Here is a 55,989-nt window from a genome sequence, read left to right on the forward strand (position 1 = left end):
GAACATGTCGAATCCATCCCCCTCGGTGCCCTTGTCATCCTGCGTGGACGGCTGTAAATTTTCGGTGGAGGTGGCATCCATGTCTGAGCCACGCCCCATCCCAGAAGTCTTCCCCGAGGGCACGCGATTCTTCGATTCCGAGGGCGCGCCCATCGTGGCCATCCCCGGCGAAGGGCGGTTTTCCGCGTTCGGCGGCGAGCTGCGTCCGACCGACAGGGTTTCAGGGTCCCTCCCCGATCCGATCGACGAGAGCGACTGGCGCAGCCTGGTCGACGCTTCTGTCAAGTCAATGTCAGAGCGCGCCGCAAGGAACTCCTCGCCGGCCGGAACGTAGATCGACCGCTGTTCAGCGAGCAGCCGATCAGCCTCTTCCATGTCCCCACGGCCTTCGGCCTCCTGCTGCTGGGCATAGAGGCTGTGGGCCTGGTCCTTCGCAGCCTGCATCCTCGGATGATTGACCTGGATCTCCGCGATGATCCTACTCGGCAGGACCACGTTGGTCAGGATGTTCATGTGGCCGGCCGGAGTCGGATTCGTGATGCGGTCTTTGAACCGCTCCTTGTCGCCGGTATTGGCGACTGACAACTCCGCCCGGATCAGTTCTCCTGCCGCGTACGCGGCATCGACAGACTCGACCACGACCGTCGAGTGGAGTACGTCCATCACGTGGACCACGCTCCCAGCGTAGTCGGCGTTCGCCTTGCGAAGCACACGCGAGATTGTCTTGATGCGCGCCATCTTCACCCGGTCGCCGACGGCGGAAGCCAGGCCATCGACAGCCGCGCCGTAAGACTCCTGGTCCGCTAGCGCCTGTGAGTAAACTCCGCAGTTGCAGAAACTAGGCTCTGGATTCTCCGGGAACGACTGTTGATGGGTCGTATCTGGCGAATGACGGCAGGTATCCATCTGGTTCCAGAGTTCACGAGCGGTGAAGTTCCCGGACCAGCGGTGGAGATCCGCTATCTGGGCGAGAACCCACCTCTACGCCAGCTCGAGGCGGGAAAGTGGAAGCGTGGTTTTGCAACGCTGGGGTAAACCTCTACCAGCTCTTGCCTCTGCTGGGGCGTAGCTCCAGACCACGCCTCCAGGGCCTGCCCGTGCGTGGCCCCGATCGCCTCTTGGATCGCCCCGACGGCCTGCTCGTCGCCCATCGCCAGGATCGCGTCCACGTCCAGGAACGGCGCCGGTCGCTGGTCCTGGGCAAGCTCCTTCCTGGCCACCCGCCGTTGAGAGATGTCCCCTTCATACGCAGCTTCCCGCACGGCCTCCCTGTACGAGCGGAAGACCATGTGCCCAGTCGGCCCCGAGTCCGGCGCGATCCATGTCATGCGCCAGGGGCCGCCCTCCGACTCCGGGTCGATCGTGCGATGCACGATGACAGTGCCAGATCCGTCAGACCGGTCCAGCTCGAAACGCACCTCGCCAGCCTCGACCACGGCAGTCAGCCACTCGTTGAGCGGCTTCCCGTACGCGCGCAAGTCCTCCACTGTGCGGCCATCGGCCGGCGGCTTCTGCGGCATCGGCGGGATCGCGGAGTCCTGGAAAAGAGCGCCGGTGGGCTCATCGAGGTCGACGGATGCGGTGGCGCTCTCCCAGATCTGCTCCTTTGTTGGGGGCCCGATCAGCCCGAGGCTCCCCTGCCCTGGGGGCGGCTGCTTGAGAGCCTCGTTGACGTAGGCGTCGAAGGCCTTGCCTATCTGGGAGCCGCGACGGGCATTGGCGTCGATCATCGACAGGAGCTGCTCCTGGAACGGAGACAACTCGCGATCCGTGAGCGATTGCTGGGCCAGGTAGTCGGAGACCAGCGTTCCGTTCCGCCTCAGGCGCTGGTATACGTCGATGGCGGCCGCGATGTCCCAAGTGATGTCGAAGGACGGGTCGAGACCGTTCTGGTCAATGACGCCCCGGAGCTTGGCGAGCCGCGGGAGGGCCGTGAACATGGCCCGTTCAAGGTTCTTCTTGGCCTCTCCTGGGCTCTCGAGCATGGCCCGGAGGACTCGCTCGCCGTAGTCGTCGCCGAAGGTGCGAATGAAGATCGCCAGTCGGATCGCGTTGATCCCGTGCAGTCCGACGTGGCCCTGCTTGTCCATGAACCGGGCCTGCTCCCCGGTCGGGATCGTGGCCAGGGTCTTCCCCACGCCCGTGGGGGTGTTTCCTGCACACCACAGCTCCGCATCGATGAGGGCGAGTCTTCCCCCACCCCCGGTGGGTCAGTGTCCGGTTGCCGGGTGGGTCAGGTTGGGTTTGCCACGCTCAAAAATGATGGTGCGCGCCTGCAAGAGCTTGTCACATGCTGGTCATGCTTTTCGCGCGATGAAGACGATCGATCTCAGGATTCGTCCGATTCACCATCGTCTCGAGGAGCGTGTGCGTGCCCACGTCTTCCTTGGCATGCTGGCCTGCTACGTCGGGTGGCACATGACCCGCGCCCTTGCCCGCCTCCTTTTCGTTGAGGAGGGGCCGGAAGGTGACCAGCGACGTCGCAAGTCGACCGTGACCTTCGAGCAGACGACTTGCCCCGAAACCTTTCAGCGACGGGCGTTCGACTTGCTCGGGGAAAACTGCCGGCCAGAGACTCTTTACCCGGTACCGTGACGGACTGAGGTCGCCAAAACACTTGAATGGGTGGCGCGTTCTGGTCGTTCATCCGTGGAACTTCGGCCTGGCAGTCCGTCGATCCATCGGTTCGGTGTGAGTAGCGCGATTAGTCAAGGTCCGTGCACCCGACGGAACGAAGTCGCACCGGGAAGACGACGAGTCCCGTCGGGTGTGCCGGCTTCCCCGCAAGCGCGGTGCCTCGCGCGAAAGCGGCTGCGGGAGTGGGTGGCTGGCCGGGGCCGAAGGTGGCGCGGTGTGCGGCCGTGCGGGGCCATTCAGCTCGTGGCGATGACTTGCAACAGGGCGGCGAGCCAGCGGCAATGTCCGGCCAGGTACTGCATCGAGGTGAACTCTTTCTCGCTTTCCAGGGCGAAGTAACCGGTGCCCAGGTTGGCGATGGGAATACCCTGGTCGAGGAAGGGATCGACTCCCGTGCCGCCCCGAATCGGTCGCACCCGCACCTCGGCGCCCACCAGCGCCGCCGCGCGGCGGGGCAGGTCGACCAGGTAGGGATGGTCCTTCATGCGCGGGGCCATGTTCACGTACTGCTGTGTGACGGTACAGTCCAGGCTGCGCTCGGCGGCGAGGCGGGAGACATGCTCTTCGCGCCGGCGCAATCCCTCTTCGCTGAAGTCGCGCAGGCGCACGTCGAGACGCAGGCCGCCGGTGTCCAGGGGCAAGGCGCGGTAAGGATTCGAGTACCCCTCGTCGTCGGAAGAGTCTTCGGAAAGCAGCACGAAGCCGGGGTCGGAGGCGATGAAATCGCCCACGAAATGGAGCATCTGCAGGGTGGCGCCATCGACGCTGGCGGGAGCCGGCCGGGCCGGACTCACCGACCAGCTTGCCCCGCGCCGCTGGTGTGGCGTGACAACGGCCTCCAGGGCGGCGGACAGCGCGGCTTCGGCCTCGGCGTCGGCCACGAGGAAGCCGAGTTCAGCGTTGCATTCCCGTTCGTCGCTGGTGACGAAACTCACCGGAGCCACCTTGGCGGGTACCAGGCCGGCGTCTTCGAGGCGGGTGAGCACTTCGGTGCCCAGGCGGGTCGCCGAGCGATAGCCTTCTTCCCGCGCGGTGCAGCCGTGGGTCGTCACGCCGTGGATCGTCACGGGAATCAGCCGGCCTGTGACGGGGGCGCCGGGCAGGGCGGTGGGAGGGAACGTCACGCCGGCCTGGGATGCGTTGAAATTGGCGACGTTGGCCTCGTAGGGCAGGAAGCCGTCGATGGTGAAGCCGAAGGTCACTCCCCGCTCGGCCAGCAGCCTGGAGAGACTCTCCACCGCAGCGTGACGACCGATCTCCTCGTCGGGCCGGCCGATCAGCACCAGGGGCGGATGGGGCAGGTCGGGATGCTCGGCGAGCACCTCCACCAGGCTCATCAGGTGAGCCAGGCCCAGCTTGTCGTCGAGGCCCACCGGAGCCGTGCCGGGTCCGAAGAGGATATCGTGGCCCAGGTACTCCCGGGTCGCGGGATAGGTCTCCACGTCGACCCACAGGCGGTCGTTGGCGGGGAAGGGAATGCGCGAGCCATCCCAGGCCTCGATCATCTCGAGTCGGGGTGGGTTGGCGGTCCCTTTGGATGTGTCGAGGTGGACCATCATCGCCACCGGCGGTTTCGCCGCACCGACTCCCCGACCCTCGATGGTGGCGATCACGTTGGCGTAATCGTCTCGCTCCACCCGGGCCCCCTGGCGCTCGAAGAACTCACCGACGAAGTCCGCCAGCTCCTTCTGGCCGGGAGTACTGGGGATGCTCGCGGAATTCTCGTCGCTCTGGCTGTCGATGGCGACGACGCGCTCGAGGTGGGCACGGGAACGCTCGGCCAGGCGCCGGTCGTCGATGGAAAGGTTGAAGGGGGCGTCGTTCATGGAGGGCTCCTCGTGTGTTCGCGCCAGTCAGCATACCCTGCCGGAGGCTCGGGGAAAAAGGAGGCCCCGCCGGCCGGAGCGCGACGGGGCCTGGAGCCTGAAAGAGGCGGACTACCGGCTTCCCTCATCTCCGCCACCGATTTCGGGGGAGAGCTCGTCCCCTGCGCTCTGATCGAGAGTGCAGGTGCACGAGGCGTGCTCGCCCAGCCATCCGGTGCATTCGCAACAGGCCGAAAAGCCCTTCTTGCACTGAATCGCGCAGTCGTCGCCGATGCTCAGGCCGAGGATGTTCCCCCGGCAGTTGACGCTGCAGCTCGATGCGCCGGAGCCGCAGGATCCCCCGACGGCCTGGGGGGCGCTGCCGGGGAGGCCTCGGGAGGTGACCAGGTGGGCGGTTTCAGCCTCGGCGAAGCCGGGAGGCGGTTCCAGCTCGCCGCCCCGGTCGCGCAACAGGCGGCCGCCGACCTCCAGCAAGGCCACGCCGCCCCGCAGGTCGATGATCTGCTCGTCGATGCGGCGCCGCTCGGTGACCGTTCCGCGTTGCGCGGCCACCTCGAGCCGCAGCCGAACCGGTGGAGCCGTTGCGGAGGCGATCTGCATCGACCGGCCGTGGAGGGTTCGCGTATCTTCGATCGCAACATCCTTCCAGCGGCGAGGCGCCATCGGCGGCAGCGGTTGTTGGGGCTCGTAGACCAGGGCCATGTCGACCTGGCCGGGCTCTCCGCGGTCGACGCGGTCGATCAGCAGGACGACCCGCCCCGCGCGGTCGACACGCAGCTCGGCATCGGCCAGGTAGAGATCGGTGGAGACGGTGGCGGCTCCCGCCAGGGGCGGGATCAGCGCGCCAAGAAGCAGCATCGGGATCAGGGGCCATCGTTTCACAGGGTTTCCTCCAACCGGCTGGACACGTTCTGGTCCGGGTGCCGGTGACCGGACCGGGCCCGCCGCCTTCCCGGGCGGGTGGCTGCGATTGTCGCGCCGGGCAACCTCCGGCGGGAGCCGGGAACAAGCCGGGTCTCCCACTGCCGGGAGAAGCGGAGCCCGGTATGATGGGCGCCCGGACGTGACCGAACCCAAGGAGTGCTTTCGTGCGTCGATACAACGCTGCTTCCTGTCTCGTGCTCGCTGTGGCCCTCGGGCTGGCCGGCATAGCCCTGCCGGCGACGGGTTGCATCTGGATCGCCGTGGGTGCCGGCGGCGGCGCGGTGGCCGGCGCCGCCGCAGCCGACAAGGACCGGGATGCCAGAGATGTGGTCACTGATGCGGCACTGGTGGCCCGGGTGAAGGCCGCCCTCGCGGCCGACCGCGAGGTCTCCGCCCTGCGGGTCAAGGTCCATGCCCACCTGGGCGTCATCACCCTGCGCGGCTACGTCCGCTCGAAGAAGGAGATGCGGCGGGCGGTGAAGGTGGCCCGTCGCGTGCGGGGCGTCGAGAAGGTCAAGGCCGAGATGGTCATCGACCGCCGCCTCGAGGTCGAGGACGGCGGGTAGACCCTGGTGTTCCGCAGGCTGTTCGGAGTCGTGCCGGCCCTGCTCTCGCTCTCCCGCACCCGCAGGGTGCGGGAAAGCGACCTGCTCCTGCCTCCGAGCCCGCCTCTCCCCCCGCTGGCCGAGGCCGTCACGCGGCGCAACGTGGAGTTACCCCTGCCGGGAGGCGCCGCAGGCCGGGCCCTGCGTGGATGGTACCTCGAGCGTCCGGGCAACCTGCGCACGCTGATCTACTTTCCCGGCAACCAGGAGAGTCTTCTGCGCATCGCCTGGCGCCTGCACTGGATGGCCGACAACCTGGACGTCAACGTGCTGGCCTTCGACTACCGGGGGTATGGATTCAGTGACGGCAGGGCCACCCTGGGGACGATCGCCTACGATGGCGCCGTCATCTACGACCACCTGGAAGAAGTCCAGCCGGAAGGCGCCGGGCTTCCGGTGATCTACGGTCGCTCCATTGGGTCGCTGGCAGCTATCGAGACCGCCGTCTCCCGCCCGGTGGCGGGGCTGATTCTCGAAGGAGCGCCCAGCGCCGCCTCCGATGTGATTCCCTCCTGGCGGAAGATGGCGCCCTGGTACTTGCGCTGGCTGCTGCGCGTTCGCCCGGACCCTGCCCTGGCCGCGCGGCGCCCCCAGCCCATCGATCGCATTGGCGATCTTCGCGCCCCGCTGCTGGCCCTGCACGCCGGCGAAGATCGCATCGTGCCTCCGGTGTTCGGCCGTCGTCTCTTCGACGCGGCCGGCTCGAAAGACAAGCGCTGGTGCCCGGTTCCCGGGGCTACCCACAACTCCCTGCGGATCGATCGCGATCCGGCGCTGGGTTGCCTGAGGGAGTTCCTGCAGCGCTGAGGGGGGCGGAACGCAAGGGGGCGCGGTTTCCATCGCGCGCCTTTTCTCTCTCAGAAATGAAGGAAGGAAGAATGGCAATTCGGGACTTCTCGTTCACAGCGTTCTGTGAAAGCATCGGGGGGGGAGGGGGGCCCGTGATGAAGACTCTGCTCTCTGCCTGTTGCGTTCTGGCTTGCCTGGTCTCTTCTGTGGCCCTGTCACCAGCCCCCTACATCGGCATCGACGACGGCGGCCGCCTGTTCACGGCGAGTCCTGCCACGGATTCAGGCGGGGCGATCTATTTGCGGGCGGGTCCGACGGGTGGCCCTCGACCCGGACGAATTGCTGCTCGCACTGACCTTCTACATGGAACGCGAGCAGGGGGTCGTCTTCGAGGAGCATCCCGATCGTGAGTCCTACCGGGCCCGGATCGCAGTGGCGGCGCAAGAGCCTGGGCTGGAGGACCTGCCGGCGGCGGTCGGCGAGGGGCAGGCCCTCCCGCCGACACGGCTGGCGTTCTACATCGTCGCTGTTCGAAATGCCCTGGAGTCCTCTGGAGGAGGTGAGAAGGGAAAGGACCTGCGCTGCCGCGGTGCGGCGCTCCCGACCGTCGGAAGCGACTCTCGGCGATGGGGATCGCCAGCTCTTCCGCCACATGTTCCAGGGGATGATCAAGGGGAGGGGGATCCCCCCTGGCGCTTCATCCCGGTCTGGTCGGCCTTCGATGACAGTGCTCCACCTTCTCCGGAGAAGGCCTGCTACGAGCGCCAACTCGCCCTGTTCAATGCCCTGACGGAACTCGAACAGGAAGCGCCGGCCCTCTTTCGCGAGATCAACGAGCAACTCGTGGCGGAGCTGGGATTGCGGCCCTCCCTGCTCGATCTACGGATCTCGCATGCTGCTGTGGGTCGTCGTGCCCGTGGCCCTGTTCTGGCTGCTGGTCCCGATGTTCTGGACTCTGCACGGGCCCCTGGGGCTCTATGGCTGCGCGCCGCGAGGGGGATGGATCATCACGGTGCGGCGCTGTTCGGCCGACCCGCGCGGATCTTCCCCCTCCTGTTTGGCTTCGGGTCCCTCGGCTGGCTGCTGCAACTGGTCCTGGCCCTCCGGGTCGCCTTCGACGCCAATCGTCGTGGGGCCAGCGGCTTTCTCTGGGGCCTGGTGGTCTTCTTCACGTCGATCGTGGGGCTGGTCATCTACATCCTCGCCATCCGCGAGTCCGTATTCGCCGCCGCGCCCCGACAGCCTCCGGCGCCAGCCACGCCGGCCGGCGGCCCCTGCTCCAACTGCCGGGCCGCCCTCGAGCCTTCTTACCGGCTTTGCTCCTGTTGCGGAGAGAGTATCCAGCCCCTGTGTCCCCAATGTCGACGGCCTGCCGAATCCAGTTGGAAACGCTGTCCGTGGTGCGAGGCAGCACCGAGTCAGGAGCAGCGATACGGAGCGACGAGAGTGGTGCCCAGGGGCGGAATCGAACCACCGACACCGTGATTTTCAGTCACGTGCTCTACCAACTGAGCTACCTGGGCAAGGCCGGAGACCGACAGACTCTAGAGGCAGGCGGGCCCGGCGTCAAGCCGGCGGGCCCGCCCGCCCGAGGTCCCCGCCGACGCCGCCCGTCAGGCCCGGGCGCCGGGGCGCCGGCGAGGGGTTTCAGGCGGCGGGACCACGTCCGCTTTGGCCTCCTGCGCCGGCTCGGCGGAGGCCGGGGCCGGGGGCACCAGGTCCAGTCGCTCGCGCAGCTTGGTTTCCAGCTCGAGGGCGACGTCGGTGTTCTCCCGGAGGAACTGGCGCGCGTTCTCACGGCCCTGGCCGAGACGGATATCCCCCGCGCTGAGCCAGGAGCCGGATTTCTGGACCAGGTCGTGGGCCAGGCCCAGGTCGATCAGGTCGCCTTCGCGGGAGATTCCCTGGTTGTAGAGGATGTCGAACTCGACCTGGCGGAAGGGGGCGGCCAGCTTGTTCTTGACCACCCGGATCTTGGTGCGGTTGCCCACCACCACGTCGCCGTCCTTCAGCGCGCCGATGCGGCGGATGTCGATCCGTTGGCTGGCGTAGAACTTCAGGGCCCGGCCACCCGAGGTGGTCTCGGGGCTGCCGAACATCACGCCCACCTTCTCGCGGAGCTGGTTGATGAAGACCATCGAGGTGCGGGATTTCGAGACGATGCCGGTCAGCTTGCGCAGGGCCTGGCTCATCAGCCGGGCCTGGAGGCCCACGTGGCTGTCGCCCATCTCGCCTTCCAGCTCGGCCCGGGGCACGAGGGCCGCCACCGAATCGACCACCAGCACGTCGAGGGCGCCCGAGCGTACCAGGACTTCGGCGATCTCGAGGGCCTGTTCGCCGCTATCGGGCTGGGAGACCAGCAGGTTGTCCACGTCGACGCCCAGCTTGCCCGCGTAGATCGGGTCGAGGGCGTGCTCGGCGTCGATGAAGGCCGCCATGCCGCCCTTTTTCTGGGCCTGGGCGATCACCGACAGGGCAAGGGTGGTCTTTCCGGAGGACTCGGGGCCGTAGACCTCGATCACCCGGCCCCGGGGAAAGCCCCCGATGCCCAGGGCCCAGTCGATGGAGAGCGAACCGGTGGAGATCGCCGGCACGTCGAGCTTGCGGTCCGAGCCGAGGCGCATCACCGCGCCCTTGCCGAACTGGCGTTCGATCTGGCCGACGGCCATTTCGATGGCCTTGCCTTTGTCCACCTGGGTGGGGTCGGGGATGGGACGACTCGAGCGGCCGCCGGAAACTCTTGCCATGATGGGATCTACCTCCGTCCGCAGGGAAAAGAGACTGTTGTCTGTTGTGAGCTGGGACGACCAGAGTAGGGGGAGCCTCCGGTCCACGTCAACATCAGTGCCGGGGGGATCCGCCCCTTCGTTGACGGTACGGGAATCCGTCGCCTATATTCGTCCCTGTCCGACGCCCTCGATCCCAGGGCCGCGCCCGGAGTGTACCGATCTTGCCCGATTCAGCGACGCCGACCCCCGGGAGCCGTCCGAAATCATTCGGAGCGTTCTTCCTTGCTCTTTTCTCGTTCGTTCTGATCGCGACTTTCAGCGGTTGCGTGATGCGCTCGGCGCCCCCGCCGGCGGCCCAGCCGCAGGTCGACACGGCGCAGGCCGCCACCGATGTCCCGGGGCAGGAGGAAGTCCTGGCGGAGGTTGCGCGCCTGGTGGTGCTGGCCCGCCAGCAACTGCGAGTGGGGCTGCTGGACGAGGCCCGGGAGAGCTGGGACCGGGCCATCGCCCGGCTCGCGCCCCTGGCGACCCGAGACCCGGCCCTGACCGGGCGCCTGCGGGCCATCGAGGCCGAAGCCGACAAGATGCTCGAGGTGGCCGCTTCCCGGGAGCAGCGCTACGCGGCGACCGCCGAGAAGAGCGCCCAGCGCCTCGAGGGGTTGCTCGATGCTCCCGAGCCCGCCCTCGATCCTTCCCACCTGGCGGAGGTGGAGGGCGCTGCCGAGGCGGTGACTCCGGACTATCCGGTCGAGGTCAACGACCGGGTCCTGGCCTGGCTCGAGGTCTACCGGAAGGGGGGCAAGCTCGGCAAGTGGTTCGAGTCGAGCCTGCGCCGCTCGGGTCGGTACGAGCAGCGCTTCCGGGAAATCTTCGCTGAGGAGGGCATTCCCCAGGATCTGATCTACCTGGCTCACGTGGAGAGCGGCTTCAAGACTTCCGCCTACTCCCGCGCCCGCGCCCGGGGCATTTTCCAGTTCATCGCCTCCACCGGCCGGCGCTACGGCCTGCGGGTGGACTGGTGGATCGACGAGCGGGCCGAGCCGGAGAAGTCCTGTCGGGCTGCCGCCACCTACCTGCGGGATCTCTACGCGGAGTTCGGCGACTGGTACCTGGCCCTCGCCGCCTACAACGGTGGAGAGGGCCGCGTCCGGAGGACCATCCGGCGCGCCAAGACCCGCGATTTCTGGGCCATGGCCCGGCGCCGCTTCTTCCGCCGGGAGACCCGCAACTACGTTCCGGCGATCCTGGCGGCGACGCTGATTTCGAAGGATCCCGCCCGCTTCGGCTACACCGACCTGGTCAAGGACGAACCCCTGGCCTGGGAGACGGTCCGTGTGCCCGCTCAGGCCGACCTGGAGGTCCTCGCCCGGGCCGCCGGCACCGAGGCCCGCATCCTGCGGGAACTCAATCCGGCCCTGCGCCGCGGCCAGACGCCGCCCAAGTACCCCGACTACGAACTCAAGGTCCCCCCGGGGCACGCGGCGGGTTTTGCCGAGAAGCTGGCGGCGATTCCGCGTGACCAGTGGATCGTCAAGCAGCTTCACCGGGTGCGCCGGGGAGACACCCTCTCGACCCTGGCCCGGCGCTACGGTACCAGCGTGCGCGCGATCCAACTGGCCAACGGCATGGGCCGGCGCACCCTGCTGTCGATCGGTCGCGTGCTGGAAATTCCCCGCGGTCCGGCCCCTTCGAGGTCTTCTTCGCGGCAGATGAGGGCCGACGCCGACGGTCGCTACACGGTGCGTCGGGGGGATACCCTGGCCCAGATCGCCCGTCGTTTCGGAGTGACCGTCGCCCACCTCCAGCAGTGGAACGGCCTGGGGCGATCGACGCGCATCTACGCCGGCCAGAGTCTGCGGGTTTCCGGCTCCCGGTCCGCTGCCGCGTCTGTCGAGCCCGCGTCGACCTCGGGACGCATTCACGTGGTCCGTCGGGGCGATACGCTGTGGGACATTTCCAGGCGCTACGGGGTCAGCCTCTCGGCGTTGATGCGGGCCAACGGTCTCGGGCGTCGGTCGGTGCTCTCGCCCGGCCAGCGCCTGCGCCTCCCCCCGGCGCCCGTCCAGGCGGCCGCGGCGCGGAAAGCCGGGAACACGGGGGGGGGCACGGGCCGGGTGCACGTGGTGCGGCGGGGGGAATCCCTCTATCGCATCGCCCACCGCTACGGCGTGAGCGTGGACACCCTCTGCCGGCTGAACAACATACGGCCGGACCAGACGATCCATCCCGGCGACCGCCTGACGGTTCAGTAATATATTTGCCTGTGAAAAGTTCATAGATTGAAGCGGATCCGCACTCAAGTTTCTCTGCTGCCGGTCGGTGAGTCTTGCGCAAAAGGGGGTTTCCGGCGATGGGAGTGCGGACTGCGATGACGACGACCGGGATTTCCGCGAAAGCGCGTTCCCTGATGGGGCTGATTGTCGAGCGGGGACTGGCGACTGAAGACCAGTGGCGCCAACTTCAACGGCAGTGTGAGCAGAGGCGTCCGCCGATGGGGGAGGTACTGCTCAGGAAGAGGGTATTGACTGTGAGTCAAGTCCGGCGGGTCCTCGAGCGCCAGGCAGAGGCTCCCGACATGCGTTTCGGCGAGATTGCGGTGGCCGAAGGCTTCATCGATTGCGAAGCCGTCCGGCAAGCTCTCGGAGACCAGCGCAGCGCCGCTCCCCATCCGGTCGAACTCCTGGCCGAGCAGCACCAGGACGACAGGACCTATCTCAAGGCGATGATCGGCGCGCTGGTGGAAGCCCAGAAAACGATCGAGTCCGAGGTCTACGCTCTGTCGCTGCTTCTGCGCGCCGGCTGCTGAGGGCGCCACGCCCGCCCAAGTTCCCGATCCCGGGATGCCGCCCCGGAGCCGGGCCGTCCCCGGCGCGGGCGCCGGGTTACCGTGCCTGCTGGAAAGGAGGCAGCCGATGCGGCATCGGCCGGTGGTGGCTCGGGCTTACGGCGCCGCGCTCTTCGGCATCGACGGCATCCAGGTGGAGGTCCAGGCGGCCCGCTCGGTGGGCACATCGCGGTCGACGATCATCGGCCAGGCGGAATCGGAGGTCCGGGAGGCCCGGGATCGCCTGCGCCTGGCCCTCCAGTCTCACGGACTGTGGAAGGGCGACGGCGAGCAGGCCGTCCTGATCAACCTGGCTCCCGCCCGGGTGCGCAAGACCGGCACCGGGCTCGATCTGCCGATCTGCCTGGCGGTGATGGCCCTCCATGCGCCCCCCCTCAGGGAAGCCGTGGAAGGCCTTCTGGCCTATGCCGAAGTGGGTCTCGATGGCAGCCTGCGTCCGGCCCCCGGCACGCTCTCCGCCGCCCTCACCGCCCGGCAGCATGGCTTCGCGCGCCTCCTGGTGGCCCCCGCCGCGGCTCGGGAGGCCGCCCAGGTGGACGGCCTCGAGGTGCTGGCGGCTCGCACCCTGGGTGACGCCGCAGGCTATTTGCGGGGCGACGGCGAGGCGCTGGCGCCCTGGCCGGAACCGGTCCGGGCCTCGACTGACGCGGGCCTCGACCTGGCGGAGGTGCGGGGTCAGCACGCCGCCCGCCGGGCCCTCGAGGTGGCTGCCGCCGGCGGGCACAACCTGCTGCTGATCGGCCCGCCCGGCTCGGGCAAGACCCTGCTCGCCCGGCGCCTGGCCACGATCCTGCCCCCGATGACCCGGGGGGAGGCTCTCGAGGTCACCCGCATCCACTCCGCGGCGGGGGTGATTCCCGCGGGAGGGGGGCTGGTCGAACAGCGGCCCTTCCGGGCCCCCCACCACAGCGTCTCGCCGGCCGGACTGATCGGAGGGGGCAGTCCGCCCCGCCCCGGCGAGGTCTCCCTGGCGACCCACGGTGTGCTCTTCCTCGACGAGCTACCGGAGTTTCCGCGGCATGTGCTCGAAAACCTGCGCCAACCCCTGGAAGACGGCGAGGTGACCCTCGTGCGGGTGGCCGGTCGGGCACGATTCCCCGCTCGCTTCATTCTCGCCGCGGCGATGAATCCCTGTCCCTGTGGCTGGTATGGCTGCTCGCTCAGGGAATGTCGCTGTTCGAGCGGGGCCGTGGGGCGTTACCGCGGGCGCATCTCCGGGCCCCTGCTGGACCGAATCGACATGCATGTCCCCGTGCGGGCGGTCAGTGCGGCGGAGTTGTCGCGCACCCGGCCGGGAGAGCCCTCGGAGGAGGTGCGCCGCCGGGTGGTCGCGGCCCGGGCGGTGCAGGTGCGGCGCAACGGCCGCTGGGCAGTGACATCGAACGCCCACCTGCGGCCACGGGACTTGCCCCAGGCTTGCGCGTTGATTCCCGCCGCCCGCAAGGCGTTGGACTCAGCGATGGAGCGCCTGCAGCTCTCGGCCCGGGCCCACGACCGCCTGCTCAAGCTGGCGCGCACCCTGGCCGACCTGGCGGGGCGGGAGGCGATCGCCGTGGCGGACATCGCCGAGGCGGTGTCCTACCGCTGTCTCGATCGCCTGGACTACTGACCGGCTCAGCCCCGAACGAAGGGGTTTTCGCGCTTTTCCTCGCCGATGGTGGTGACCGGTCCGTGGCCCGGGTGAACCCGGGTTTCGTCGGCGAGGGTGTAGAGCCGCTCGCGGATGGAGGTGGCGAGCTTCTCGGCGTCACCGCCGCGAAAATCGGTACGGCCCACCGAGCGGCGAAAGAGGGTGTCGCCGGGAAAGATGCGGCCATCACCCACCAGGGTCACGCCGCCGGGGGAGTGGCCGGGGGTGTGTCGGACCTCGAGTCGCAAGGCGCCCACCTCGAGGATCTCGCCGTCTTCGAGAAAGTGGTCGGGAGCCGGGCAGTCGTCCACCTCGAGGTTCCAGCGGGCGGCGGCCTGGCGGCAGGAGTCGATCAGGAAAAGGTCTTCCCGGTGGGCGAAGAAGGGGACATCGTCGAGCAGCGCCTTGAGCCGGGCCACACCGCCGACATGGTCGAAGTGGCCGTGGGTCGCCAGCAGGCCGCAGACCTCGAGCCGGGCTTCCCGGATTTCCCGGGCGACACGCCGGGCGTCTTCCCCGGGATCGACGACCAGGGTCTTCCCGGAGTCGGGGTCGGTGATCAGGTAGCAGTTGACTTGCAGGGGACCGACGGGAATCGTCTCGACTCTCACGGAAGAGGCTCCTTTTCGACCCGGCGAGGTTAGCTCCGATTCTCTCGCTTGCAACCGGAGCGATGCTTCACGCGGGGGGCGGTCGCCGCGGCTGCTATGATCAGCGGCCGGGGAGAAAAATCGATGATCCGATCCACTGTTCTGCATCGGCAAATGGCGTTTCTTCTGGCTCTGGTGACGGCGCCCGTGGTCGGCGAGGAGGTCTACCGCAGGGTGATACCGACCGATGTCACGACCGGCGTCGTGCGCATACGCCAGGTTTTCACCATCCGGCTCGATCTGCCCGTCCGCTGCGCGGACGGCGGGATGGCCTGTACGGAACAGCGGGTGGTGCCGTCGGTCTACCGGATCGATTTCGTCGAGGAACGGCGGGGCGGCGATGGCGGGGGGCCGCGGCTGGAAGCCGAAGAGAAGGGCACGGTGCTGATGGCGCTCGACATGGAGGCTGCCGACGCCCAGGACTACGACGACCTCTTGCGGCGGGTGTTGTCCGGCCTCTCCGCGCGGGCGTTTCGTCAGCGCTTCGCGGGCCGGGCGGGGCAGGCGCCCTTCGATCGGCCCTCCATCGCGACCCGCAGCCGGATGCCTTCCTGGCTTTGCCTGGATGGGGAGACGGCGCTTTCCTTCTCACGCCGGCCCGCGGATCCCGCCGGGAGCGGGGAAGGGACCTTCATCGGCATCAGCACAGGTTTCAGCGACGAGGAGACCGTGGCTCCTCTCTGCGCCCAGCTCGTCGAGGCCACGGCCGCCGCCCCGGTCGAGGAAGTCCGCACCATGCCGGCTCCCGGCGCGGTGGTGGAGGAGTCGGCAGGGTTGCTGCGGGTCGACCGGCTGCAGGTCGAGCCCGATGCCGATGAGGTGCTGACCTTCCCGGAGGGGGTTGGCCTGAGCGAGCGTCCCGCCCCCGGGGCCGTGGGGGGGGAGAGTCGACGCGGTGACGCGCAGGGTTGCGTGGTCGAGGCGACCTGGGTTCACGACGAGCGGGAAATCAGGGCCCGGGCGGCGCCCATGGCGCTCCCGCTCTTCCTGCTCGACGAGAACGCGTGGATCGCGCGCTGGGAACTGCGGCGGACCATCCGCCGCCTGGGAATCGATCCGGAGAGCGATGAGCGCACGGTGGCGCGCCTGAGCGTCGCGCTGGTGCCTACCGAACCGCCCCGCCACCGTGACGGCGACGCCGCCCCCGACGTGGGGCAGGTGGTGCTGGACGACGATTTGCTGGTCGGTGCCGTTGCCGAACGGCTGGACGCCTCCGCGAGTCTCGATCACCAGGCGCTCTACGAAGCCGTCACACGTCAACCCCAGGGCCTGGTCTCTCCCGGTTGGCTGCTGCTGGTTTGCGGGGAAGACGGGTCGGCCGAGTTTTTCCTGCCGCCCACGGGGGCTCACTGCCGTGTGACCAATGCGGTGGAAGCCTGCACCGCTCTCGATCGAGCCATCGATTGAGGGTCGCCCGGGAGGCCGCCCGGCAACCACGCGTCTTGCATCACGGGCGCACGCGGAACGACGGCGGGCGGTTCGTCTCGGGGCTATCCGGCGGTCGCCGTTGCCGCGGTGACCGCGGAGATGGCGGCTATCGCCGCCGCCTGCTGGGCCTCGACCAGGGACTGAATGGCTCGCAGGTTGGCGGCGGCCGGTGCACCGGCGCCGCCATCGCTGCGGGCGATGCGTTCGGAGATCAGCAGTCCCGTGGCGATGGAAAAGGCGAGCGCCGCGCCCGGCCGCGGCTTGCGGGCGCGCAGCGCGTCGCGCAGGGTGACGACTCGTGTCGCTCCGGCGTCGACGCGGGCTCCGCTCAGGGCCAGCAGCGCCACCTCGTCGTACTGGCCGGACCCGACTCGCTGGCCTCGCTCCCGCAGGGCCCGGGCCCAGGTTCCAAAGCTGCGCGCGGTCACTTCGGCGCCCCGGGAGGAGAGAGCGAGCAGGTGGGAGGCGAGCTGAAGCTGATTTCCCCGGCGCATGCCTTCCCGGTGCAGTGCCTGGTAGATCGCCTCCACCCGACGGCCCAGGGCCAGGGGAGTGCCGGTCCGCGAGGCATGGAGCGCGGCCATGAGGTAGTCGTCGATGCCCGTGAGAAAGAAGTGATCTTTCTTCCACCGGGCCATGATCGCCGCCATGCGCTCGACGGCCTGCTCGCTCACGCCGTCGCCGCCCTGCTCGAGGACGAGTATGAGGGCCGCCAGCCGCGGATGGCTTCCATGACGTTTCAGGCGGTGTCGGCGAAACAGCTCGAGGCCCCTTTCGATGCCCGCGATCGCGGCTTCCACTTCGACGTCTCGGCGCACCAGCATCGCCCCGATCGCCAGCCTCAGCCCCGCGTTCATCGAACGCAGCGGGCTGGGTTTCCTGCCCAAGCGGGCGGCCACCGCGCGAATGCGCGCTACGGCCCCGCCGCCCTCGCAGGACATGGCGGTCAAGGCCGCCAGGCGCAGCATGTTGGTATCCGTGCTCCAGCGTTTGCCCCGCAGCAGCCCGTCGAAAACGGCGAAGTAGTGGTCGATGGCGTCCATGGCTCGCGTACCTTTCAGGGCCCGGGGGCCGTCGGCGCCGTCACCTCGTAAGGCAACTGGCGCTTGTGGATCCAACTCGCGAGGGTCGCACCTACCTCCTCGGCCACCGCCCGCGCCAGACCCTTCCAGCAGCCGGCGGCATGGGGCAGGACGATCACGTTCTCGCGCTCGGCCCAACTCTGGAGTTCCGGGTAGGGTTCGGTGGGGAAGACATCGAGTCCGATGCCACCCAGGTGCTCGGCCCGCCTCAGGGCCTCGAGATCGACGAGCGCCCCCCGGGCGGTGTTGATCAGCACACTGCCCGGGGCCATCAGCTCCAGCACCCGCTCGTCGATCATGCCCCGCGAAGCCGGAGTCAGTGAGCAGTGGAGGGTCAGCAGCGAGCAGCTTCGCGCGATCTCCTCGAGGGGCCGGCCGCCGGACAGGGCCGGGTCGCAGATCGACACCTCGGCCCCCAGAAGCCGCCAGCATTCCACCGCCCGGCGGCCGATCACCCCGCAGCCCACCACGCCGATCCGCGTTCCCCGGGCCAGGGTCGGCGTCCGGCGGGCGATTTCGCCGCGCGCCCACGCGCCGTCGCGGGCACGCCGCGAGAGCCACTCCACGCCGCGCAGCAGGCTCAGCCCCAGGGCCAGGCTGGTCTCCACCACCGCGTCCCGGCGGGCCAGCGGACAGCGGGCCACCCGCACCCCCCGCCCGGCGGCCGCCGCCAGGTCCACGTGATCCCAGCCGGAAGTGGTGGTGATCAGCACTTCGAGTCGGGGCCAGCGTTCGAAGAAGGCCGCATTTGCCGCCACCCGGGAGTGGATCACCGCCACCCGGGCGTCGGCGTCTCCTGTCTCCGCCTCGACCTCGACCACTTCCAGGTTCAGCGATGACGCCGCCCGCACGGGCAGCAGCCTGTCCTCGGGGGAGAAATAGTCGGCCTGGCCTACGAATCCTACGCGCACGGCGCGAGTATACGCGCCCGCACCCGGCTGGTTGCCAGTCCTCGGCGCCCCTCGTATTCTCGGCAGTCCATGTTCCAGGGACAATCCGACTTCCTATCAGGGGAGATGCCCAGGTGAGCCCAGCTTCGCGCGGCGCGATTCGTGTCAGCCATCTCTTCGGCCTCGCAGCTTCGCTCTTGTTGTCGGCGGTCTTTTTCGTTTCCGTCTGGACCAAGGCCCTCGACCCCGCCGGCTTCGGCGAACAGCTCATTCGTGACTTCGCCATACCTCCGGCCCTGGCCCCGGTGGCGGCCCTGCTGGTGATCGGTCTCGAGGCGGCCGTCGCCTTCGGTCTGCTCGGCGCTCGTCGCCTGCCGGTACTGGCCCTGGCCACCCTGATGATGGCGGGCTTTTTCGGCCTTTCCGCCTACCAGTACTTCTATCCCCCGGAGGATCCCTCCTCCTGCGGCTGCTTCGGCAACCTGATTCAGCAGTCGCCGCTCCAGCACATGCTGAGCAACGCGCTCTTCCTGGCCCTGGCGGCCCTCGCCTGGCTGGCCCTCGATCGCTCCACCGGGTTTCCAGGCTGGCGCTGGGCGTTTCCCGCCTCGGGACTCCTGCTCGCGGTGGCCTTCTCGCTGGCCGCGCCCTCCCTGCCCGTGGACGATCTGGCGACCCGGCTGCACGTGGGCACCGATGTGGCCCAGTGGCGCATCGATGAGATCATCCCCGAACTCCAGGACGGCAAGAGCCTGGTCCTGCTGATCGACCGGGCCGACGAGCAGACCCGCCTGGATATCGCCCGGGTCAACGAACTGGTGGCGATGCATCCCGACAGCCGGGTACAGGTCTTCGGCCTGGCCGAAGAAAACGAGGAACTGGCCACCGAGTTCTTCTGGACCGCGGGGCCGGCCTTTGACGTGCGTGGCGCCCCCTGGGGGGTGATCAAGCCCCTCTACCGCCATCTCCCCCGTTCCTTCCTGGTGGAAAACGGGAAGGTCGTCCGGGTCTGGAACGGCATCCCCGACGAGGCGACCCTCGAGGCCCTGGCCACGGGGGGGGAGCGATGAAACGGCGGGCCGGCGTCGTCGCCTGCGTGCTCGCCCTGGTCCTGCCCCTGGCCGCCGGGAGCGACAGCGCCGAGACTCCGCCCCTCGAGTTCCTGCTGACGGCGCACTTCCAGCTCCGGGCCCATGGCCAGCCGGACCCCGACGCGAAAATCTACGTGGCCACGGGGCAGGCCGCCGTGCTGGTGCTCAGCGAGACCCTGCAGCGGCCGGTCCTGCTCACGGCCCGGGAGAAGACCGCCCAGGCCCTCGAGCCCGAGGCCGTGACACCCGATCCGGAAGACCCCGACCGCCTGCTGGTCGATCCGAACCGCACCCTCGGCCGGCCCCTGGTGGCCAAGGTCTCGAGTGGACGCCTGAGCTTCGTGGTCGCCGGCAAGCGGGTCGTCGTCGAGCCTGCCGAGCCCTGGCTGGGGGACGCCACCGCGGCGGAGATCCTCGACCGGCTGCCGGAGCAGCGTCGTGCGGCCAGGCTCTACACGCCGCGCCTCGGGCAGATGCGCCTGCTGGCGCGCCACGAGCGTCCACTGGAACTGCTCGTCTTTCTCGGCTCCTGGTGCCCTCACTGCGAGCGACTGATTCCACGGCTGATTCGGGTGCTCGAAGACCTGGGCGACAAGGCCCCGGCGGCTCGCTTTCATCTCGTGCCCCGCTCGATCATCGACGACCTGCTCGCGCGTCAGTACGGCGTGAAGCAGATTCCCCTGGTGATCGTCTTCGAAGGCGAGAAGGAGATCGCTCGGCTCTCGGGAGAGGAACTCAAGCGGCCGGAGGCCGCCTTGGCCCGGGTGCTGTTCGCAGACTAGCCGTCTGTTGATAAAGTCTTTTCCGTGCGAGAAGCCGGAATCTCGGCGCCACCCGCGAGAAGGACTTTTCGAGCAGGCTGCCAGGCGGATGACGACGATGGAACGAGACGAGACGATCACCCTGAACCTGCCGAGCCGCCTGGCCTACCTCGATGCGGTCCAAGGGATGGCCGAGCTGCTGGCCTCCACCGCGGGCTTCGACGAGGAGGCCCGGCTCGATGTGGGCCTGGCGGTGCGGGAAGGGACGATCAACGCCGTCAAGCACGGTAACGGTCTCGACCCGGCCAAGACCGTGATTCTCGAGTTTCGTCTCGGCAGTGCTGCGTTGAGCATCGCCATTCGTGACGAAGGCGCCGGTTTCGAGCCCCGGCACACCCCCGACCCCACGACCCCGGAGAACCTCTGGCGTTCATCGGGCCGCGGTCTGCTGCTGATGCGCTCGCTGGTCGACGAGGTGCGCTTCGAGCGTCACGAGTCCGGCATGGAACTGGTTCTCATCAAGAACTGCCCGGTGGATACCGAGCGGGACGAGGAGGTCTCGTGAGCCACCAAGTCGATTATCAGGACGGTATCGCGATCACCCGCCTGGTGGGTCGCATCACGGTGGGCAACGCCCTCGACGACGTACGGGAGGTGGTGGAAGACGAGATCGCCGCCGGTCGCCTGCGCGTGATCTTCGATCTCAGCGGCGTGAACTTCGTCGACTCCGCCGGCCTCGGCGAACTGGTCGCCTGTCATCGCAGTCTCGACCAGCTGGGGGGACGCCTCGTGCTGGCCGCTCCCCGGGGCAAGGTCCGCGACCTGATCGAGCTGACCCGCATCGGCGAGCTTCTGCCCGTGTGCCCGACAGTGGAAGAGGCCCTTCAGCGGGTGGTCGAGGACTGACCTCCCAGGAGCCCGATCAGCCGGTAGAGCAGCTCGTGGGCCTGGCGTGGTGAGAGGTCGTCGGGATCGCACTCTCTGAGTGCGGCCAGGGCTTGCGCCTCTTCCGGTGACGGCTCCGGCTCCCCGGCGGGGCTTTCGAAGAGGGAAAGCTGCCGCACCCCGTCCCTGTCGCGACCCAGCTTGTCCGCCAGGTGCTCGCCGCTGATCTCCTCGAGGATCTCCCAGGCCCTGGTGATCACCGCGTCGGGAAGTCCCGCCAGCCGGGCCACGTGGATCCCGTAGGAGCGGTCCGAAGGTCCCGGTTCCACCCGGTGGAGAAAGACGACCTCCTGCCCGTGCTCCCGCACGGTGATGTGTACGTTCTCGAGACCTTCGTGGCGGGCCGCCAGCTCCGTCAGCTCGTGGTAGTGGGTTGCGAACAGGGCCTTGGGGCGCAACCGCGTGTCCCGCAGCAGGTGTTCGACCACCGCCCAGGCGATGGCCATCCCGTCCCAGGTGGCCGTGCCCCGTCCGATTTCGTCGAGGATCACCAGGGAGCGGGGCGTGGCGTTGTGCAGGATGTTGGCGGTCTCCGTCATTTCCACCATGAAGGTCGACTCGCCGCCGGCCAGGTTGTCGGAGGCGCCGACCCGGCAGAAGATCCGGTCGACGAGAGAGATGCGGGCCGAGCGGGCGGGGACGAAAGCGCCGGCCTGGGCCATCAGGACGATCAGGGCGGCCTGGCGCAGGTAGGTGCTCTTGCCGCCCATGTTGGGACCGGTGACGATCAGCAGCCGCCGCTTGTCGTCGAGCAGGCAGTCATTGGGCACGAAGCGTCCCGGCTCCAGCAGGCGTTCGACCACCGGGTGCCGGCCGTCGCGGATCTCGATCCGGTCGTCCTCGGCCAGGGAGGGGCGCACGTAGCCCTCGCGGGCGGCGACTTCCGCGAACCCGGCCAGCACGTCGGCCTCGGCGATGGCGGCCGCGGTTTCCCGCACCCGTCCCGCCTGCGCCACCACCTGGTCGACCAGTTTCTCGAAAAGGGCCTTCTCCCGTTCGGCCAGGCGCTCGCTGGCCGAGAGGATGCGGGCTTCGAGGTCCTTGATCTCCGCGGTGACATAGCGTTCGCCGGTGGCGATGGTCTGCCGCCGCTCCCACTCGGGGGGAACCCGGGAAAGGTTGGCCTTGCTCACTTCCAGGAAGTAGCCGAAGACCTTGTTGTACTTGATCTTCAGGGAGGCGATGCCGGTGGCTTCCCGCTCGCGGGTTTCGATCCCCGCGATCAGCTCCCGGGAGCCCCGGGCCAGCTCGCGCACGGCGTCGAGATCGGCGTCGTAGCCTTCGCGGATCACCCTCCCCTCGCCGGGGGCGGCTCCCGGCTCGTCGGCCAGCCCCGCGCCCAGCTCGCCGAGCAGGTCTTCGAGCAGGTCGATACGGGCGGCGAGGGCCGTCGCATCCGGCGCGGTCAACCCGGCGAGGGCTTCCCGCACTTCCGGGAGCGCCGCCAGGGAGCGCCGGAGGGCCGCCAGGTCATGGGGCGTCGAGCGCCGGAGGGCCGCCCGGGAGAGCAGGCGCTCGAGATCCCGGATCTCCCGCAGGGCCTCCCGCAGGGATGCCCGCACCTCGGCGCGCTGGACCAGGGCTTCGACCACCGCGTGCCGGGCCAGGATGGCGTTCTTCTCCACCAGGGGTTCGAGCAGCCAGGTGCGCAGCGCCCGGGCGCCGAGGGGGGTCAGGGTGGCGTCGAGGGCTTCGAGCAGGGTCTGGCTCCGTCCTCCATCCCGCAGGTTGGCCACCACCTCCAGGTTGCGTCGGCTCGATCGGTCGAGGAGCAGGATCCGCCGGGGATCCTCCACCCGCAGTCGATCCAGGTGGGCCGGCTGCACCCGCTGGGTTCGCTGCAGGTGGGCCAGCGCGGCGGCCGTCGCCGGCAGCGCCGGATGGTCGTCCTCGCAGCCGAAGCCGGCCAGGGAGGCCACCTGGAGTTGCTCGACGACCCGGTCCCGGGCCAGCAGGGGCTCGAACAGGGAGTCGTCGAGGGTGGTGAGCAGAACCTCCCCCAGGCCGTGACGGCCCAGCAGGGCTTCGAGGGTCGCGGCCGAGGTGGAGGCGACCAGCAGCTCCCGCACCTCGTAGCGGCTGAGCACTTCCGCCAGCGCCGGCTCGTTTCCGGCCCGCGCGAGCACCATGCCCCCGGTGGACAGGTCCACCAGGCACAGACCCCAGGGGCCCGGGGCCTGGCCCGCCAGGCAGGCGAGGTAGTTGCCCGAGCCGGGATCGAGCTGGTCGGCATCGACGAGGGTTCCCGGGCTGACCACCCGGACCACTTCGCGGCGCACCATGCCCTTGGCCTTCTTGGGGTCTTCCATCTGCTCGCAGACGGCGACCCGGTGGCCGGCTTTGACCAGGCGGGCGATGTAGTTTCGGGCGGCATGGTGGGGCACGCCGCACATGGGGGCCGAGGTGGCCGTGCCCTTGCCGCGACTGGTCAGGGCGATGCCGAGAATCGGGGCGGCGGTGCGGGCGTCGTCGAAGAACAGTTCGTAGAAGTCGCCCATGCGGAAGAAGAGCAAGGCGTCGGGATGCTGGCGCTTCGCCTGTTGCCACTGGCGAAACATCGGCGTCAGCTTTCCACCGGAGGGCGTTGTCGCCGCCTGGCCCGAACGCGTCACGGAATCCGACTCCTTTTCCTGGCCCCTTCAGATCGCGCGGGGACGGTATCACATCCCCTGTTCCGCATCATTCCGCACCGCGTGGGTTGACAAGGGGTGGGGCGCGTGCGTAAAACGGCACCGATGGATGCCCGCCGCGACGACATCGACCTCGTCGAAAGTTCCCCGGACAACCACGCCGCAGAGGACGTGGGGTCCCGCGTCTTCACCGACGAAGACCGGATTCTGCTCGTTTTCGCCTACCTCGGTCCGCTGGCCCTGGTCTCCCTTTTCGGTAGTCGGGATCCCTTCGTGCGCTGGCACGTGCGCCAGGGCGGGGGACTGTCCATCGCCGCGGCGGCGCTGATGCTGCTGCTCTATCCCTTCGACTGGCTGTTTTCCATGATCCCTCTCTTCGGCCGCTTCTTCTTCGCGGTCGAAGTTCTCGTCGGACTCGGCTACCTGGCCCTGATCGCCATGGCGATCGAGAAGGCCTTGCGGGGCGGTCGCTTCCGCATTCCATGGCTCGCCGACCTGGCCGACCAGGATTAGCCTCCATGCCCACAGGCCAGCTTCGTCGCGGCGTCGCTCCACCGCGCCCGCCGCATACCTCCACCGACTCCCGCGTCACCCCCGGACGGCTGCGCTGGGTCTTCGCCGGCGAGGTGGTCGAGGTGCGCCTGGCGCCGGGGCCTCAGCTCGTTCCCGTCGCCGACGGCGGTGAGCGGCTGGTCTCGACGATCCTCGCCGCCCTGGACGACGGTGCCGCGGGAGAGACGCGGGTCCGGCGCCCCGCCGGTGAGTTGGAAGTCTTTCTCGACGTGGGGCACGACTGGCCCCGCCCCGCACGCTCGCCCTCCTGGGCCATCGGCGGGGGCGATCTGCTGCCGGACAGCGAGGCCCTGGTCGAGGCTCGCCGGCGGCTGCGCGAGCACCTGCTGAGGGCCGGCGGCCTCGACCAGCAGACCCTGCAGGCGATGATCGACTATCCCGTCCGCCGCCGGGCCCTGGCCGCCAGGCGGTTGCGGCTCGATCGCCGGCTGATCCAGCTCGACGATCAGATCCAGGCCGGCCGGCGCGCGGCCCGCATCGCCCTGGCCGGGGCGATGGTGGGAGTCGCGGGGCTGGTCGCGGGGGTCGTCACCTCGGCGCCCCTGCTGCTGATCGCCGCCGCCTCCCTGTTCTGCCTCGGCTCGGGGGTGATGGCCGAAAGGCGCCTGCAGTTCCCCGCCGCCGAGGCGCGCCGGCTGCACTTCGAGCGACGCCTCGAAGTCCTGATCGAAGAGAGTGACGCCCTCGACGACCAGGGGCGGAGCCTGGCCCGGCGCCTGGGCTGCCGTGACCCCTGGGAGGCCGCCGACCGGGCCCTGGAGGCCCTGGCCTCGAGGCGGCGCCTGGGGGGGCGGGAGCGTTCGGCGCGGATCACGGAAGTGGCCGCCGAAATGGCCCGGCGTCTGCTCCGGCCGGCACCCCCGCCCGACGCGCCTCTGCCGGCGCCTGCCCGCGGGGCGGGGTGGCCCGCGGAGGTGGCCGGGGCAGAGGGCCGGGTGATCGACGACGCGCTGGTGCTGCGGGCCGCGGCGTTGATCGAGCGCCTGGAACGGGAACTACCCGCCCCGTGGCCCCTGGTGCTCTGGGAGCCCTGGCCGGATCTGCCTGCGGGCGAGCGGGCCCGCGCCCTGTTCGCCCTGGCGGAGACGATGCCCGAGCGAGCGGTCATCGCCCTGGTTCGCGGCCGCTGAGGACGGGCTCGCCGGGGCGCTCGAGCCCTATTCCCCGAACTGGACCAGTTGGCTCGAGCGGTCCTGGGTCGCCCGTTGGAGGAACAGGCGGTACCAGGGATGGAAGATCAACGGTCCGATGCCGATCTGGACGTTCCATTCCCTCAGGGGCAGACCGCGACGCAGGGCCTCGGCGACAATGCCGACGAAACGGGCCTGGGCCGTGCGCATGGCCGCGAGGGTCTCCGGATGGGGGGCGGGGCGGGTGCCCGGCTTTTTCTTGCGCGGGACCTCGACGACGCGGCCGGAGAAGGCCGTCCAGGCCTGGCGGGCCGCCGCCTGGAGTTCGTTCCTCAGTTCGGCGACACTCAAAGCACTCAAGGGACGACCGTCGGCGGCGGTGGAGGGAATCTCGAGCCCCCAGCGCTGGACCTCGGCCAGCCGCTCGAGGCCGCGCAGGGCATATCGAGCCGCCAGGGCCGGCTCTCCCGGCCCCTTGGCGGCGGCGCTGAAGGCCTCCCGCGCGCCGTCGAAATCGCCTCCGGCCAGCCGCGCCCGGGCCACCCGGAGCATGGCCGAGGTTCCGGCCTGCCCCGCTTTTTCCAGCAACCTGGCCGCACGGAGGGCCAGCTCGCCGGCGCCGGCCTCTCCCGCGCCCCGGGCGATGCGTTCGAGGTAGGCGTCGCGCAGGGCGGCGCCGTTTTCGGCGGCCTCCACGGCCCGCGTGAAGGGTTCGACCGCCCCCCGGGGATCGCCGCTGTCGCGGAACAGCTTGCCCAGCCGGAACCAGGCCTCGGGCTCGTCCTCCGGAACGGTCAGCTCGCCCCCTCGCCACGCGGCCACCGCCCGCGTCGCCCGCTCCCGGGCGTCGTCGGCGCGCCCCAGGTTGAGCAGGGCGTTGACCATGTAGAAATGGGCTTCGAGCGGCGCTCCGGGGCGATCGACCGCCTGACCGAGCTTGTCGACGGCGGCCTCGTAGCGCTGCCGGGCGCCCGGCCGGCGCAGGTAGGCCAGGCAGAAACCCCAGCGATACTCCGCCACGCCGTCGAGGGCCTCGTCGCTTCGCTCCTCCGCCTGGCCGTAGGCGCCGATCACCTCCGCGCAGCGGCCCTGGTCATAGGCCGCGGCGGCTCGTGCCAGCAGGGCTTCGGTATCTTGTCCCCATCCCGCCGGGATCATCGCCAGTACGGCGGCCAGGGCCGCCGCTCGGCTGCTCGCTCTACCTGCAAAACCTGCCATCGTCGTCACTCGCTCCTTACCGATTCCGGCGCAAGAATACCGCCTTCCGGTTAGAATGGCGCGCATGGCCTTTCCCCTTTTCGGTGTCCTGCTCCTGGCCGCGGCCCTCCCGGCAGCGCCCGCCGGTGATCCCGCCGAGGCCCTGGCCGAGGCCAGGCGGGTGGTCGAAGTCGTCCACCGTCTCGAAAACCGCTACCGCGAGATGGGGTCGTTCCGCCTCGACTTCGTCCAGCGCTACGTCTCGTCCGCCTTCGGGATGGAAGACGAGCAGCAGCAGGGCACGATCCTCGTGCGCTGTCCCGACCGGATGCGCATCGACTACAGTCGCCCGCCGGGCCAGTACGCTCTTTTCGACGGCGCCACCTGGTGGCTGATCGAACCCGACGAGCAGACCGTCACCCGGGCTCAGCGCGGAAAAGGGGAGGGCAATCCCCTGCTCGACCTGCTCTCCGGCACCACCGATCTGCTGCGCCTTTTCGCCGCGCGTCCCGACTCCAGGCCCGGACCCCGGGGGCGTATCCGCCTGCTGCTGCTGCCCCGGGAAGAGCGGGAAGACATCGAGACCCTGATGCTGGAAATCGAGACCCGTACGGGCAACCTGCGTCGGGCCGAGGTGGTCGGTCCCCTGGGCGGGCGCATGATTTACGTCTTCGAGCCCCCCCGGCCGGTTCCGCCGCCGGGCGACGAGGACTTCCGGGTGACGATCCCGCCGGGATACCTGCTGCTCGACGGTTAGCCGCCCGTCGATCCAGTCTCTTCCACTCGAGTTGTGCCGTTTTTCCCGAGGGTGCTATTCTGCCCGCACCGTGAGCCCTCTTTCCCAGGTCGTGCGGAGCCGCCTCGGGGTGGCGCTGATCGTCGGCGGACTCCTCGCCGTCGGGGGCGCGTTTTGCCTGGGAGCCGAGGGCCCCGCCTACGTGGTCGAGGGCCAGGTCTTCGACGAGGCGGGGCGGGGGCTCGCCGCGGTGCCCGTGGTGGCCGTCGAGCGTTTCGAGCACCTGAGCCTGCCGGGCCTCGAACGGCCCGCCGAGGTGCGGGAAGTGGGCCGGACTCGTACGGACGCCGCCGGTTTCTATCGCCTCGACCTGGGTTCCGGACCCTTCAAGGGACGGATCGTCCTGCGCTTCGGCGGTGGCCCGGGCTGGGACCGGGTGCGCTACGCCCCGCCGGAAGAAAAGAACATCACGCGTCTCCTGCGCCGCCGGTCCCGGGCCGTGGTCAATTGCCGGGTCGGCGATGCTCCGGGCTGGGCCGAGGTCGAACACGCCATCGCCCGCGCCGGCGGGCCGGAGAGCAAGCGCGGTCGCATTCTCCGTCGCCACGGCATGCCCCGCGAGACCCTCACCCTGCAGAACGGCGCGGTGGAGTGGCGTTATCCACGGGTGACCTACGTCTTCCACGGTGACGACCTGGTGGAATCCCGCCGTCGGCCGGCGCCGCGCCAGGTCTCCCGCAAGGAGGCGCCATGAGCGAGGGGGTGCCCACGTCTTCTCCCGTGCCGCCGCCCCGCATGATGGAGGTGCTCTCCCTGGTCGGTGATCGCCTGGTGGAGGTCGAAGAAGAGATCCGCGCCAATCTGCGCTCGGATCTGCGCCCCATCGACCAGGCCGGAGACTACCTCTCCGAGGGCGGCGGCAAGTTGATCCGGCCGGCGTTGATGCTGTTGGCCTCGGGCCTGCTGGGCTACAAGGGCAAGATGGACGTGCTGCTCGGCGCCGTCTTCGAGTTCATTCACACCGCCACCCTGGTTCACGACGACATCATCGACGAGGCCGACACGCGCCGCGGTCGACCGGCTCTCAACCGGGTCTACGGTAACGAGATCTCGATCCTCCTCGGCGACTATCTCTACATCCGCTCCATGAACATGGCCCTCAGGGCCCGCAAGCTGGGGGTGATCGAGATCCTCGCCGAGTCCACCGAGAAAATGATCGAGGGCGAGATCATGGCCCACCATCTGCGGGGCCGGGTCGATGTGACGCGCCGGCAGCACATGGAGATCATCGAGCGCAAGACCGCCTGGTTGTTCGCGGGATGTTGCCGGGTGGCGGCGGTGCTGGCGGATGCGGGAGAGGACGCCGAACGCCGCCTGGGGCAGTACGGGTTGAACCTCGGCATCGCCTTCCAGTTGGTCGACGACCTGCTGGACCTGACCGCCGACGAGGCCACCTTGGGCAAGCCCGTGGCCTCCGACCTGCGGGAGGGGCGGCTGACCCTGCCCTGGATCGACCTGATGCACCGGGGGAGCGAGGCCGAGCGCGAAGCGGTGGAAGCGGTGCTGACCGGGGGAGATTTCGGCGAGCCGGGGTGGGGTCGGTTGAAGGCCGCTCTGCTGGCCCACGGCTGCCTCGAGCGTACGCGTCGCCTGGCCGAGGAGCACGCTTCCCGCGCGCGGGAAGTGATCGGCACCTTCACCCCGGGGCCCTACCGGGAAGCACTGATGGATCTGCCGGACCTGATCCTGTCTCGAGACCGCTGAGGGATCGAGGGGCGGGTAGCCGGCGCGAGCCTGAGCAGGAGGAGCAACGGGGATGTTGTGGCTCGAGCGCCTGGAAGTCAGCGGATTCAAGAGTTTCTCCGACAAGTCGACCATCGAGTTCCCGCGGGGCATCACGGCCGTGGTGGGGCCCAACGGCTGCGGCAAGTCCAACATTGCCGACGCCATCTCCTGGGTGCTCGGCGAGCAGTCGGCCCGGGCCCTGAGGGGCCAGAAGATGGAAGACGTGATCTTCGCCGGAACCCAGGGCCGGGGGCCCGGGGGCATGGCGGAGGTCTCGCTGCACATGGCGGCGAAGAACGGCTCCCTGCCCGATGGCCGGTCCCGGGTGACCCTCACACGGCGCCTGTTCCGTTCGGGCAACAGCGAGTACCTGATCGACGGCAAGAAGTCCCGCCTGGCCGACGTTCGGGCCCTGCTCGACCAAGTGCGCGCCGGCGTGCGCTCCTACGCCATCATCGACCAGGGTTCGGTGGCCTCCTTCGTGCTGAGCAAGCCCAAGGATCGCCGGGTCTTCATCGAGGAGGCCGCGGGCATCGCGGGCTACAAGACCCGCCGCCGGATGGCCGAACTCAAGCTCGAGGCGACCCGCGCCAACCTGCTGCGCATCGACGACATCGTTGGAGAGGTCGAGCGCCAGCAGCGTTCGCTCAAGCGCCAGGCGTCCCTGGCCCGCAGGGCCCGGCGTCTCGATGAACGCCTGCGGGCCCTCAAGACCGTCTGGTATCGCCGGCGGGACGCGGTGCTCGCCGCCGAGGCCCAGCGCAGCGCCGAACTCTGCGCGGTGGCTTCCCGGGAGGCCGACCATCTCGACCGCGAACGCCGCCGCCTGCTGGAGGCCCTGGCCGATGCCCGCCGCCGGCTGGAAGACGCCCACACCGACCGGGAGCAGGCCGTGGCCGCCTCTCACGCCGCCCGCATCGAGGAAGAGCGGCTCGACCGGGAGATCGCCGCCGCCCTGACCCGGGCCGCCTCGCTCGAGGAGGAGGCCGGGCGCCGGGAAGGCGAGGGAGACCGGTTGATCGAAGAACGGGCCCAGCGGGCCGAAGAGATCGCGCGTCTCGAAGAGGAGATCCGCTCCCTGGCGGGGGAACTCACCGAATTGACCGAGCGCACCGCCGCCGCCCGCCGGGTGGTCGAGCGCGAGAAAGCCGAACTCGAACGTCGCCGGCAGGTGGCCGCGAGCCACGAGCAGGCGCTCTACGATCGGGTGCATCGCAAGGCGGAACTCTCCGCCCGGGCTTCCGCGGCCCTGGCCGCCGAGCGGAGGGACGAGCGGCGGGCGGAGGAAGCCCGCCAGGCCGGTGAGCGCCTGGCCGAGGTCCTCGAGAGCGAAGGCCGCCAGCTTGCGGCGGCCGAGCAGCGCCGGAAAGAGGCGGAGGCCTGCGTCACTCGCCTGGAGGTGGAACTCGAGCGGGCCCGGGATGCGGAGGACGACTGCTGGACCGCTCTCGAGCGGGCCCGGGCCGACGAAACGGCCCTGGTGCGGGAGTTGGGAGCCCGCAGCGGAGAGAAGGACGCCCTCGACTCGCTGGAAGTACGCCTGGCCGGGGCCGAGGCGGCCCGGGAGATTCTCGAGCACTCCCGGGAGGGAAAGCTCCAGGCCCGCCAGGTGGTCGCCGAGTTGCTGGCGGTGGAAAAAGATGTCGAGCACGCCGCCGAGCGCTTCCTGGGCGACCTGCTGCCCGCGGTGGTGGTGGACTCCTCCGACGACGTGCAGAAGGGCGCCAGCCTGGGCGTGGGCGGCCGGGTGCGTTTCCTGCCTCTGGACGACACGGCGGCCGAGGGCGTGTCCCATGGCGAGTTGCCGGCGGCGCTCGCGGCGCATCCCGGTGTGCGGGGCCGGCTCTCCGAACACCTGCGACCGCTGGGTGAACTGGGGCAGGCGATCAGCTCCCGCCTGCAGGATGCCGTGCTGGTGGAGTCCCTGGCCCTGGCCTTCGAGCTGCACCGTCGTTTCCCCGGTTTCGATTACCTCACGCCCGAGGGTCACGCCGTCCATGCCAGCGGCGTGGTCACCGTGGAGAGCGACCAGGTCGAGGGAAGCGAAGGACTGCTCGGTCGCTCGCGCCGGCGGGAAGAGCTGGCGGCCCTCCTCGAGCGCCTCCAGCAGCAGCGGACCGCCGCAGCCGCCGCGGTGGAGCAGGCCCGCCAGGCCCACCGGGACGCCCAGGTGGTACGTCGCCGGGTGGAAGAGGAACTGGCCGCCGCCCGTCGTACCCAGGCCAGCGCCGGCTTCGAGGCCGGCCAGCACAAGCGCTCCATCGAGCGCCTGCAACACGAGGCCGAGGTGGCCCGGGCGGCCCTGGCCACCGCCGTCGAGGGTCTCGAGCGGGCCCGCCGGGAGGCGGCGGAGGCCGCCACCGAGCAACAGCGCCTGGAAGAAGAAATCGCCACCGAGCGCGAGCGCCTCGACGCCATCCGCGCGGCGCTTCGCGAGCAGGAGGAGGTGCTCAGGCGGGCCGAGGCGGAAGGCTCGGCCCGGCTCTCCGACGAGCGGGCCCTGCGTGAGCGGTATGGTGCCCAGCAGCAGGGCATCGAGCGCCTGCAGCGGGAGTTGGAGGCGCTCGAGCAGCGGCGGGAGGAGGGCCGGCGGGTCCGCAGCCAGGCCCTCGAGCGGGCCGCCGAACTGCGACAGCAGGCCGCCGAGAAAAGTGAGCATCTCGAGGCGGCCCGGGCCCGCCGCCGGGACCTGGAGCGGGAGGTCGAAGCCTGGGCCGAACGTCTGTCCGGACTGGCGACCGAGGTCGATGACCTCGAAGCCCGCCATGGGCTGGCCGTCGAGGAGTTCGAGCAGGCCCGTTCCCGCCGGGAAACAGCGGCACTGGCCGTGGAGAAGGCCCGGCTGGAGGTCCAGCACGAGCGCGAGAGCTGCCGTGAGGACCTGGGTTGCGAGCCCGCCGAGCTGCCCGCCGAACCGCCGGAGGGCATCGAGGGCGAGATCCTCGACAACGACGGGCTGTTGCTCGAGGAGTTGCGGGACGTCAAACGCAAGCGCGAGCGCCTGGGCATGGTCAACCTGCTGGCCGAAAAGGAGTTCGAAGAACTGCACGCCCGTTTCGAGGAACTCAGCGCCCAGCGCGAGGATCTCAAGCGCTCGGTGGACGAACTCTCCGGCTCGATTCGCAAGATGGACCGGGAGAGCCGGGAGCGCTTTCTCGAGGCCTTCCAGGAGATCCGCAAGCACTTCCGCGCCCAGTTCACGATCCTCTTCCGTGGCGGGCGGGCCGACTTGCACCTGGAAAACGAAGACGACGTGCTCGAGTCGGGCATCGAGATCATGTGCCAGCCCCCGGGCAAGAAACTGCAGTCGGTGGGTCTCCTGTCGGGAGGGGAAAAGGCCCTGGCGGCGACGGCGATGCTCTTCGCCATCTTCCGCTACCAGCCGCCCCCCTTCTGTCTGCTCGACGAGATCGACGCTCCCCTCGACGACACCAACGTCCACCGCTTCACCGAGGCGGTGCGGGAGTTCGCCGCGGGAACCCAGATCATCCTCATCACCCACAACAAGCGCTCGATGGAAACCGCCGATGTCCTCTACGGCGTGACCATGCCCGAGCCCGGCATTTCCCGTCTCGTCTCCATGGCCCTGGACTGAGGCTTTCACCGGTCGGACCCCCGTACCCGCACTCCGCGCGAACACCCCGCGGAGTGGGGCCGGGGTCAGGGCGGGGGCTTCAGCCGCACCCCCGAGAGGCCGAAGAGTAGTCAGAACGACGAGGAACCCGATGGAACAGCTCGTGGCGACAGCTCTGGGGACTCTGCTCCTGGGCCTGCTGGCCGGCTACCTGCTGGCCCGCCGCCCCGGCGCACCGCCCGCCGCTCCCCCCGTGGGGGGTGCCGAGGACGCGGCTCCGCTGCGGGAATCCCTGGCGGCGGCGGAGGCCGCCTGCCTGAATCTGAGCGAGCAGGTGGACGAGGCCCGGCGCCTGTCCCGCGCCCGCCTGCACCTGCTCGAGACCCTGGCCGAGCGGGACCTGCCCGTGGTCGAGCAGCTCGAGCAGCGGGTCCGGAGCCTGATGGAGCCGGCGGCGGCGGATTCCCGGTTCGATCGTCGTGCCGGACTCGGACCCCTGGCCGACTCCCTGCGGGACCTGGCGGTGGAGATCCGCGACCTGCTGGTCCTCGGCCGCATCGAGGGGCCCGAGCAGGCCCCCCGCAGCGAAATCGTCGAGATTCACAAGGTACTGGCGGCCGTGGCCGGGGAGCACGGCGCCCTGAGCTTCGAGCCCGATCCCTCGCTGCCCTCGCTGATCAAGACCGACCGGGGCCTGCTGCGGCTGATCCTCGACAAGATCGGTTCGCTCAGCGCCGGGGCCCGGGGCGCGGTGATGTTGGAGGCGGGGGTCGAGCCGGTGCGGGGCGACCTGGTGGAGCTGAACATCTGTTTCCGGGGGCTCGACGGACTGCCCGAGGGAGCCGCCGCACGCCTGGCGAACGAACCGCTCGAACGGCTGGCCGCCGAGGGGCGTCGCTGGCTGACCCTGGCGGTGGCCCACGGCGCGGCTGAGCGCCTCGGTGGCAGCGTGACGATCCTGCCCGGGCAACGGGGCGAGGACCTGCTGCTCCGCCTGGTCGTGCCCACCGCCGCCGATCGCCGTGCCGCCGCCTCCGGTTCCCGTGCGCGGCGCAACGTTCCGGTGGGGCAGCATTCGTGAGCGCCGCGGCGTCCACCTGCCGGGTCTGCGCCTCCGGCACCCTGGTCGACGTGGAAATCCGCAGGAGCCTCGGGGGACGGCAGGTGCGCATCGCCTTCTGCCGGGAATGCCAGGTGATCGTCAACAAGGACTCGGATCCCAGCGAGACACTCCAGCGCGAGGGCTCCCGGAGCTTCTACGGCCTGACGGACGAGCAGATCGCCGCGTTGCCCCGTTCCCTGGTGGACAGCGCGAGCCTGGTGCGCAGCCTGCTGCCCGAGGGGTGGACCCGGCTCGACGGACGGGTCTTCCTCGAGTTCGGCGCGGGGCGCGGCCTGATGCCGATCGCCGCGGCCCACCTGGGTTTCGCCCGCGCCTACGGGGTCGATCTGAACCTGGAGACCTTCGAGCAGGTGCGCCGTCACCTGCCCGTGCCCGGGCAGGTGCGAATGTGCGGCGAGTTGGAGCAGATCACCGAGCCCGTGGACCTGGTCGTGCTCTGGCATACCCTCGAACACATTCCCGAGCCGCGACCGCTCCTGCGCCGCCTGGTGGAGCAAATGCGGCCCGGCGGGTGGATCGTGGTGCAGGTGCCCCAGTATTGCCCGCAATACATCTGCGAGACGCACCACTACTTCTACACCGAGCCCTCCCTGACGCGGGTACTGGCCGACGCGGGTTGCGAGCCCCAGCGCGTCAGCTACGACCTGGACAACGCTTTCATCGCCGCCTGGGCCCGCAAGCCCGGTTCAGTGACGGCTCCGCAGCCGCGCTGAACGGGCGTGAGCGACCAGGCCTTCCTCGGTGGCCAGGGCCGCGGCGTCGCGGAAGATCTCGCCGGCCCGGTCGGGGTCGTCGATGCGCAGCCAGGTACGGACCCGCAGAAAGTCGAGCACCGACAGGCCGCCGCTGTAGCGGGCGGCGCCGCCGGTGGGCAGGGTGTGGTTCGGTCCGGCGCCGTAGTCCCCCAGCACCTCGGCGGTGGTGCTGCCGATGAACAGGGCGCCGTAGTGCTCGAGACGGGGGACGATGTCGGCGGGCCGCTCCAGGTGGAGGGCCAGGTGCTCGGGGGCCAGCCGATTGCAGAGGGCGACGGCCTGGTCGAGGTCTTGGGCCAGCACCGAGAGTCCGCCGGCCAGGGCGCGGCGGGCCACCGGGGCCGTGGGCAGGTCGCCGAGCCGGCGGGTCAGCTCCCGTTGCACGGCGAGTTCCAGGTTCCGGTCGAGGGCGATGAGCACCGGGCGGGCGAGAGGATCGTGTTCGGCCTGGGCCAGCAGGTCGGCGGCGACCCAGCCCGGGGGGGCCGTCCCGTCGGCGAGGACGGTCAGTTCCGAAGGACCGGCGAGGGTGTCGATCCCCACCATCCCGCTGACGATCTTCTTCGCCGCGGTGACGAAGCGGCCGCCGGGGCCGACCACCACGTCGCAGGGGGGCAGGCCTTCCACGCCGCCGGCCAGGGCGGCGATGGCGTGGGCGCCGCCGGCCGCCAGCAGGCCGTCGGCCCCGGCGATGGCGGCGGCGGCGAGAACCAGGGGGGTCGGCCGCGGCGAGGCGATCCACACCTCCTCGACGCCGGCCGCGCGGGCCGTCACCGCGGTCATCAGCACCGACGAGGGCAGGGGGTGGCGGCCGCCGGGGGCGTAGCCTCCCGCCCGTTGTACCGGCGCGACCTGCTGGCCCGCCGCGCCGCCGGGAAAGCGGTGCTGGCCGGCGAGGAGCCACGAACGCTGCCTGCGGGCGAAGGTGTCGATGCGGTCCGCGGTGCGCTCGAGCAGGGCGCGGCGGGCGGGGTCGAGGGCGTCGAGGGCCTGGCACAGCTCGGCACGGTTCAGCAGCAGGCGGCCGGCGCTGAGTTCGTCGAAGCGTTCGGCGTGGCGGCGCAGGGCCTCCGTGCCTTCCCGCAGCACCTCCTCGACGATGGGGGCGGCGACGGCCAGGGCTTCGGCGTCGACCGGGCAGGGGCGTTGGGCGCGCACCTCTTCCGGGCGCCGGCGAGGGAGCGGGGGCGGGTTCATGGTCGGGGCCTTTTGGCGTCACCCGGGCGTCGCGTGATCTTCTGCTCGCGCCGGTCCAGTTCCGCCTCGACGGCCTGCCACCGGCCTCCGGCCCGCTCGAGGGCCACCAGGGCGAAATAGAGCAGATCGGCGCACTCCGCCTCGGCGTGGGGCCCGTCGCCGGCGACGGCCGCCGCGGCCCGTTCGTCGGCTTCTTCCACCAGCTTGGCCGCCAGCAGGGAGTCGTCGTTCAGCAGCCGGGCGGTGTAGGATCCGGGCCGCCGATCGCCGCGGGTCGCCGCCAGGGTCGCCAGGCGCCGGGCCAGTCGCGCCACGCCCCCGTCCTCGCCCCAGCAGCTCCAGCTTTCCCGGTGGCAGAAACCGACTCCCCGTTGTCGCACCGTAAAGCGCAGGGTGTCCCGGTCGCAGTCCAGGTCGACCCGCAACAGCTCCTGGACCGCTCCCGAGCGTGCCCCCTTGCGCCACAGGCCCCGCTTGCGGGAGTGGTAGACGCCCCGGCGGGTGCGTACCGCCTCGCGCAGGCTCTCGGCACTCGACCAGGCCAGGCCGAGAGCCCGACCGTGGGGGTCGACCACCACCGTGGGCCACAGGCCGTCTGCCCGTTCGCTGCGAAGGGGCGCGGCGAAGGCGTCGGCCAGGTCCAGGCTGCCGCTGTAGATCGCCATACCCACCTGGGCGTCCATCCCCAGCGCGTCGAGGGCGGCGATCTCCCTCGCCGAGCGTATCCCCCCGGCCAGGGTCACGGGCGTGGTGGCCGCCGCCCGCTTCACGGCCCCGGCGAATGCCATGTCGATGCCGGTCCGGCGCCCCTCGCGTTCGATGGCGGTGACCAGGAACGAGCCCACCACCTCCCGCAGGCTCGCCAGGCCCTCGAGCAGGGTCTGGCCGCTGGGCCGCCGCCAGCCTTCGATCATCACCCGGCCTTCCCGCGCATCGAGGGCGGCCATCACGCGCTCGCGGGGCAGGCGTTCGAGCAGATCGGGTCGCGCCGCCGTGCCCAGGATCACCCGTCGCGCCCCCGCGTCCAGCCAGCGCCCGGCCGTTTCCAGGTCGCGGATGCCGCCGCCCACACGGCAGGGATGGCGGCGCACCAGCTCTTCGATGACCGCCCGGTTTCCGCCGCGGCCCAGCGCCGCGTCCAGGTCGATCACCGCCAGCTCGCCCACCACCGCGAAGCGTTCCGCCACGGCCAGGGGGTCGCCGGCGTCGATCACCTTTTCGCGGCCGCCGACGAGTTGGACGGCGCGTCCGTCCTGGATGTCGATGGAGGGGATCAACATGGGCGCAACTCCACGCCGCGGCGGGCCAGCTCGGACTTGAGCGCCCCCACGGTCCATCGGCCGTCGTGAAAGATCGATGCGGCGAGCACCGCGTCGGCGCCCGCCTCGAGAGCCGCCAGCATGTGCCCGGGACCGTCGCCTCCGCCGGAAGCGATCACCGGCACCGGGACGGCACGGCGGACCGCGGCGATCAGCTCCAGTTCGTAGCCCGAGCCGGTGCCGTCGCGATCCCAGGCGGTGAGCAGGATCTCTCCGGCCCCCCGGAGGGCGCTCCGGCGGGCCCAGTCCGCCGCGTCGGGGAGCGCGGTCCGCCGGCCGGCGTGCGTCAGGACTTCCCAGCGCTGCTCCCGTCGGCGGGCGTCGATGGCGAGTACCGTGCACTGGGAGCCGAAACGCGCGGCCAGGCGTTCGATCAGGGCGGGATCGGCCACCGCGGCGCTGTTGACGCTGACCCTGTCCGCCCCGGCCTCCAGCAGCGCCGCCGCATCTGCCTCGCTCCGCACCCCGCCGCCCACGGTCAGGGGCAGGTCCAGCACCTCCCTGACCCGGCGCACGGTATCGAGGCGGGCGCGGCGCTCCTCGAGAGTCGCGGCCACATCCAGCAACACCACCTCGTCGGCCCCCTGGGCGGCGTAGGCGGCGGCGAGCCGCGCGGGATCCCCCGCGTCCCGCAGGGCGGCAAAGCGCACGCCCTTGACCACGCGTCCGGCGCGTACGTCGAGACAGGGAATGATCCTTCGGGTCAGCATGGCCGTCCCTCCCGGCCGGCCGGCAACGCCAGCCAGCGCTCGAGCAGCGTCTTCCCGGCTCTCGAAGAGACCTCCGGATGGAACTGGCAGGCCAGCGTGGATCCCCGCTCGAGGGCGGCGACGAAGCGGCCTCCGTGATGGGCCCAGGCGGCGGCCCAGCCCGGAGGCGCTTCGGTCAACCGGAAAGTGTGGGCGAAGTAGAAGTGGTCCGCTTCGAGCAGGCGGCAGCCCGGGTCCGGTTCGATGCGGTTCCAGCCCAGTTGGGGGGCGCGGACGGTCGGAGGAAAGGCGGTCGCCCGCTGGGGCCACAGGCCGAGGCCTTCGACGGTGGGGTTCTCGTCGCTGCCGGCGCCGAGGAGCTGCAATCCGAGGCAGATGGCCAGGGTGGGCCGGTTCGCGGCGATGCGGGCGCCCAGGGCGGGGGCCAGGCGTCGGCGGTCGAGGGCCCGGCGGGCGGCGCCCAGAGTGCCCACGCCGGGCAGCACCACCCGCGGGGCCCGGGCGATCACCGCGGGGTCGTCTTCCCGGCGGGCCCGGATGCCCAGCCGCCCGAGGGCCGCGAGCAGTGAAGCGATGTTGGCCGTGCCGGTGGGCACCACCAGCACTTCCTCCCGGCGATTCACAGGGCCCCCTTGGTGCTCGGCACCGGACCGCCGATCGGCACGATCGCCTCGCGCAGGGCCAGGGCGACGGCCTTGAACGCCGCCTCGGCCCGATGATGGTCGTTGTCGCCCCGCAGCAGGTCCACGTGAAGGGTCAACCGGGCGGCGATGGCCAGCGAGCGCAGCACGTGGGTCACGTTCTCGCAGGCCAGGGTGCCGAGGCGCTCGCGGCGCAGGTGGAGGTGCACCTCGGGCCAGGGCCGGCCGGCCAGGTCCACCACCGCCCGGGCCAGGGCCTCGTCCAGGGGGGCGTGGGCCGAGGCGAAACGACGGACGTCGGAGCGCTCGCCCAGGGCCTCGTCCAGGGCCCGGCCGAGGAGCAGCGCGCAGTCCTCGGCCACGTGGTGATCGTCCACCTCCAGGTCGCCCGCGCAGTGCAGGTCGAGATCGAAGCGGGCATGGAAGGCCAGGGCTTCGAGCAAGTGATCGAGAAAGCCGATGCCGGTGGCGATGGAACAGCGACCCGCGCCGTCGAGAACGAGGCTCAGAGCACAGCGGGTTTCGCGGGTCTCGCGCTCCACGTCGGCGCGGCGGGGAGAAGCGCTCATGGCAGCATCCTTTCGAGTTCTTCGATTCCGTCGAGGACCCGGGCGGCTCCCGCCGCGATCAGCGCGGGCTCCACCTCCGCCCGCGTGACGCCGGGCGCGACCACGGCCAGGGGCACCACGCCCGCGGCGCGGGCGGCCCGCAGATCCTGGGGGCTGTCTCCCACCATCCACGCCCGGCCCGCGCCCAGGCGCCGGAGGGCCAGGCGCAGAGGCTCGGGGGATGGTTTGGTGGGAGCCTCGTCGGCGCCGACCAGGGCGCCGAAGAGCTCGTCCACTTGCCACCGGGCGAGGGCCGCCCGGGCCTCTGGCCGCCGCCGGCCGGTCACCAGGGCCAGGGGCAGGCGCCGGGCCAGGCGGCGCAGGTACGCGGGGTCGGCGAGCAGGGTTTCGTCGGCGGCCAGCGGCGGTCCGCCGTGGCGGCCGCGGTAGAGCCCCTCGCAGAGTGCCCGCAGGCTTGCGGCCCGGGGCGTCACCCCCCGGGCGGCGAGGAGTTCCCCGGCCAGCGCCCAGTCGTCGTTGGCGCCGCCGGCGGCCTTGGCCAGGCAGACCTCCCGCTCGCCGAGGCTCACGCCGAAATGGGCGGCGGCCTGGACGATGGCCCGGCGGAAGGAGCGGGAGGTGTCCACCAGGGTGTCGTCCAGGTCCAGCAGCAGCGCCTCGGGGCGCAGCACACTCGCACAGGCCTGCCGCAGGCGGCGGAAGGCGGCCGGTTGCCCCGGCAGGGTGATCCGCACCCAGGACTCCAGGTGGGGTTCGTCGAAGCGGCGCACGGCGATGCCCAGGCCCGCCAGTCCCTCCCACAGCCACCGTGCGCCCCCCGGTCCCGGCGGTCGGACCAGCAGGAAGTTGCCTTCCGAGGGTATGACCCGGCAGCCCAGGTCGCGCAACGCCGCCGCCAGGTCGTCGCGTTCCCGGCGCACCTGCGCGACGTGGGTCGCCTGCGGCTGGATCGCCCGTTCCGCCAGCGCCAGGGAAAGGGCCGAGCAGGGGTAGGGGTGGCCGACGCCCCGCAGAGCCTCGATCAGCGCCGCCGGTCCGGTGACCCAGCCCACGCGCAGGCCCGCCAGGCCCCGGGCCTTGGAGAAGGTGCGGCAGACCACCGCGTTGGGCAGCTTCCGGGCGCAGGCGGACAGGTCGGTGGCGGCGTATTCGCCGTAGGCCAGGTCCACCAGGAGCACGGCCCGCGGAGCCGCTTTCGACAGGCGAGCGAGGATCTCCGGCGCGCAGGTCAGGCCGGTGGGGTTGTTGGGAGAGACCACGGCGATCACCGCGGTCCGTTCGTCGATCCGGGAGAGCACCGCGTCGAGGGGCCACGGGCCCTCGAGCCAGGGCACCGCCACCGACTTCGCGCCGCAGCGCTGGACGTAGCGGTCGATCATGGTGAAGGTGGGCTGAGGGACGATCACCTGGCGGCCGCCGCCGGCGAAGGCGCGCACGACCCGCTCGATGGCGTCGTCGGCTCCGGCGGTGACCAGCACCTGCTCGGGAGCCAGCCCTTCCGCCCGCGCCAGGCGTCGGGTCAGCGGAGCGTCTTCCGGGTAGCGGCGGAGCAGCTCGGGCAGATCCTCGCCCTCCAGCCAGTCCCCGACCCCCGCGAGGGGCGGGCCCTCGTTGGCGTCCAGGCGCAGGTCGATCGGCTGGGGCGGGCGTGGTGGGCGACCGGCCGCAGGGGCGCTCATGGGACGATCTGCTCGGGGGCGGTGACCAGCACGTCGGTCCCGCCCCGGGCCTTGATTTCGGGGATCACCTCGGCGAGTCGATGGCGGGGCACCGCCGCCCTGACCGCGAAGCCGGCGCCCCCGTGGAGGGGCGCGAGGGTCGGCTCCCGCATGCAGGGCAGGGCCGCGATCACCGCGTCGAGACAGGCGGCGGGCACGTTGACCTCCACCAGCGCGCGGCTGCGGGCGGCGAGCACCGACTCCAGCACCACCACCAGGTGTTCGATGCGCCGCCGCCGGGCGGGGTCGTCGAGGGCCGCCGGGTGCGCGTAGAGTCCGGTGGACGACTCCATCAGCGTGTCGATCACCAGCAGGCCGTTGGCCGCGAGGGTGCCGCCGGTGGCGGTGTTGTCCACGATCAGGTCCGCGTCTTCGGGGGGGAAGACCTCCGTCGCCCCGTAGGTCCTCACGAAGCGTGCGTCGAGGCCCTCCCGGGCGATCCACCGGCGCGTCAGCCGCTCGTACTCGGAGGCGATGGTCAAGGGGTGCCCGCGCCACCGTTCGTCGGCCAGCAGGGCCCGGGGCGCCGCGGCCACCAGGCGCACCGGGTCGAGCCCCGTGTCCACCAGGCGCACCAGGTCAGCGTCCAGTTCGGCGACCCAGTCGGCCCCGGCGAAGCCCACGTCCCGCGAGCCATGGGCCAGCATCTCGACGATATTCTGGGGTTTGAGGAACTTGGCCTCGTAGCCGGCGAGGGACACGTGGGGGCGATAGCCCCGGGCGGTGGCCTCGACGCGGACACCGGCGGCGGCGAGCAGGTCGCAGACGCCTTGCTGCATGCGCCCCTTGGGCAGGGCCAGGCGCACCGGAGGAGGGTCGGGAAGGGCGGGCTGAGCGGGTACGGCCATCGGGGGATCTCCCATCGGGTTCCCGGGCCGGGCCGGCCGACATCCCCGCGAGCGTGAAACGCGAAAACGCCGGCCTGGGGCCGGCGCACGGGGTGGATCACGTCTTCAGCGCGAACTACACCAGCGGCCGTCCCCGATCGGGATGGCGATGATGCCGGTGCAGATGGTGCCGGTCGCGGTTCATCAGGCCGCGAACCTACAACGCCGGTGGCAGCCTGTCAATTTGAACTTTCTCGGGATAGTCTCTTCCCCGGCGAGGAGGCTGCACTTGGATCGGGGAAGCGAGAGTCGACGTTTCATCTCCTGGACGCTGGGCGTGTTCGCCCTGGCCCTGGCCCTGCGCCTGGCCTTCGTGCTGACCTCCGCCGACGCCCTCTACTACCAGCGCCTGGTGCTCGATTCGGCGACCTACCACCGCATCGCGGTCCATGGTGATCCTGCCGAGCCCTACTGGCAGCCGCCCCTCTACCCCTGGATGTTGCGCGGGGTCTATGCCCTGGTGGGGGAGCCTTCGCCGCCGGCCGTGCGGCTGCTGCAGGCCCTGGTCGGTGCCCTGGGGACCGTGTTGCTGGTCTGGCTGGTCCGCCTTTGGGGGGGCTCCCGGCGATCGGCCCTGCTGGCGGGGGCGGCGATGGCCGTCACGGGAAGCCTGATCTACTTCGACGGCGAACTGCTGCCGGCCTCGCCCGCCACGCTGCTCCTGCTGTCGTGGCTGGTCGTGCTCTCCTGGAAGGGGCCGGGTGAGAGTGTCGGGCGGCTGGGGCGGATGGTGCCGGCGGGGATCCTGCTGGGCCTGCTGGGCCTGATGCTGCCGGCGATGGTCTTTGCGGGTGCGGGCGCCCTGGCCTGGGTCTGGCGGCGGGAAGGCCTGGCGGCGGCACTGGTGCTGGCGGTGTGCGCGGCGATTCCCATCGCTCCGGTGACCATCCGCAACCAGACCTATGAACCCGACCTGGTGCCGATCTCGTGGAACGGCGGCGTGAACTTCTGGATCGGCAACAACCCGGACTATCCCCAGACCGTGGGCATCCGCCCCGGGATCCACTGGGGGCACCTGGTCGAGCGGCCCCGCTGCGAGGGGGGAGCCGCCAGCCGGGCGGCGGAATCGGCCTGGTTCTTCCGTCAGGGCCTGGCGTACATCACTTCCGAGCCGCTGGCCTGGCTCGGTGACGTCGCGCGCAAGGCGGCGGCCAGCGTGTCGATCAGGGAGATCGGCCGCAACCGCAACCCCTACGACGCCCGGGACGAGTCCCCCGTGATGGCGGTGCTGCTCGGTCCGCCGGGCTGGCCGTTCCTGTTGATCCTGCCGGCCTTCGCCGCCGGGCTCGCGGTGCTGGCGCGTCGTCGGGAGATTCCCTGGCTTCCGCTGCTGGTGGTCGGTGGCGTGCTGCTGGCGGGGGTGGTGTTTTTCCCCACCGCTCGTTACCGGGTGCCGGCGCTTCCGCTGATGATCGCCATCGCGGCGCTGGGCCTGCCCGCGCTGCGCCTGTCCGACCTGGCGCCGGCGGTCATCGCCCTGGGGCTGGGGCTGTTTCCGCCGGGGATTCCCGAGATTCCGCGCTGGGAGACCTACTACGAGATCGCCGTGGATCTCAGCCAGGACGGCAAGGCCGCCGAGGCCCTGCCCCTTTTCCGGCAGGCCCTGGCCCTCGATCCGGACAACGCGGACATCCACCTGGCCTACGGCCTGGCCCTGGGGCGCTCGGGGCAGACGGAGTCGGGCCGTGAGCACCTGCTGCGGGCCACGGAACTGGATCCCGGCGCCGACATCGCCTGGCAGGCCCTGGGAGCCGCCGCCCGGACCGACCAGGACCTCGACCTGGCCCGGGAGTACCTGGAAAAGGCGGTGGAGGCCGATCCCTGCAATCAGCGGCACCGGGCTTCCCTGGCCCAGGTGCTGATGGACCAGGGTTACTACCGCGGGGCGCGCAAGCATCTCGAGATGGCGCGACGGGTCTATCCCCGCCGGGACCGCCTGGTGGAACGGGCCACCGAGCGCCTCGACCGTCTCGAGGGCGGGGGGCGGCGTCAGCCCTGAGGGGCCGGGGGCGTCGCCCGGCCGGCCGGCACCTCCACCCGCTGGTGGATCTCTCTCGAGCGGCTCCCGTCCACCGGGCGGACGGTGGCGCTGACCTGCAGGGTGCGGCTGGTGGCGCCCAGGGGCAGTTCGAGGTGGAAGGGCCCCACTTCTCTTCGCTCGCTGGGGCGCAGGAGTCCTGCCGAGCCGGTCATGGACCGCAGAGCGGGCCGGCCCACGATCAGCGCGACCTCCGGCTCCTCCCCGCGGGAGACGTCGAGCAGGACCTGCTCGAGGCTGAGGGTTTCGAGGCCGCGATTGTCCAGCGCCAGCCAGGCTTCGAGCTGGACTCCAGGGCCGACGCGGATGATTTCGGCGCGTACCTCCAGGCGGACTTCGAACCCGCCGTCGGCGCGGGCCGGGGCAAGGAAGTGGAAGGCGAGCATGGCGGCAGGGTAGATCGCCAACAGCGCCGTGAGCACCACAAGGCGCCAGACCGTGCCCCGCATCCTGGCAGCTCCTCTTTTGCGGCTCTCACTCTCTCCCCTCCCGCGCGTCTTGCCGCACCTTAGCACGGAAATACGGGGTAGAATGGCGGCCGCTGGAAACAGCAGAGGACGATTGTGGACCGCGCCGGGCTCTTGTCCACCTGTCGGGAAGATGCGGGAGCGCGGGCCAGACGGGGTGAAGCCATGCCAGTGTCCATCGGTCTGATGGGGTTCGGGAGAATCGGCCGCAACATCTTCCGCATTCTTTCCCGATCCGACGAGTTCCGTATCGGTGCGATCTGCGACATCGCCGATCACGAGGCCCTGACCTACCTGCTCAAGTACGACACGATTCTCGGCCGCTTTCCCGACGAGTTGACCTATCGGGACGGCCACCTCTACACCTGGGGCAAGGAAATCCCGCTGCTTTCGGCCCGGGATCCGGGTGACGTGGACTGGTCGGAGTACGGGGTGGACTACGTGGTGGAGGCGGTGGGGCGGCCGCGTTCGCGGTCGGAATGCGAGCGGCACCTCGAAAAGGGCGCCCGGCGCGTCTTCCTCTGCGTGCCGCCGATCGAGAAGCCCGACGTCTCCATCGTCTACGGGGTCAACAATCACATGCTCGGCCCCTCCCACAAGATCATCTCCAACGCTTCCTGTACGGCCCACTGTGCCGCGCCGATTCTCAAGGTCCTCGATGGGGCCTTCGGTCTCGAGCGGGTCCACATGACCACGACTCACGCCTACACCAGCGCCCAGCGCCTGGCGGACGTGCCGGGCTTCGACCTGCGATCCTCCCGCGCCGCGGCCGAAAACATCGTGCCCTCCGAGACCAACGCCGCGGCGGTGCTCGACGAGGTGCTGCCGGATCTCGCCGGCCGCTTCCACTCTTCCTCCCTGCGGGTGCCGGTGCCCAACGGCTCGATCGTCGACATGACCTTCTGGGCCGGACAGCGGCTGACCCGGGGCGGAATCAACGAGGTGATGCGCACGGCGGCATCGGGGCCCTTCGAGGGCATCATCGAGTTCATGGAAGACCCGATCGTCTCCAGCGACGTGGAGAACAGTCCCTACTCGTCTGTCTTCGATTCCCTGGCCACGATGGTCCAGGAGGGCAGCAACCTGGGCAAGGTCATCGCCTGGTTCGACAACAGCTGGGGCTACACCCTGAGGTTGATCGAGTTGGTGGAACTGGCGGCCGAGATGGACGGCAAGCTGAGCGGAGGTGTGGCATGAGAGTCGCGATCAACGGCTTTGGGCGCATCGGTCGCGCGGTCTTCCGCATCATGAGCCACCGCGACGACACCGAGGTGGTGGCGATCAACGACCTCTACGATCCGCGCATGCTGGCCTACCTGCTCAAGTACGACACGGTGATGGGTCCGTTCGCCCGTCCCATCGACTACACCGACGATGCGCTGGTGATCGATGGCCGGCAGGTACGGCTGACCCGGGAGCGGGACCCGCGCGCACTGCCCTGGAAAGAGCAGGAAATCGACCTGGTGATCGAGGCCACCGGTGTCTTCCGCACCCGGGACAAGATCCAGCAGCACCTGGAGGCCGGCGCGGGGCGGGTGATTCTGACGGTGCCGCCGAAAGACGACGTGGACGCGATCGTGGTGCTCGGTGTCAACGACGAGGTGCTGGCCCCTGAACATCGCATCGTTTCCAACGCTTCGTGCACCACCAACTGCCTGGCCCCGGTGGCCAAGGTGCTGCACGACAGCTTCGGCATCGAGCGGGGTTTTATGACCACGGTCCATGCCTATACCAACGACCAGCGGCTGGCCGACGTGCCCCACAAGGATCACCGTCGGGCCCGGGCCGCGGCGCTGAACATCATTCCCACCACCACCGGCGCCGCCCGGGCGGTGGGCAAGGTCCTGCCCGACCTGGCGGGCAAGCTCGACGGTATGGCGATGCGGGTGCCGGTTCCCGACGGCTCGGTGGTCGACCTGGTGGTCGAACTGTCCCGGGACACCTCGGCCGAAGAGATCAACGCGGCGATGGCCGCCGCCGCCGCGGGACCGCTCAAGGACGTGCTCGAGTACACCGAGGAAGAACGGGTTTCCTCCGACATCATCGGTAACCCCCACTCCTCGATCTTCGACGCGCTCTCGACCCGCATGGTCGGCCCGCGGCAGGCCCGGGTGTTGTCCTGGTACGACAACGAATGGGGCTATTCCCACCGTGTCGTCGACCTGGCCGTTCGCCTGGACCGCCTGGCCGGCTAGGAGCGCCTCATGGCCAAGCGAATCGGCGTCCTCACCGGTGGGGGCGATGTCCCCGGCCTGAACGTGGTGATCAAGACCCTCACCGCCCGCATGGAAGATGCGGGCTGGGAGGTGATGGGTCTCAAGCGGGGCTGGGCGGCGCTGCTGCACGCCGGCCCCGGCTCTCCCTTTCCCGGCTCGGACTGGACTGTTCGCCTGACCCGCCAGAACACACGCACCATCGACCGTACCGGCGGGACGATGCTCCATTCCTCGCGGACCAACCCGATGGCGGTGGCCGCGGGCGAGATCCCGCCCCACCTCAAGGGCCGGGGCAAGCCGCTCGAAGACGGCAAGGTCGACCTGACCGACGTGGCGATCCGCACGGTGGAGACCCTGGGCCTCGACGTGCTGGTGGCCATCGGCGGCGACGATACGCTCTCCTTCGCCCGCCGCCTCGATGAAGAGGGGCTGCCGGTGATCGGCATCCCGAAGACCATGGACAACGACGTCTTCGGTACCGACTACTGCATCGGCTTTTCCACCGCCGTCTCGCGCAGCGTGAACATGATCACCGACCTGCGTTCCCCCGCCGGCTCCCACGAGCGTTTCCTGGTGGTCGAACTCTTCGGCCGGAATTGCGGCGAGACTTCGCTGATGGTTTCCCTGCTCTGTGCCGCCGATCGGGCGCTGATCTCCGAGGTTCCCTTCGACCCGGATCGAGTGGCCGAGTTGATCCTGCGCGACAAGCGGGACAACCCGAGTAACTACGCCCTGATCACCGTCTCGGAAGGGGCGCGGATCGAGGGCGGAGAGGTGATCGAAAGCGGTGAGCCCGACGCCTTCGGGCACAAGAAACTCGGTGGCATCGGCAGGTGGCTGTCGGAGTTTCTCAAGGAGAAGACCCGGGAAGGGACGGTCTATCAGTCCCTGGCCTACCTGATGCGCTCGGGTCCGGCCGATTCCCTGGACAAGCTGGTGGCGATCAACTTCGCGCGCATCGCCGCCGACCAGGTGGTGCGCGGCGAGACCGGTCGGCTGGTCGCCGTGGACCAGGGGCTCTACACGACCCGGGAGATCTCCATCGTCGGGGCGGGCGTGCGGCGGGTCAACGTGGAGCGTTACTACGACGTCGAGGCGTACCGGCCGAAGCTGGGCTCGGTGATCGGTCATCCCCTCTTTCTCGAATAACCAGCCGCGAGGCCTGTTGCATGAAGCGCTCTGCTCTCTTTTTGATGCTGGCCGTACTGTCTGCGCTGCCCGCCCTGCTGCTGCGTTTCGGCCTCGGCGCCCACCCCGATCATGGGCGGCGCTTGATCGTCTTCGCCGGGGGGGAATTGAGCGGCGCCTCGGCGGCGTTGATCTTCGGCCTGGGGGTGCTGGCCGGCGCCTTCATGATCTCCTGGTCCGCCGAGCTGCTTCAGCTCGACCTGAGCCAGAACCTGGCCATCGCCATCATCGCCCTGGTCACGGTGCTGCCCGAGTACACGGTGGACATCTACCTCTCCTGGACCGCCGCCACGGTTCCGGAGAACGTCCCCCTCGCCCTGGCCAACATGACCGGCGCCAACCGGCTGCTGATCGGTCTCGGCTGGCCGATGGTCCTGGCGGCCGTGATCTGGAAGGGGAGAGGCCGGCATATCGAACTGGAGCCCGCCCGCTGGGGTGAACTGCTCTTCCTCGGTGCGGCGACGGTCTACTCCCTGGTGATCCCCCTCAAGGGCACCCTGACCTTGTGGGATACGGCGATCCTGGGATTGATCTTCGTGCTCTACATCCGTTACGTGGCCCGGCAGGAGGTGGTCGAGCCCGATCTCGAGGGTCCGGCGGCGCTCTTTGCGGCCTGGTCCGTCGGCTCGCGGCGGCTGGTCACCGGCGGCCTCTTCCTCTTCGCCGCCGTCACCCTCTTCGCCTCTGCCGAGCCCTTCGCCGAGGGGCTGAAGTTCGCCGGGGAGGGGTGGGGCATCAGCGAGTTCCTGATGATCCAGTGGATCGCGCCCCTGGCCAGTGAGTCTCCCGAGTTCCTCATCGCCCTGATCTTCACCCTGCGGGGCGCGAGTACGGCCGGACTCGGCGCGCTGGTCTCGAGCAAGGTCAACCAGTGGACGCTGCTGGTGGGGATGATCCCCCTGGCCTACATGCTGGGCCTGCTGGCCTCGGGTCAGCAGGCGGCCGTTTTCCCCCTCGGGCCCCGCCAGCAGGGCGAGGTCCTGCTCACCGCCGCCCAGTCCTTTTTCGCCGTGGTGGTGATTCTCGACCGTCGCTTCAGCGTGCGGGATGCGGTGCTGCTAGCCACCCTCTTCATCGCTCAGCTGGGGATCACCATCGGCATCGAGGAAATGGTGGATCCCGCCCGCCAGATGGCGCTCTTCCACACCGAAAAGATCATCTTCTCGATTCTCTACTTCGTCCTGGGCGGCGCGTGGCTGGTCCGGCAGTGGCACCATCTGCCGGCCTTGCTCAAGCTGGTCTGGGAAGCCGAGCGCTAGCAGCCCGCCGGAATCCCGGCCCCCGCCTCGAAAAGACCTTGTCCCCGGGCTGCCGCGGCGCGCCTCCGTCTGGGCGTGAGTTTGTTCACCCTGTTTCGGGGCGAAATCCCCCGTCCGGCAAGGCTTTTCAGGGGTTGACCCAGCCGCCTCGGGGACCGATCTTGCCCAGCAGGGATCAGGCAATCAGCAGAGGTCGACAAGGGAATGCGGCTGATAACACTGGGATCGGCGTCGGTCGGCTACGGAAAGTCGTTCGTCGCAGTCGCGCTGGGGGCGAGCCTGGCTCGCCGGGGCGTGACGACCTGCCTGGTCGATCTCGACCTGGGCACCGCCGACCTGCACCTGATGACCGGCCGCCCCGACGCCCGGCGCAGCGTGCATGATCTACTGCGGGGCCGGGCTTCCTCCCTCGAGGAGGTGATGGAGCCGATTCCCGGCATCGCAGGCCTGCACCTGGTGGCCGGTCCCCGGGAGACGGTCGCGGTCAGTGGCCTCTCTCCCGGAGAGATCGCCCGCCTGGGCTCGGAAATGCGCCGCCTGCCGGTGGACGTGGTGATCGCCGACCTCCAGGCGGGGGTGGGGCAGCCCTTGCTCGACCTCTTTCTCCTCGGAGACCATCACTGGGTGGTGACGACCAACGACGAGGCCGCCCTGGCCGATGCCGAGCGTTTCCTGCGGCTGGCCCGCCTGCGCCGCACCGCCCGGGGGACGGCCGGTCGACCGTCCCGGCGGCCGCGGGTCTACACCTCCCTCGATGATCTGGTGCGGGACATGAACTCCCTGCGCCAGGAGATCTCGCCGGCCCAGGACACGGGTTTCGCCCCCGGCCTGGTGATCAATCGCTGCCGGCCCGATCAGCCCAGCGCCGAGTCCCGGCTGATCGACGGCCTGTTCGAGGGCAAGGATCCCATCGACGAACCGCCCCTGATCGGGATGATTCCCGATGATCCCGCCGTCGCGGGTCCGGGTCCGCGCCCGTTGAGCAACCTGCCGGTACACGGCCCGGCCATGCGCGCCGCGGCGGAGATCGCCCGGGCCCTGGCCGAGGATCTGGCCGGCGATCTGCCCGGGGCCGAGGACATCGGCTCCCATCGTCGCGAGCCCCTCATCGTCTGAGGGGTTTAGAATGGCCGCCCCCCGGAGGGGTGGCCGAGCGGTTTAAGGCAACGGTCTTGAAAACCGTCGTGCGTGAGAGCGCACCGTGGGTTCGAATCCCACCCCCTCCGCCAGCGGTTCTTGGCTACCAGTTCTCCGCCAGCACCTCGAAGTGGGCCTGGGGGTGGGCACAGGCCGGGCACACGTCCGGCGCGTGCTCACCCTCGTGGACGTAGCCGCAGTTGCGGCAGCGCCAGGTGACCTTCTCCGGCCTGGCGAACACCGTCCCCGCCTGCAGGTTGGCCAGCAGACCCCGGTAGCGCCGCTCGTGTTGGCGCTCGGCGATGGAGATCGCCTCGAAGGTCCTGGCGATGGCCTCGAAGCCCTCCTCCCGGGCGGTGCCGGCGAACTCGGGGTAGAGCCGTTGCCACTCTTCCTGTTCGCCGGCGGCCGCCGCCTCCAGGTTTTCCTCCGTGGTGCCGATGGTGCCCGCGGGAAAGGTGGCGGTGATCGGCACCATCCCGCCCTGCAGGAACTTGAAGAAGCGCTTGGCGTGTTCCCGCTCCTGGGCGGCGGTTTCGGTGAAGATGTCCGCGATTTGCACCAGGCCTTCCTTGCGGGCCTTGCCGGCGAAGTAGTCGTAACGGTTACGGGCTTGGGATTCGCCGGCGAAGGCCGTCAGCAGGTTCTGCTCGGTTCGTGTGCCGCCGAGGCGCTTCATGTCGTGTCTCCTCCTGGGGGGGGGTTACAGCGCTTTCATGAATGCCACCAGGGCCGCCTTCTCGTCGGGGCTCAGCTCGAGGCCCTGGATCAGGTTGAAGAATTCCACCGTGTCTTCGAGCGTCAGCAACCGGCCGTCGTGCAGGTAGGGCGGCGAGTCCTTGATGCCCCGCAGGGGGAAGGTCTTGATCGGGCCGTCGCCCACGGCTTTCAGGCCGTTGATCATCTGCGGTTCGAAGAAACGCTCGGTCTTCAGATTATGCATCAGGTTGTCGGTGTAGTAGGGGGGCGTGTGGCAGGAGGAACAGCGCGCCTTGCCGAAAAAGAGGCTCTGCCCGGCGAGTTCTTCGGCGGTGGCCTGCTCGGGATCGAGCTTGCCGTAGATGTCGAGTTTGGGGGCGGGCGGGAAGTCGAGCAGGGCTTCGAATTCGGCCATGAAGTGCACCTGGCTGGCTCGCTCGAGAATGTTGACCCCCTTCTTGGTGGCGATAACGGGGTCGCCGTCGAAGTAAGCCGCCCGCTGCTCGAACTCGGTGAAGTCCTCGACGGTCTTCAGGGCACGCTGGGAGCCGAACAGGCGCTGCACGTTGACGCCGCGCAGGGTCGGGGTGTCGATGCGGTGACGGAACTCCTGGGGGCGGATGTCGCCCACCAGGTGGGTGGCGGCGTTGGTGTGGCCGTTGACGTGGCAATCGAAGCATGTCACGCCCCGGCTCGGCCGCTCACTGCGGCGATCGTCGGTGGCGTTGAACTGCTGCTGGGGGAAGGGGGTGACCAGCAGGCGGAGGCCCTCGAGCTGCTTGGGGTTGAGGATGCCGTTGAACAGCGCGAAGTAGTTGTCGAGGGTCACGACCTTGCCCTGGGAGACGTCACCCAGGTCGGTGCGCGTGGTGAGGTAGATCGCCGGCGGATACTCCGGGAGGAAGTGGTCCGGCAGGTCGTAGTCCAGGTCGAAGCGCGCCAGGTCCACGCCGGTCTGGCGGCGAATCTCGTCGATGTGATAGCGGGGGAAGACCATGCCGCCTTCCGCGTGGTGGGGGTGGGGCAGGGGCAGGAAGCCGGCCGGGAAGAGGTTTTTCGCGCGGATCTCCGCGGGGCTCATCGCGGCCAGCTCTTCCCATGTCAGACCTTCGGGCAGGCGCACCCGGACTCCGCCCTGGAGCGGCTTGCCCCGGGACATGGTGACGCCCTCCGCGGGCCGATCGGCCAGATCGTAGCGCTGGGCGAGGAGTTCGGCCTGGCGGGCCATCACCGAAGACTTGTCGGCCTTCATGCGGGCCATGGTGGCTTCGAGGCTTTCCTGCATGACCACCGGGGCGTAGCTCGTCGCCGGCGCCTGGTCGCCGCTGATGGCCAGGGGGGTCGTGAGCAGCAGGCCGGCGCCGAGGATCAGCGCGGCCGGCATCGGGAACTTGAACCTGGTCTTCATGACATGTCTCCTTGCTTGGTGGGTGACCCTGCTCCCGCCCGACCCCGCCTCCGCCGATCGGCGACGCGGGGCGCATCCCGACAATCCCGGCAGACTCCCCTGAACTGCACGAAATAGTCGCTGACCTCGAAGCCCAGTTCGGCGGCGTCCGGCGGCGCCTCGATGGTGTTTAACCGGGGGCATGCGATGTCGATCAGCTTGTGGCAGCGCAGGCAGACCAGGTGGTGGTGGACCCTCGTGTTGGGGTCGTAGCGGGCGGCCGCGTCAGGAGAGCAGATCTTCCGCACCAGGCCCATGTCCACCAGGAGTTCGAGAATCCGGTAGACGGTCATGCGGGAGATGCCGGGCAGCTCCTGGTTCACGGTGGCGTGGACCTGGTCGGCGGTGGGGTGGTCGGTACGGGGGAGGATCGCCATGTAAGTGCGCCGCCTCTGGATGGTCAGGGGAATGCCCCGGGCACGGCAAAGGGCCTGAAAGGTTTCCATGGCGGCTGCGGTTGAATGATCATGCATAACGTTTGAGACTTTATCTCAACCACGGGGCCTGTCAACCACCGTGGAGCGGAGAATGTTGTTCTTTGGAGCTCTCTTGGCGGGGGGGCTGAAACCGCGGGAGCGGGCGGTGACCGCCGGAAGGTCGCGGGTCGCCGCCTAGGCGAGGGGCTCGAGGGCTCCTGGGGGGCGCGGGCCTGGAAGGGGATGGGGGCAGGTGGGGCGCGCGGCCGACCGGGACGCGGTGGAGGCCGCGCATTCGGGGAGGGTGATCCGGCGCTGCGCTTATGCTGGCCGCCGTCGGCGCGCGCGATTTCGCTGTTTGATCGCCCATATCGGGAAGTCCATTCTTCGCTCCACGGTGGGCTGGGGGGGGTCAAGCCGCGAGGGGTTGGGCCGAAGAGCGGGTGGAGGGCCGTGCGCGGCGCATGGCCGGAGGCCCCTTGCTATGCCGGCAGCGGCAGATACCGCCCAATACATCCTTGTGCCCATCGAGCATCTACGGGCCGAGACGGTGCTCAGTTTCGACCTGTTCATTCAGCACGAGGGGACCGAGCCTGTGCTCTACCGGGCTCGGGACATGGAGTTCACCGGGGAGGTGCGTCAGCGCCTGCTGGAGAGCGGGGTCCACGAACTGCTGGTCCCGGCCGACCAGGCGGAGGCCTACCAGCAGTACTGCGCCGAGCAGGGCCAGACCGCGCCCCAGCCGGCCAAGCCCTCCGCGCCCGAGGTCAGCGAAGAGGAACTGCGCCTCACCGAGCTGGTCCTGGACGCCGGCTTGCCCCTCGAATCCCGCTGCAGCACCCTGCTCGGCGTTTCCCGGATGGTGGTCGAAGCGGTGTTGTCGGACCTGGCGTCTCCCGGGCTCCACCAGCGGGTCCAGCGCGTCGCGGAGGCGGGGGCGCGCCTGTTGCTGGCCGAGCCGGAGGCCTACTCACGGCTGGTGTCCCGCTTCGGGATCGACTTCGAAGTAGCCGGCCACCTGGCCAATACCTCGTTCTACGTCACCGAGTTCGCCCGGGCCATCGGCACCGAAGACGTGCAGGAGCTGGCTTCCCTGGGGCGGGCGGCGCTGCTTCACGACGTGGGCAAGGGGGATACGCCCGGCGAGTTGCTCCATCGGGACAGCGGCCTGACGGACCTGGAGTGGGCCGAGGTGATGAGTCACCCGGAGCGGGGAGTGACCATGCTGCGGGAAGCCGGATGGGACGACCCGCTCTGCCTGGACGTCTGTGCCAACCACCACGAACGCTGCGATGGTTCGGGCTATCCCCGGGGTTTGCACAGAGAGCAGATTTCCCTGGCGGCCCGCATGGTGGCGATCGCCGACACCTTCGACTCGCTGACCTCCGGTTACACCAATCGCCCGGCCTATTCGGGCTTCCAGGCCCTGTGGCGGATGAAACGGGAGATGGTGGGCAAGTTCGACGCGGATCTGCTCGATCGCTTCATCCAGGTGATGGTGGATCCCGCCCTGCGGCGCTGATTCGGGACGGCGCCGGGCTTTTTCTGCCCCGGCGCGGATCTCGCCGTACAATGCCCGGCGGCACCCACGAAAGGAAGAACAGGCATGTCGCGATGTCAACGCTTCGGGGCCCTGGTCCTGGCGGCCCTCCTGCCGGCGACGATGGTGATGGCCGAGGATGCCCCGGCGGCCGTTCCCCTCTTCGCCGTGGACTCGGAGACGATCGACCTGGGCGTGGTCCCGGAGGGTGAAGAGGTCACCGCGGAGTTCGTCGTGCAGAACAAGGGCCAGGCCGAACTGCGCATTCTCAAGGCCAAACCCAGCTGAGGCTGCTCCGTTGCCGAGTTCGACTCGGTGATCCCGCCCGGTGGGTCGGGACGCATCGTCACCAGGATCAGAACCGCGGGCATCCAGGGGCGACGGACCAAGACGGTCGAGGTGGAGACCAACGATCCCCGGCATCGCCGCCTGCGTCTTTCGGTGAGTTTTCTGGCCCAGGCGCCGGTGGAGGTCTACCCCCAGCCCTCGATCAACCTCTACGGTACGGCGGGGGCCGAGATCGAAATGAACCTGCTCTTCCACCGTCCCGACGGTCAACCGCTCGAGCTGCAGGAGATCACGCCCAGCCGCACGGGCCTCGTCGTGGAGGCCGAGAAGGTCACCGAGGTCGGCGGCGATCCCCCCGGTCAGCGGGCCCGGGCGGTGGTCGGGGACTGGCGGGTGAAGATCCGGCTGGCCGACAGCAGCGAGGCGCGCAGCGAGGTGGGCACCCTGCGCGTGGTCACCAACCACCCCGAGCGGCCGGAGATGTCGCTGCCGATTCGCATTCGGGTCACCCCGGCCATCCAGGCGCAGCCCGCGCGGCTGAACATCCGGGTTCAGGCCGGCGACCCGCCGCTGCTCCGCGGCATCACCCTGCGCAATACCCGGCGCAAACCGTTCCGCGCCACGAGCATCGACGTCACCGGCAATCTCGCGGGGCTTTCGGCTTCCGTGACCACCGACCGCCCCCGTCCCGTGCAGCGGCTGGAGATCAGGATCGACACCAGCGCCCTGCGCCCCGGGATCTACGCCGGCCGGCTGGTGGTGCACACCAACCAGGCGACGTTGCCCCGGATCCTGGTGCCCGTGCGCATCGAGGTGGTGGCGGCGCGGGACGGTCGGCCCCCTGCGTCTACGGGCAAGAACTGATGGTCTGGGGCAGGCAGGCGTCGGTCGCGGGCGTCCGCTCGCTGCCGTCGCTGGCCTGCCCGTAGGAGCCCTCGGCGCCGTCGCCCTGGGCGACGACCAGGTAGAAGCGCTGTCCGGTGGAGGGCGTCAGGGTGGTGCTGGTGGCCCCCCCGGTGGAGCACTGGCGCTGCTGCTTGCTCTCGGGGTCGGAGAGCAGCCCCTCGTAGACCGCGTAGTCGCTGCCGGCGCCGCACACCACCGACCAGTCGAGTTGCAGATCCCCGCCGCCGACCTTGGTGACGGTCAAGGGGGTGCCGGTGACGTCCTTGGCGCCGGGAATGCGGCCCGCCCCTGAACTCGGTGCCGTGCCGGGCTCGATCCCCGCGGAGTACACATCGACGGAGTCGCCGCCGCCGCCGGATTCGTTGCGGTTGTCGGTGTAGATCGCCATCAGGTCGTTCATCACCATGCTCAGGCCGTTGTAGTCACCATATTCGAAACTGTCGGCGATGTTGGGCGAGATCTCGGACGTGACCCGGCTGGGCGCGGACCAGGTCTGAGCCCCGTCCGTGGAGTAGGTGTAGAAGATGTCCGACCCGGAGCGGTCGGCCGAACGCCGGGTGTCGTGAAAGACCAGGTGCACGGTGCCGTCGGGGCCTACCGCGAGGAACGACTGCCACCGGTCCACGGTCAGCGCGTCGTCGGTCTCGTGGGGTGTCGTCAGGGTCCAGGTGGCGCCCCCGTCGTGGGTGTAGGCCACCTGGATGTGCGAGTGGTTGCTCGCCGGATCACCGGTGGGAGGGCTGGTGGCGTCGGCCCAGGAGAGGTAGATGCTGTCGGCGTAGGGCCCGTCGCTGAGGTCCGCCGCGGCGGAGACGTAGACCGCCACCTCCCGGCTTTCCATGGCCGGAATCGGGTAGGAGAACGACGCGTTGGTGTCGGCGATCACCGAGACGGGACCGAAGGTGTCACCGCCGTCGGTGGACTTCAGCAGCCGAATCGTGCGGCTGTTGAAGGAGGGCCAGACGTAGTAGATGTTGCCGGCGCGATCGGTGGCGATGTCGCCGGCGATGCC

Annotated in this window: 50 protein-coding genes and 2 tRNA genes (1 of these 52 only partly in view); 29 read left to right on the forward strand and 23 right to left on the reverse strand. The window is 69.9% G+C overall.

What is annotated here, in order from left to right:
* Together Q9Q40_00005 and Q9Q40_00010 are read right to left on the reverse strand one after the other, a co-directional pair.
* Positions 1-738 (reverse strand): hypothetical protein (locus tag Q9Q40_00005; protein MDQ7005597.1); only part of this gene is annotated, 738 nt, incomplete at its 3' end.
* A 221-nt stretch (positions 739-959) separates the two neighbouring features.
* On the reverse strand, positions 960-2,138 hold the full coding sequence (locus Q9Q40_00010) for a hypothetical protein (protein ID MDQ7005598.1): 1,179 nt from the start codon (positions 2,136-2,138) through the stop codon (positions 960-962).
* A 175-nt stretch (positions 2,139-2,313) separates the two neighbouring features.
* On the opposite strand from Q9Q40_00010, the gene Q9Q40_00015 reads away from it, so the two are divergent.
* A complete protein-coding gene (locus Q9Q40_00015; GenBank protein ID MDQ7005599.1) occupies positions 2,314-2,595 on the forward strand; it encodes a hypothetical protein in 282 nt (93 codons plus the stop codon).
* 278 nt (positions 2,596-2,873) lie between these two features.
* Here Q9Q40_00015 and Q9Q40_00020 read toward each other — a convergent pair whose 3' ends face one another.
* Positions 2,874-4,463, reverse strand: coding sequence for a M20/M25/M40 family metallo-hydrolase (locus Q9Q40_00020; protein MDQ7005600.1), 1,590 nt, complete (start codon positions 4,461-4,463; stop codon positions 2,874-2,876).
* A gap of 111 nt (positions 4,464-4,574) precedes the next feature.
* Entirely contained in the window at positions 4,575-5,345 is a 771-nt protein-coding gene (locus tag Q9Q40_00025) for a hypothetical protein (protein ID MDQ7005601.1), read from the reverse strand.
* A gap of 206 nt (positions 5,346-5,551) precedes the next feature.
* On the opposite strand from Q9Q40_00025, the gene Q9Q40_00030 reads away from it, so the two are divergent.
* Positions 5,552-5,953: a BON domain-containing protein gene (locus Q9Q40_00030; GenBank protein ID MDQ7005602.1), complete on the forward strand. Its 402-nt coding sequence runs from the start codon at positions 5,552-5,554 to the stop codon at positions 5,951-5,953.
* 6 nt (positions 5,954-5,959) lie between these two features.
* A complete protein-coding gene (locus tag Q9Q40_00035; GenBank protein MDQ7005603.1) occupies positions 5,960-6,799 on the forward strand; it encodes an alpha/beta hydrolase in 840 nt (279 codons plus the stop codon).
* 1,429 nt (positions 6,800-8,228) lie between these two features.
* On the opposite strand, the gene Q9Q40_00040 is transcribed toward Q9Q40_00035, so the two are convergent.
* Both Q9Q40_00040 and recA read right to left on the reverse strand, forming a co-directional pair.
* Positions 8,229-8,304 (reverse strand) — tRNA-Phe (locus Q9Q40_00040).
* Positions 8,305-8,394: 90 nt separating this feature from the next.
* Complete coding sequence (recA, locus tag Q9Q40_00045; GenBank protein ID MDQ7005604.1) at positions 8,395-9,528, reverse strand: recombinase RecA; 1,134 nt, start codon at positions 9,526-9,528, stop codon at positions 8,395-8,397.
* Between the two features lie 311 nt (positions 9,529-9,839).
* Here recA and Q9Q40_00050 point away from each other — a divergent pair, with 311 nt between their 5' ends.
* The 3 genes from Q9Q40_00050 (at position 9,840) to Q9Q40_00060 (ending at position 13,964) form a co-directional block, all read left to right on the forward strand.
* A complete protein-coding gene (locus tag Q9Q40_00050) occupies positions 9,840-11,762 on the forward strand; it encodes a LysM peptidoglycan-binding domain-containing protein (protein MDQ7005605.1) in 1,923 nt (640 codons plus the stop codon).
* Between the two features lie 116 nt (positions 11,763-11,878).
* The gene (locus Q9Q40_00055) at positions 11,879-12,316 is read left to right on the forward strand and encodes a hypothetical protein (GenBank protein ID MDQ7005606.1); all 438 of its coding nucleotides are present in this window, start codon (positions 11,879-11,881) and stop codon (positions 12,314-12,316) included.
* Positions 12,317-12,422: 106 nt separating this feature from the next.
* On the forward strand, positions 12,423-13,964 hold the full coding sequence (locus tag Q9Q40_00060; protein ID MDQ7005607.1) for a YifB family Mg chelatase-like AAA ATPase: 1,542 nt from the start codon (positions 12,423-12,425) through the stop codon (positions 13,962-13,964).
* A gap of 5 nt (positions 13,965-13,969) precedes the next feature.
* Here the strand turns inward: Q9Q40_00060 and Q9Q40_00065 are convergent, their stop codons facing one another.
* Entirely contained in the window at positions 13,970-14,596 is a 627-nt protein-coding gene (locus Q9Q40_00065; protein MDQ7005608.1) for an MBL fold metallo-hydrolase, read from the reverse strand.
* A gap of 123 nt (positions 14,597-14,719) precedes the next feature.
* On the opposite strand from Q9Q40_00065, the gene Q9Q40_00070 reads away from it, so the two are divergent.
* Complete coding sequence (locus tag Q9Q40_00070) at positions 14,720-16,042, forward strand: hypothetical protein (protein ID MDQ7005609.1); 1,323 nt, start codon at positions 14,720-14,722, stop codon at positions 16,040-16,042.
* Positions 16,043-16,125: 83 nt separating this feature from the next.
* Here the strand turns inward: Q9Q40_00070 and Q9Q40_00075 are convergent, their stop codons facing one another.
* Both Q9Q40_00075 and Q9Q40_00080 read right to left on the reverse strand, forming a co-directional pair.
* On the reverse strand, positions 16,126-17,106 hold the full coding sequence (locus tag Q9Q40_00075) for a DUF4003 family protein (protein ID MDQ7005610.1): 981 nt from the start codon (positions 17,104-17,106) through the stop codon (positions 16,126-16,128).
* A 14-nt stretch (positions 17,107-17,120) separates the two neighbouring features.
* Positions 17,121-18,056: an NAD(P)-dependent oxidoreductase gene (locus tag Q9Q40_00080; GenBank protein MDQ7005611.1), complete on the reverse strand. Its 936-nt coding sequence runs from the start codon at positions 18,054-18,056 to the stop codon at positions 17,121-17,123.
* Positions 18,057-18,169: 113 nt separating this feature from the next.
* On the opposite strand from Q9Q40_00080, the gene Q9Q40_00085 reads away from it, so the two are divergent.
* The 4 genes from Q9Q40_00085 (at position 18,170) to Q9Q40_00100 (ending at position 20,793) form a co-directional block, all read left to right on the forward strand.
* Positions 18,170-19,105, forward strand: coding sequence for a hypothetical protein (locus Q9Q40_00085; GenBank protein MDQ7005612.1), 936 nt, complete (start codon positions 18,170-18,172; stop codon positions 19,103-19,105).
* The gene (locus Q9Q40_00090) at positions 19,102-19,908 is read left to right on the forward strand and encodes a thioredoxin family protein (GenBank protein MDQ7005613.1); all 807 of its coding nucleotides are present in this window, start codon (positions 19,102-19,104) and stop codon (positions 19,906-19,908) included. Before Q9Q40_00085 ends, Q9Q40_00090 begins: the two co-directional genes overlap by 4 nt.
* A 97-nt stretch (positions 19,909-20,005) precedes the next feature.
* On the forward strand, positions 20,006-20,452 hold the full coding sequence (locus tag Q9Q40_00095) for an ATP-binding protein (protein MDQ7005614.1): 447 nt from the start codon (positions 20,006-20,008) through the stop codon (positions 20,450-20,452).
* Positions 20,449-20,793, forward strand: a complete 345-nt coding sequence (locus Q9Q40_00100) for an STAS domain-containing protein (protein MDQ7005615.1) — start codon at positions 20,449-20,451, stop codon at positions 20,791-20,793. The genes Q9Q40_00095 and Q9Q40_00100 overlap by 4 nt, the downstream gene beginning before the upstream one ends.
* On the opposite strand, the gene mutS is transcribed toward Q9Q40_00100, so the two are convergent.
* The gene (gene mutS / locus Q9Q40_00105) at positions 20,772-23,444 is read right to left on the reverse strand and encodes a DNA mismatch repair protein MutS (GenBank protein MDQ7005616.1); all 2,673 of its coding nucleotides are present in this window, start codon (positions 23,442-23,444) and stop codon (positions 20,772-20,774) included. The two genes, Q9Q40_00100 and mutS, sit on opposite strands and share 22 nt — an antisense overlap.
* A 105-nt stretch (positions 23,445-23,549) precedes the next feature.
* On the opposite strand from mutS, the gene Q9Q40_00110 reads away from it, so the two are divergent.
* Both Q9Q40_00110 and Q9Q40_00115 read left to right on the forward strand, forming a co-directional pair.
* Complete coding sequence (locus Q9Q40_00110; GenBank protein ID MDQ7005617.1) at positions 23,550-23,975, forward strand: hypothetical protein; 426 nt, start codon at positions 23,550-23,552, stop codon at positions 23,973-23,975.
* 5 nt (positions 23,976-23,980) lie between these two features.
* Positions 23,981-25,165, forward strand: a complete 1,185-nt coding sequence (locus Q9Q40_00115) for a hypothetical protein (protein ID MDQ7005618.1) — start codon at positions 23,981-23,983, stop codon at positions 25,163-25,165.
* Between the two features lie 27 nt (positions 25,166-25,192).
* Here Q9Q40_00115 and Q9Q40_00120 read toward each other — a convergent pair whose 3' ends face one another.
* Positions 25,193-26,383 (reverse strand): tetratricopeptide repeat protein, encoded by a 1,191-nt coding sequence (locus tag Q9Q40_00120; GenBank protein MDQ7005619.1) that lies wholly within the window; start codon positions 26,381-26,383, stop codon positions 25,193-25,195.
* 64 nt (positions 26,384-26,447) lie between these two features.
* Between Q9Q40_00120 and Q9Q40_00125 the strand changes: the two genes are divergently transcribed.
* The 6 genes from Q9Q40_00125 (at position 26,448) to Q9Q40_00150 (ending at position 34,293) form a co-directional block, all read left to right on the forward strand.
* Entirely contained in the window at positions 26,448-27,119 is a 672-nt protein-coding gene (locus Q9Q40_00125; protein MDQ7005620.1) for an outer membrane lipoprotein carrier protein LolA, read from the forward strand.
* 109 nt (positions 27,120-27,228) lie between these two features.
* Entirely contained in the window at positions 27,229-27,852 is a 624-nt protein-coding gene (locus tag Q9Q40_00130) for a hypothetical protein (protein MDQ7005621.1), read from the forward strand.
* Positions 27,849-28,862, forward strand: coding sequence for a polyprenyl synthetase family protein (locus Q9Q40_00135; GenBank protein ID MDQ7005622.1), 1,014 nt, complete (start codon positions 27,849-27,851; stop codon positions 28,860-28,862). Before Q9Q40_00130 ends, Q9Q40_00135 begins: the two co-directional genes overlap by 4 nt.
* Before the next feature lie 52 nt (positions 28,863-28,914).
* A complete protein-coding gene (smc, locus tag Q9Q40_00140) occupies positions 28,915-32,478 on the forward strand; it encodes a chromosome segregation protein SMC (GenBank protein MDQ7005623.1) in 3,564 nt (1,187 codons plus the stop codon).
* Between the two features lie 130 nt (positions 32,479-32,608).
* Positions 32,609-33,538, forward strand: coding sequence for a hypothetical protein (locus Q9Q40_00145; protein MDQ7005624.1), 930 nt, complete (start codon positions 32,609-32,611; stop codon positions 33,536-33,538).
* Entirely contained in the window at positions 33,535-34,293 is a 759-nt protein-coding gene (locus Q9Q40_00150) for a class I SAM-dependent methyltransferase (protein ID MDQ7005625.1), read from the forward strand. Before Q9Q40_00145 ends, Q9Q40_00150 begins: the two co-directional genes overlap by 4 nt.
* Here Q9Q40_00150 and hisD read toward each other — a convergent pair.
* The 7 genes from hisD to hisG are packed head-to-tail and all read right to left on the reverse strand — an operon-like array spanning position 34,267 to position 41,337.
* On the reverse strand, positions 34,267-35,532 hold the full coding sequence (gene hisD, locus Q9Q40_00155; GenBank protein MDQ7005626.1) for a histidinol dehydrogenase: 1,266 nt from the start codon (positions 35,530-35,532) through the stop codon (positions 34,267-34,269). The two genes, Q9Q40_00150 and hisD, sit on opposite strands and share 27 nt — an antisense overlap.
* Entirely contained in the window at positions 35,529-36,812 is a 1,284-nt protein-coding gene (gene hisE, locus Q9Q40_00160; GenBank protein MDQ7005627.1) for a phosphoribosyl-ATP diphosphatase, read from the reverse strand. The genes hisD and hisE overlap by 4 nt, the downstream gene beginning before the upstream one ends.
* Positions 36,806-37,561 (reverse strand): imidazole glycerol phosphate synthase subunit HisF, encoded by a 756-nt coding sequence (gene hisF / locus Q9Q40_00165; protein MDQ7005628.1) that lies wholly within the window; start codon positions 37,559-37,561, stop codon positions 36,806-36,808. The genes hisE and hisF overlap by 7 nt, the downstream gene beginning before the upstream one ends.
* On the reverse strand, positions 37,555-38,184 hold the full coding sequence (gene hisH / locus Q9Q40_00170; GenBank protein MDQ7005629.1) for an imidazole glycerol phosphate synthase subunit HisH: 630 nt from the start codon (positions 38,182-38,184) through the stop codon (positions 37,555-37,557). Before hisH ends, hisF begins: the two co-directional genes overlap by 7 nt.
* Positions 38,181-38,771, reverse strand: coding sequence for an imidazoleglycerol-phosphate dehydratase HisB (gene hisB, locus Q9Q40_00175; protein ID MDQ7005630.1), 591 nt, complete (start codon positions 38,769-38,771; stop codon positions 38,181-38,183). The genes hisH and hisB overlap by 4 nt, the downstream gene beginning before the upstream one ends.
* On the reverse strand, positions 38,768-40,450 hold the full coding sequence (locus Q9Q40_00180; GenBank protein ID MDQ7005631.1) for an aminotransferase class I/II-fold pyridoxal phosphate-dependent enzyme: 1,683 nt from the start codon (positions 40,448-40,450) through the stop codon (positions 38,768-38,770). The genes hisB and Q9Q40_00180 overlap by 4 nt, the downstream gene beginning before the upstream one ends.
* Positions 40,447-41,337, reverse strand: a complete 891-nt coding sequence (gene hisG, locus Q9Q40_00185; GenBank protein ID MDQ7005632.1) for an ATP phosphoribosyltransferase — start codon at positions 41,335-41,337, stop codon at positions 40,447-40,449. The genes Q9Q40_00180 and hisG overlap by 4 nt, the downstream gene beginning before the upstream one ends.
* 268 nt (positions 41,338-41,605) lie before the next feature.
* Between hisG and Q9Q40_00190 the strand changes: the two genes are divergently transcribed.
* Complete coding sequence (locus Q9Q40_00190) at positions 41,606-43,375, forward strand: tetratricopeptide repeat protein (GenBank protein ID MDQ7005633.1); 1,770 nt, start codon at positions 41,606-41,608, stop codon at positions 43,373-43,375.
* Here Q9Q40_00190 and Q9Q40_00195 read toward each other — a convergent pair.
* Positions 43,366-43,863, reverse strand: a complete 498-nt coding sequence (locus tag Q9Q40_00195; protein MDQ7005634.1) for a hypothetical protein — start codon at positions 43,861-43,863, stop codon at positions 43,366-43,368. The genes Q9Q40_00190 and Q9Q40_00195 overlap by 10 nt on opposite strands.
* Before the next feature lie 183 nt (positions 43,864-44,046).
* Between Q9Q40_00195 and Q9Q40_00200 the strand changes: the two genes are divergently transcribed.
* The 6 genes from Q9Q40_00200 (at position 44,047) to Q9Q40_00225 (ending at position 49,773) form a co-directional block, all read left to right on the forward strand.
* On the forward strand, positions 44,047-45,078 hold the full coding sequence (locus Q9Q40_00200) for a glyceraldehyde 3-phosphate dehydrogenase NAD-binding domain-containing protein (protein ID MDQ7005635.1): 1,032 nt from the start codon (positions 44,047-44,049) through the stop codon (positions 45,076-45,078).
* Positions 45,075-46,076 carry a type I glyceraldehyde-3-phosphate dehydrogenase gene (gene gap, locus Q9Q40_00205; protein MDQ7005636.1) on the forward strand — a complete coding sequence of 334 codons (1,002 nt, stop codon included), beginning with the start codon at positions 45,075-45,077 and terminating at the stop codon, positions 46,074-46,076. Before Q9Q40_00200 ends, gap begins: the two co-directional genes overlap by 4 nt.
* 9 nt (positions 46,077-46,085) lie before the next feature.
* A complete protein-coding gene (locus Q9Q40_00210) occupies positions 46,086-47,246 on the forward strand; it encodes a 6-phosphofructokinase (protein ID MDQ7005637.1) in 1,161 nt (386 codons plus the stop codon).
* A gap of 20 nt (positions 47,247-47,266) precedes the next feature.
* Positions 47,267-48,544, forward strand: a complete 1,278-nt coding sequence (locus Q9Q40_00215; protein MDQ7005638.1) for a sodium:calcium antiporter — start codon at positions 47,267-47,269, stop codon at positions 48,542-48,544.
* 204 nt (positions 48,545-48,748) lie between these two features.
* Positions 48,749-49,660, forward strand: a complete 912-nt coding sequence (locus Q9Q40_00220; protein MDQ7005639.1) for a P-loop NTPase — start codon at positions 48,749-48,751, stop codon at positions 49,658-49,660.
* A gap of 23 nt (positions 49,661-49,683) precedes the next feature.
* Positions 49,684-49,773 (forward strand) — tRNA-Ser (locus Q9Q40_00225).
* A gap of 11 nt (positions 49,774-49,784) precedes the next feature.
* On the opposite strand, the gene Q9Q40_00230 is transcribed toward Q9Q40_00225, so the two are convergent.
* Genes Q9Q40_00230 through Q9Q40_00240 form a run of 3 tightly spaced genes read right to left on the reverse strand, consistent with a single transcriptional unit; the run spans position 49,785 to position 52,273 of the window.
* The gene (locus Q9Q40_00230) at positions 49,785-50,360 is read right to left on the reverse strand and encodes a rubrerythrin family protein (GenBank protein MDQ7005640.1); all 576 of its coding nucleotides are present in this window, start codon (positions 50,358-50,360) and stop codon (positions 49,785-49,787) included.
* A gap of 24 nt (positions 50,361-50,384) precedes the next feature.
* Positions 50,385-51,764: a cytochrome B6 gene (locus Q9Q40_00235; GenBank protein ID MDQ7005641.1), complete on the reverse strand. Its 1,380-nt coding sequence runs from the start codon at positions 51,762-51,764 to the stop codon at positions 50,385-50,387.
* A 20-nt stretch (positions 51,765-51,784) separates the two neighbouring features.
* Positions 51,785-52,273, reverse strand: a complete 489-nt coding sequence (locus Q9Q40_00240) for a transcriptional repressor (protein MDQ7005642.1) — start codon at positions 52,271-52,273, stop codon at positions 51,785-51,787.
* Between the two features lie 454 nt (positions 52,274-52,727).
* On the opposite strand from Q9Q40_00240, the gene Q9Q40_00245 reads away from it, so the two are divergent.
* The 3 genes from Q9Q40_00245 to Q9Q40_00255 all read left to right on the forward strand — a co-directional run bounded on the left by Q9Q40_00245 (position 52,728) and on the right by Q9Q40_00255 (position 54,935).
* Positions 52,728-53,765, forward strand: coding sequence for an HD domain-containing phosphohydrolase (locus tag Q9Q40_00245; GenBank protein ID MDQ7005643.1), 1,038 nt, complete (start codon positions 52,728-52,730; stop codon positions 53,763-53,765).
* A gap of 84 nt (positions 53,766-53,849) precedes the next feature.
* On the forward strand, positions 53,850-54,071 hold the full coding sequence (locus Q9Q40_00250; GenBank protein ID MDQ7005644.1) for a DUF1573 domain-containing protein: 222 nt from the start codon (positions 53,850-53,852) through the stop codon (positions 54,069-54,071).
* Positions 54,072-54,098: 27 nt separating this feature from the next.
* A complete protein-coding gene (locus Q9Q40_00255) occupies positions 54,099-54,935 on the forward strand; it encodes a hypothetical protein (protein ID MDQ7005645.1) in 837 nt (278 codons plus the stop codon).
* On the opposite strand, the gene Q9Q40_00260 is transcribed toward Q9Q40_00255, so the two are convergent.
* Positions 54,919-55,989 carry the 3' portion of a sialidase family protein gene (locus tag Q9Q40_00260; protein ID MDQ7005646.1) on the reverse strand. The gene runs 981 nt beyond the window's last position, so 1,071 of the gene's 2,052 nt are visible here — the last part of the coding sequence; its start codon lies beyond the right edge, outside the window; the stop codon is at positions 54,919-54,921. The two genes, Q9Q40_00255 and Q9Q40_00260, sit on opposite strands and share 17 nt — an antisense overlap.

The organism is Acidobacteriota bacterium, assembly GCA_030949985.1.
GTDB lineage: Bacteria > Acidobacteriota > Polarisedimenticolia > J045 > J045 > JALTMS01.

What these genes read in the sequence shown, in the direction of transcription:
- Q9Q40_00245 (MDQ7005643.1), top strand. Translation starts at nt 52,728, where the DNA reads ATGCCGGCAGCGGCAGATACCGCCCAATACATCCTTGTGCCCATCGAG.
- Q9Q40_00060 (MDQ7005607.1), top strand. Translation starts at nt 12,423, where the DNA reads ATGCGGCATCGGCCGGTGGTGGCTCGGGCTTACGGCGCCGCGCTCTTC.
- Q9Q40_00090 (MDQ7005613.1), top strand. Translation starts at nt 19,102, where the DNA reads ATGAAACGGCGGGCCGGCGTCGTCGCCTGCGTGCTCGCCCTGGTCCTG.
- hisF (MDQ7005628.1), bottom strand. Translation starts at nt 37,561, where the DNA reads ATGCTGACCCGAAGGATCATTCCCTGTCTCGACGTACGCGCCGGACGC.
- hisE (MDQ7005627.1), bottom strand. Translation starts at nt 36,812, where the DNA reads ATGTTGATCCCCTCCATCGACATCCAGGACGGACGCGCCGTCCAACTC.
- recA (MDQ7005604.1), bottom strand. Translation starts at nt 9,528, where the DNA reads ATGGCAAGAGTTTCCGGCGGCCGCTCGAGTCGTCCCATCCCCGACCCC.
- Q9Q40_00070 (MDQ7005609.1), top strand. Translation starts at nt 14,720, where the DNA reads ATGATCCGATCCACTGTTCTGCATCGGCAAATGGCGTTTCTTCTGGCT.
- Q9Q40_00055 (MDQ7005606.1), top strand. Translation starts at nt 11,879, where the DNA reads ATGACGACGACCGGGATTTCCGCGAAAGCGCGTTCCCTGATGGGGCTG.
- Q9Q40_00180 (MDQ7005631.1), bottom strand. Translation starts at nt 40,450, where the DNA reads ATGAGCGCCCCTGCGGCCGGTCGCCCACCACGCCCGCCCCAGCCGATC.
- Q9Q40_00075 (MDQ7005610.1), bottom strand. Translation starts at nt 17,106, where the DNA reads ATGGACGCCATCGACCACTACTTCGCCGTTTTCGACGGGCTGCTGCGG.
- Q9Q40_00210 (MDQ7005637.1), top strand. Translation starts at nt 46,086, where the DNA reads ATGGCCAAGCGAATCGGCGTCCTCACCGGTGGGGGCGATGTCCCCGGC.
- Q9Q40_00020 (MDQ7005600.1), bottom strand. Translation starts at nt 4,463, where the DNA reads ATGAACGACGCCCCCTTCAACCTTTCCATCGACGACCGGCGCCTGGCC.
- hisD (MDQ7005626.1), bottom strand. Translation starts at nt 35,532, where the DNA reads ATGAACCCGCCCCCGCTCCCTCGCCGGCGCCCGGAAGAGGTGCGCGCC.
- Q9Q40_00135 (MDQ7005622.1), top strand. Translation starts at nt 27,849, where the DNA reads ATGAGCGAGGGGGTGCCCACGTCTTCTCCCGTGCCGCCGCCCCGCATG.
- gap (MDQ7005636.1), top strand. Translation starts at nt 45,075, where the DNA reads ATGAGAGTCGCGATCAACGGCTTTGGGCGCATCGGTCGCGCGGTCTTC.
- Q9Q40_00250 (MDQ7005644.1), top strand. Translation starts at nt 53,850, where the DNA reads ATGTCGCGATGTCAACGCTTCGGGGCCCTGGTCCTGGCGGCCCTCCTG.
- Q9Q40_00230 (MDQ7005640.1), bottom strand. Translation starts at nt 50,360, where the DNA reads ATGAAGCGCCTCGGCGGCACACGAACCGAGCAGAACCTGCTGACGGCC.
- hisB (MDQ7005630.1), bottom strand. Translation starts at nt 38,771, where the DNA reads ATGAGCGCTTCTCCCCGCCGCGCCGACGTGGAGCGCGAGACCCGCGAA.
- hisG (MDQ7005632.1), bottom strand. Translation starts at nt 41,337, where the DNA reads ATGGCCGTACCCGCTCAGCCCGCCCTTCCCGACCCTCCTCCGGTGCGC.
- Q9Q40_00235 (MDQ7005641.1), bottom strand. Translation starts at nt 51,764, where the DNA reads ATGCCGGCCGCGCTGATCCTCGGCGCCGGCCTGCTGCTCACGACCCCC.
- Q9Q40_00115 (MDQ7005618.1), top strand. Translation starts at nt 23,981, where the DNA reads ATGCCCACAGGCCAGCTTCGTCGCGGCGTCGCTCCACCGCGCCCGCCG.
- Q9Q40_00215 (MDQ7005638.1), top strand. Translation starts at nt 47,267, where the DNA reads ATGAAGCGCTCTGCTCTCTTTTTGATGCTGGCCGTACTGTCTGCGCTG.
- Q9Q40_00125 (MDQ7005620.1), top strand. Translation starts at nt 26,448, where the DNA reads ATGGCCTTTCCCCTTTTCGGTGTCCTGCTCCTGGCCGCGGCCCTCCCG.
- Q9Q40_00220 (MDQ7005639.1), top strand. Translation starts at nt 48,749, where the DNA reads ATGCGGCTGATAACACTGGGATCGGCGTCGGTCGGCTACGGAAAGTCG.
- Q9Q40_00200 (MDQ7005635.1), top strand. Translation starts at nt 44,047, where the DNA reads ATGCCAGTGTCCATCGGTCTGATGGGGTTCGGGAGAATCGGCCGCAAC.
- Q9Q40_00195 (MDQ7005634.1), bottom strand. Translation starts at nt 43,863, where the DNA reads ATGCGGGGCACGGTCTGGCGCCTTGTGGTGCTCACGGCGCTGTTGGCG.
- Q9Q40_00240 (MDQ7005642.1), bottom strand. Translation starts at nt 52,273, where the DNA reads ATGGAAACCTTTCAGGCCCTTTGCCGTGCCCGGGGCATTCCCCTGACC.
- Q9Q40_00145 (MDQ7005624.1), top strand. Translation starts at nt 32,609, where the DNA reads ATGGAACAGCTCGTGGCGACAGCTCTGGGGACTCTGCTCCTGGGCCTG.
- smc (MDQ7005623.1), top strand. Translation starts at nt 28,915, where the DNA reads ATGTTGTGGCTCGAGCGCCTGGAAGTCAGCGGATTCAAGAGTTTCTCC.
- Q9Q40_00050 (MDQ7005605.1), top strand. Translation starts at nt 9,840, where the DNA reads ATGCGCTCGGCGCCCCCGCCGGCGGCCCAGCCGCAGGTCGACACGGCG.
- Q9Q40_00120 (MDQ7005619.1), bottom strand. Translation starts at nt 26,383, where the DNA reads ATGGCAGGTTTTGCAGGTAGAGCGAGCAGCCGAGCGGCGGCCCTGGCC.
- Q9Q40_00015 (MDQ7005599.1), top strand. Translation starts at nt 2,314, where the DNA reads ATGAAGACGATCGATCTCAGGATTCGTCCGATTCACCATCGTCTCGAG.
- Q9Q40_00095 (MDQ7005614.1), top strand. Translation starts at nt 20,006, where the DNA reads ATGGAACGAGACGAGACGATCACCCTGAACCTGCCGAGCCGCCTGGCC.